49 protein-coding genes and 2 tRNA genes (2 of these 51 cut by a window edge) are annotated in these 57,671 nt (G+C 40.7%); 30 read left to right on the top strand and 21 right to left on the bottom strand.

The window, feature by feature from the left end; translation table 11 throughout:
- Positions 1-167, top strand: the end of a protein-coding gene (locus B0X70_RS13375) for a hypothetical protein (RefSeq protein ID WP_217469558.1). The gene continues 763 nt to the left of window position 1, outside the view; the window shows 167 of its 930 coding nt (coding positions 764-930); the start codon falls outside the window, past its left edge; its stop codon occupies positions 165-167.
- A gap of 180 nt (positions 168-347) precedes the next feature.
- The gene (locus B0X70_RS13370) at positions 348-572 is read left to right on the top strand and encodes a type II toxin-antitoxin system TacA family antitoxin (protein WP_072165544.1); all 225 of its coding nucleotides are present in this window, start codon (positions 348-350) and stop codon (positions 570-572) included.
- 100 nt (positions 573-672) lie between these two features.
- On the opposite strand, the gene B0X70_RS13365 is transcribed toward B0X70_RS13370, so the two are convergent.
- The 3 genes from B0X70_RS13365 to B0X70_RS13355 all read right to left on the bottom strand — a co-directional run bounded on the left by B0X70_RS13365 (position 673) and on the right by B0X70_RS13355 (position 2,423).
- Positions 673-1,095: a flagellar protein FlhE gene (locus B0X70_RS13365; protein WP_246593292.1), complete on the bottom strand. Its 423-nt coding sequence runs from the start codon at positions 1,093-1,095 to the stop codon at positions 673-675.
- Between the two features lie 320 nt (positions 1,096-1,415).
- Complete coding sequence (locus B0X70_RS13360; protein ID WP_046394502.1) at positions 1,416-1,841, bottom strand: flagellar protein FlhE; 426 nt, start codon at positions 1,839-1,841, stop codon at positions 1,416-1,418.
- 168 nt (positions 1,842-2,009) lie between these two features.
- On the bottom strand, positions 2,010-2,423 hold the full coding sequence (locus B0X70_RS13355; protein WP_046394503.1) for a flagellar protein FlhE: 414 nt from the start codon (positions 2,421-2,423) through the stop codon (positions 2,010-2,012).
- 317 nt (positions 2,424-2,740) lie between these two features.
- Between B0X70_RS13355 and B0X70_RS13350 the strand changes: the two genes are divergently transcribed.
- From B0X70_RS13350 to B0X70_RS13280, 15 genes are all read left to right on the top strand, one after another.
- On the top strand, positions 2,741-3,484 hold the full coding sequence (locus tag B0X70_RS13350) for an ABC transporter ATP-binding protein (protein ID WP_236548165.1): 744 nt from the start codon (positions 2,741-2,743) through the stop codon (positions 3,482-3,484).
- A complete protein-coding gene (locus B0X70_RS13345) occupies positions 3,477-4,691 on the top strand; it encodes an ABC transporter permease (RefSeq protein ID WP_418889042.1) in 1,215 nt (404 codons plus the stop codon). The genes B0X70_RS13350 and B0X70_RS13345 overlap by 8 nt, the downstream gene beginning before the upstream one ends.
- Positions 4,684-6,162 (top strand): TolC family protein, encoded by a 1,479-nt coding sequence (locus tag B0X70_RS13340; RefSeq protein ID WP_217469557.1) that lies wholly within the window; start codon positions 4,684-4,686, stop codon positions 6,160-6,162. The genes B0X70_RS13345 and B0X70_RS13340 overlap by 8 nt, the downstream gene beginning before the upstream one ends.
- Before the next feature lie 43 nt (positions 6,163-6,205).
- The gene (locus B0X70_RS13335; RefSeq protein ID WP_217471730.1) at positions 6,206-7,429 is read left to right on the top strand and encodes an efflux RND transporter periplasmic adaptor subunit; all 1,224 of its coding nucleotides are present in this window, start codon (positions 6,206-6,208) and stop codon (positions 7,427-7,429) included.
- A 278-nt stretch (positions 7,430-7,707) separates the two neighbouring features.
- Positions 7,708-8,196 carry a hypothetical protein gene (locus B0X70_RS13330; protein WP_040150591.1) on the top strand — a complete coding sequence of 163 codons (489 nt, stop codon included), beginning with the start codon at positions 7,708-7,710 and terminating at the stop codon, positions 8,194-8,196.
- A 487-nt stretch (positions 8,197-8,683) separates the two neighbouring features.
- Positions 8,684-13,774 (top strand): RHS repeat-associated core domain-containing protein, encoded by a 5,091-nt coding sequence (locus B0X70_RS13325; protein WP_217469556.1) that lies wholly within the window; start codon positions 8,684-8,686, stop codon positions 13,772-13,774.
- Between the two features lie 395 nt (positions 13,775-14,169).
- The gene (locus tag B0X70_RS13320) at positions 14,170-14,625 is read left to right on the top strand and encodes a hypothetical protein (protein WP_217469555.1); all 456 of its coding nucleotides are present in this window, start codon (positions 14,170-14,172) and stop codon (positions 14,623-14,625) included.
- 387 nt (positions 14,626-15,012) lie between these two features.
- Entirely contained in the window at positions 15,013-16,077 is a 1,065-nt protein-coding gene (zapE, locus tag B0X70_RS13315; protein ID WP_217469554.1) for a cell division protein ZapE, read from the top strand.
- Positions 16,078-16,119: 42 nt separating this feature from the next.
- A complete protein-coding gene (locus B0X70_RS13310; protein ID WP_036775912.1) occupies positions 16,120-16,866 on the top strand; it encodes a sulfite exporter TauE/SafE family protein in 747 nt (248 codons plus the stop codon).
- 33 nt (positions 16,867-16,899) lie between these two features.
- Entirely contained in the window at positions 16,900-18,426 is a 1,527-nt protein-coding gene (locus B0X70_RS13305) for a 4-hydroxyphenylacetate 3-hydroxylase family protein (protein WP_217469553.1), read from the top strand.
- A gap of 202 nt (positions 18,427-18,628) precedes the next feature.
- Complete coding sequence (locus B0X70_RS13300) at positions 18,629-19,669, top strand: aromatic ring-hydroxylating dioxygenase subunit alpha (protein ID WP_217469552.1); 1,041 nt, start codon at positions 18,629-18,631, stop codon at positions 19,667-19,669.
- A gap of 25 nt (positions 19,670-19,694) precedes the next feature.
- On the top strand, positions 19,695-21,050 hold the full coding sequence (locus B0X70_RS13295) for a diaminobutyrate--2-oxoglutarate transaminase family protein (protein WP_217469551.1): 1,356 nt from the start codon (positions 19,695-19,697) through the stop codon (positions 21,048-21,050).
- A 24-nt stretch (positions 21,051-21,074) separates the two neighbouring features.
- Positions 21,075-22,379 (top strand): SidA/IucD/PvdA family monooxygenase, encoded by a 1,305-nt coding sequence (locus tag B0X70_RS13290; protein ID WP_217469550.1) that lies wholly within the window; start codon positions 21,075-21,077, stop codon positions 22,377-22,379.
- 140 nt (positions 22,380-22,519) lie between these two features.
- Positions 22,520-23,125 (top strand): FMN-binding negative transcriptional regulator, encoded by a 606-nt coding sequence (locus tag B0X70_RS13285; protein WP_217469549.1) that lies wholly within the window; start codon positions 22,520-22,522, stop codon positions 23,123-23,125.
- An 875-nt stretch (positions 23,126-24,000) separates the two neighbouring features.
- Positions 24,001-24,489, top strand: a complete 489-nt coding sequence (locus B0X70_RS13280) for a hypothetical protein (RefSeq protein WP_217469548.1) — start codon at positions 24,001-24,003, stop codon at positions 24,487-24,489.
- Positions 24,490-25,296: 807 nt separating this feature from the next.
- Here B0X70_RS13280 and B0X70_RS13275 read toward each other — a convergent pair.
- Entirely contained in the window at positions 25,297-25,662 is a 366-nt protein-coding gene (locus B0X70_RS13275) for a helix-turn-helix domain-containing protein (protein WP_036775906.1), read from the bottom strand.
- 263 nt (positions 25,663-25,925) lie between these two features.
- Here B0X70_RS13275 and B0X70_RS13270 point away from each other — a divergent pair, with 263 nt between their 5' ends.
- Positions 25,926-26,432: a hypothetical protein gene (locus tag B0X70_RS13270; RefSeq protein WP_336246290.1), complete on the top strand. Its 507-nt coding sequence runs from the start codon at positions 25,926-25,928 to the stop codon at positions 26,430-26,432.
- Between the two features lie 158 nt (positions 26,433-26,590).
- On the opposite strand, the gene B0X70_RS13265 is transcribed toward B0X70_RS13270, so the two are convergent.
- The 8 genes from B0X70_RS13265 to ppsR all read right to left on the bottom strand — a co-directional run bounded on the left by B0X70_RS13265 (position 26,591) and on the right by ppsR (position 34,855).
- Positions 26,591-27,385 carry a heme ABC transporter ATP-binding protein gene (locus tag B0X70_RS13265; RefSeq protein ID WP_217469547.1) on the bottom strand — a complete coding sequence of 265 codons (795 nt, stop codon included), beginning with the start codon at positions 27,383-27,385 and terminating at the stop codon, positions 26,591-26,593.
- On the bottom strand, positions 27,385-28,386 hold the full coding sequence (locus B0X70_RS13260; protein WP_036775903.1) for a FecCD family ABC transporter permease: 1,002 nt from the start codon (positions 28,384-28,386) through the stop codon (positions 27,385-27,387). Before B0X70_RS13260 ends, B0X70_RS13265 begins: the two co-directional genes overlap by 1 nt.
- Positions 28,383-29,204: a heme/hemin ABC transporter substrate-binding protein gene (locus B0X70_RS13255; protein WP_040149855.1), complete on the bottom strand. Its 822-nt coding sequence runs from the start codon at positions 29,202-29,204 to the stop codon at positions 28,383-28,385. The genes B0X70_RS13260 and B0X70_RS13255 overlap by 4 nt, the downstream gene beginning before the upstream one ends.
- Position 29,205: 1 nt before the next feature.
- Complete coding sequence (locus B0X70_RS13250) at positions 29,206-30,273, bottom strand: hemin-degrading factor (RefSeq protein ID WP_217469546.1); 1,068 nt, start codon at positions 30,271-30,273, stop codon at positions 29,206-29,208.
- Positions 30,274-30,303: 30 nt separating this feature from the next.
- Positions 30,304-32,325, bottom strand: a complete 2,022-nt coding sequence (locus B0X70_RS13245) for a TonB-dependent receptor, heme/hemoglobin family (RefSeq protein WP_217469545.1) — start codon at positions 32,323-32,325, stop codon at positions 30,304-30,306.
- 89 nt (positions 32,326-32,414) lie between these two features.
- Positions 32,415-32,612: a hemin uptake protein HemP gene (gene hemP / locus B0X70_RS13240; protein WP_082300897.1), complete on the bottom strand. Its 198-nt coding sequence runs from the start codon at positions 32,610-32,612 to the stop codon at positions 32,415-32,417.
- Between the two features lie 173 nt (positions 32,613-32,785).
- A complete protein-coding gene (locus tag B0X70_RS13235; RefSeq protein WP_217469544.1) occupies positions 32,786-33,832 on the bottom strand; it encodes a 3-deoxy-7-phosphoheptulonate synthase in 1,047 nt (348 codons plus the stop codon).
- Between the two features lie 141 nt (positions 33,833-33,973).
- Positions 33,974-34,855: a posphoenolpyruvate synthetase regulatory kinase/phosphorylase PpsR gene (ppsR, locus tag B0X70_RS13230; protein ID WP_110090616.1), complete on the bottom strand. Its 882-nt coding sequence runs from the start codon at positions 34,853-34,855 to the stop codon at positions 33,974-33,976.
- A gap of 203 nt (positions 34,856-35,058) precedes the next feature.
- On the opposite strand from ppsR, the gene ppsA reads away from it, so the two are divergent.
- Positions 35,059-37,437 carry a phosphoenolpyruvate synthase gene (gene ppsA / locus B0X70_RS13225; protein ID WP_217469543.1) on the top strand — a complete coding sequence of 793 codons (2,379 nt, stop codon included), beginning with the start codon at positions 35,059-35,061 and terminating at the stop codon, positions 37,435-37,437.
- A gap of 569 nt (positions 37,438-38,006) precedes the next feature.
- Here ppsA and ydiK read toward each other — a convergent pair.
- Positions 38,007-39,116, bottom strand: coding sequence for an AI-2E family transporter YdiK (gene ydiK / locus B0X70_RS13215; protein WP_040149862.1), 1,110 nt, complete (start codon positions 39,114-39,116; stop codon positions 38,007-38,009).
- Between the two features lie 223 nt (positions 39,117-39,339).
- Here ydiK and ydiJ point away from each other — a divergent pair, with 223 nt between their 5' ends.
- Entirely contained in the window at positions 39,340-42,399 is a 3,060-nt protein-coding gene (gene ydiJ / locus B0X70_RS13210; RefSeq protein WP_217469542.1) for a D-2-hydroxyglutarate dehydrogenase YdiJ, read from the top strand.
- A complete protein-coding gene (gene menI, locus B0X70_RS13205) occupies positions 42,396-42,812 on the top strand; it encodes a 1,4-dihydroxy-2-naphthoyl-CoA hydrolase (RefSeq protein WP_036805375.1) in 417 nt (138 codons plus the stop codon). The genes ydiJ and menI overlap by 4 nt, the downstream gene beginning before the upstream one ends.
- A 401-nt stretch (positions 42,813-43,213) precedes the next feature.
- Here menI and B0X70_RS13200 read toward each other — a convergent pair whose 3' ends face one another.
- The 3 genes from B0X70_RS13200 to B0X70_RS13190 all read right to left on the bottom strand — a co-directional run bounded on the left by B0X70_RS13200 (position 43,214) and on the right by B0X70_RS13190 (position 44,666).
- A complete protein-coding gene (locus tag B0X70_RS13200; RefSeq protein ID WP_071647127.1) occupies positions 43,214-43,372 on the bottom strand; it encodes a Hok/Gef family protein in 159 nt (52 codons plus the stop codon).
- Between the two features lie 458 nt (positions 43,373-43,830).
- Complete coding sequence (locus B0X70_RS13195) at positions 43,831-43,989, bottom strand: Hok/Gef family protein (RefSeq protein ID WP_110087434.1); 159 nt, start codon at positions 43,987-43,989, stop codon at positions 43,831-43,833.
- Positions 43,990-44,507: 518 nt separating this feature from the next.
- The gene (locus tag B0X70_RS13190; protein ID WP_071824117.1) at positions 44,508-44,666 is read right to left on the bottom strand and encodes a Hok/Gef family protein; all 159 of its coding nucleotides are present in this window, start codon (positions 44,664-44,666) and stop codon (positions 44,508-44,510) included.
- Between the two features lie 762 nt (positions 44,667-45,428).
- On the opposite strand from B0X70_RS13190, the gene sufA reads away from it, so the two are divergent.
- From sufA to B0X70_RS13155, 7 genes are all read left to right on the top strand, one after another.
- Entirely contained in the window at positions 45,429-45,797 is a 369-nt protein-coding gene (gene sufA, locus B0X70_RS13185) for a Fe-S cluster assembly scaffold SufA (protein WP_046395358.1), read from the top strand.
- A gap of 12 nt (positions 45,798-45,809) precedes the next feature.
- The gene (gene sufB / locus B0X70_RS13180) at positions 45,810-47,306 is read left to right on the top strand and encodes a Fe-S cluster assembly protein SufB (RefSeq protein ID WP_217469541.1); all 1,497 of its coding nucleotides are present in this window, start codon (positions 45,810-45,812) and stop codon (positions 47,304-47,306) included.
- A 55-nt stretch (positions 47,307-47,361) separates the two neighbouring features.
- On the top strand, positions 47,362-48,108 hold the full coding sequence (sufC, locus tag B0X70_RS13175; RefSeq protein ID WP_040149869.1) for a Fe-S cluster assembly ATPase SufC: 747 nt from the start codon (positions 47,362-47,364) through the stop codon (positions 48,106-48,108).
- Entirely contained in the window at positions 48,083-49,396 is a 1,314-nt protein-coding gene (sufD, locus tag B0X70_RS13170) for a Fe-S cluster assembly protein SufD (RefSeq protein WP_217469540.1), read from the top strand. The genes sufC and sufD overlap by 26 nt, the downstream gene beginning before the upstream one ends.
- Positions 49,393-50,631 (top strand): cysteine desulfurase SufS, encoded by a 1,239-nt coding sequence (sufS, locus tag B0X70_RS13165; protein WP_217469539.1) that lies wholly within the window; start codon positions 49,393-49,395, stop codon positions 50,629-50,631. Before sufD ends, sufS begins: the two co-directional genes overlap by 4 nt.
- Positions 50,632-50,643: 12 nt before the next feature.
- Complete coding sequence (gene sufE, locus B0X70_RS13160; RefSeq protein ID WP_217469538.1) at positions 50,644-51,060, top strand: cysteine desulfuration protein SufE; 417 nt, start codon at positions 50,644-50,646, stop codon at positions 51,058-51,060.
- Positions 51,061-51,175: 115 nt separating this feature from the next.
- Positions 51,176-52,246, top strand: coding sequence for a L,D-transpeptidase family protein (locus B0X70_RS13155; RefSeq protein ID WP_217469537.1), 1,071 nt, complete (start codon positions 51,176-51,178; stop codon positions 52,244-52,246).
- 109 nt (positions 52,247-52,355) lie between these two features.
- On the opposite strand, the gene B0X70_RS13150 is transcribed toward B0X70_RS13155, so the two are convergent.
- A complete protein-coding gene (locus B0X70_RS13150; protein WP_036805405.1) occupies positions 52,356-52,592 on the bottom strand; it encodes a major outer membrane lipoprotein in 237 nt (78 codons plus the stop codon).
- A 441-nt stretch (positions 52,593-53,033) separates the two neighbouring features.
- Here B0X70_RS13150 and B0X70_RS25530 point away from each other — a divergent pair, with 441 nt between their 5' ends.
- Both B0X70_RS25530 and B0X70_RS25525 read left to right on the top strand, forming a co-directional pair.
- Entirely contained in the window at positions 53,034-53,573 is a 540-nt protein-coding gene (locus B0X70_RS25530) for an enoyl-CoA hydratase-related protein (RefSeq protein ID WP_251073236.1), read from the top strand.
- The gene (locus B0X70_RS25525) at positions 53,537-53,884 is read left to right on the top strand and encodes an enoyl-CoA hydratase-related protein (protein WP_251073235.1); all 348 of its coding nucleotides are present in this window, start codon (positions 53,537-53,539) and stop codon (positions 53,882-53,884) included. Before B0X70_RS25530 ends, B0X70_RS25525 begins: the two co-directional genes overlap by 37 nt.
- Before the next feature lie 1,058 nt (positions 53,885-54,942).
- Here the strand turns inward: B0X70_RS25525 and pykF are convergent.
- From pykF to B0X70_RS13125, 4 genes are all read right to left on the bottom strand, one after another.
- Positions 54,943-56,352, bottom strand: coding sequence for a pyruvate kinase PykF (gene pykF, locus B0X70_RS13140; protein ID WP_217469536.1), 1,410 nt, complete (start codon positions 56,350-56,352; stop codon positions 54,943-54,945).
- 460 nt (positions 56,353-56,812) lie between these two features.
- Positions 56,813-56,889: transfer RNA gene (locus tag B0X70_RS13135), tRNA-Val, on the bottom strand.
- A 45-nt stretch (positions 56,890-56,934) separates the two neighbouring features.
- Positions 56,935-57,011: transfer RNA gene (locus B0X70_RS13130), tRNA-Val, on the bottom strand.
- A 171-nt stretch (positions 57,012-57,182) separates the two neighbouring features.
- Positions 57,183-57,671, bottom strand: the 3' portion of a protein-coding gene (locus tag B0X70_RS13125; protein WP_217469535.1) for an MATE family efflux transporter. Its footprint extends 885 nt past the window's final position; the window shows 489 of its 1,374 coding nt (coding positions 886-1,374); its start codon lies beyond the right edge, outside the window — the gene reads right to left on this strand; the stop codon is at positions 57,183-57,185.

Here is a 57,671-nt window from a genome sequence, read left to right as displayed (position 1 = left end):
GAACGCTAATTGATGTACGGAATTCTCCTGACTATACCGGAAAGGCGCCGGAGTTTGGTGTTTTTCTGCCTGATAGTATTCATTACGATGGCAAAACTCAGACATGGTTTGCCCAACAGGAGTGGGAATTGATTTTATCTGGTTATACAGGGGTTCAATTACCGTAGGATTAATTATCTGAGGGAGACTAAGATGGCGGCCGAGGCCGTCGTCATCTATTATCAGGTAGAAAATAATACATTCTTGGATGTTCATATTGTGCCTTTTCGACATACATATTAATGAACGTCTATTTTTTATGCCATAATGGCACCATGTTTATATGGATTAAAAATGCAGATGAAATCATGGCTACTAATACAGAACGCAAAGAGACTCGTTTAGTTGCAAGAATTTCCACAGAGATTCAAGAGATCATACAAATAGCGACTGAACGAACTGAAACCTTACATCTTTCGATGAAGGGGGCTGATGCTTTGTTGGCAGCTTTGGAAAATCCGCCAAAAGCAAACTCTAAGCTACTTAAAGCCGCGAAGCACTATAAGGATAGGGTGAATGTCTATAATCCTTGAAGAAATCATCTAGTAACTTTCTTAAACCCTACAATATTCAAAGCAAATCAAAATTGCCGCCTATAATACTGACGGCAATCTTTGGAGAGTTATTGAAATATTATTCCCAGTTGACAATAACTTTTCCGGTTTGGCCAGATACAGGTACTGTTCCACCACTTGCAACTCTCAGAGCATAAAAGAATTGCTGTGCCGGGTCTCTATTATTGAATGCGGTAGTCGTCATTCTTTGAATGCGTGATACATCCAGGCAACTGTTGGTATCTCCGTGGCAAAGATAAACGGATAGTCCTTGAGTATTAGCAGGCCATCCAGCAACGCTCCAAACCCAAGATACTTGAGTAATACTACCCGTCGTTGGTGTAGATCCAACAATAGGAAGATAGGCAATTTCCGTGAAGTTTCTGGAGTATACCGTTGGTAGAGTAATCGAAGATGTATAGCTCCAGCTTGTCGTGAATCCTGTTTGTGGGAACATTGTTAACAATAATGCACTGCTGATGCCACAGAGGGTTGTGAGCACTTTCTTTTTCAATTTCATAATTGCTCCCGATAACTTAATGTTTTCTGTTGCGAGGGCCGGGATGTCTCCTGCGATCTCACACTTTTCGCCACCTAAACCATAAGTGAGGATAGATAAAATACATTAGATGACTTTATTAATTGAGGTATTTTTTCCTCGAGTTGTCAATGAAAAATGGGAATTTAAATTAAATTTATCTAATGAATTAATGAAATGAAGCCAGAGTTGGAAGACTATTTAGCAGACTATATTGATATTCAAAGCAAATCAGAATTGCCGCCTGTAACGCTGACGGCAATCTTTGGAGGATAATCGAAAAGTTATTGCCAAGTGACAGTAATTTCTCCAGTCTTACCTTCTATTGGCATTATGTTGCCGTCTCCAACTCTTAAAGCGAAAAGGAACTGTTGTGCTGGGCTTCTGTTATTGAATGCGGTAGTTCCACCACTTGTCTCGCGTGATATGTCGAGGCAGCTATTGGTATTTCCCTGACAAAGATAAACCGACAAATTTTTAGGCCATCCATCAACTCTCCAAGCCCAAGTTACAAGGTTAATTTTTCCTGTTGCAGGTGGAGATCCGACAATAGGAACGTTAGCAATTTGTGTGAAATGTTTGTAATGCAGCGTGGGTAGAACAACCGAAGATTGGTAGTTTGCCGCGAATGCGGATTGTGAAAACATCGTTAACAATAATGCACTGCTGACGCTACAGAGGGTTGTGAGCACTTTCTTTTTCAGTTTCATAATTGCTCCTGGTAACTTGATATTTTCTATTGTGCGATCTTGGATATATCCTGAAATTTCGCACCGTTTGCCACCGACGTTATATTTAGAAAGCCATACTGATATTCAAGATTGGTCAGAATTGCCGTCTATAGCGCTGACGGCAATCTTTGGAGAGTTATTGAAAAGTTATTGCCAACTGACAGTAATTTCTCCGGTTTGACCTGCTATTGGCATAACGTTACCGTTTCCAACACTTAAGGCGAAAAGGAACTGCTGGGCTGGGCTTCTATTATTAAATGCGGCTGTCGACATTCTTCGCGTGCGTGATATATCTACGCAACTGCTGGTATCTCCCTGACAAAGATAAACCGATAAATTCTTAGGCCATCCAACAACGTTCCAAGTCCAAGATACATTGGTAATCTTTCCTGTTGCAGGGGGAGAACCGACAATAGGAACGTTAGCAGTTTCTAAGAAATTTTTGGAATACAGTGTGGGCAGAACAACTGAAGAGTGATAGCTGCCACTTGCCGCAGCTGTTTGTGAGAGCATAGTTAATAATAAAGCGCTACCAATCCCAAAGATTTTTTTTAATTTCATGGTTGTTATCCTGATAATTTAATTTCTTCATATTGATGAGATCTTGGATATGTCTTTCGATCTCGCTCCCTTTTGCTTCCTCAATTTCATAACAACACCCACCATACTAAAGGTGGTAGCATCAATTTGGGTACATTAACCCTATTACGTCAATGGGTAATGTTGATTTTTGTTAAATAACTCTAATTAATTTTTGGCATCTGATGTTTTTGTCTTTTATTCAGACGGCAATCTTTTACAACAGGATTTTCCCATGATATAAAACCTGCTAAACAACCGAGCGGAGTCAGTGATACGTTTAATGGATGCCAAAAACGATGAATAAATCAGACATGACAATCATAACTTCCCCATGTCAGGAAGCATTGATTCACATGGAAAATATTTGTCGATCTTATCGTATGGGGGAAAAATATTACCCAGTACTTGATAAAATATCATTCACTATCATGCGCGGACAAAGTTGTGCGATTGTCGGCGCTTCCGGCTCGGGTAAAAGTACTCTACTCAATATTCTTGGTTTACTGGATCAACCCACTTCTGGATATTTTCAGTTTAGGGACGTTAATATAACAAATGTTACTCCTAATGAACGGGCGAAAATAAGAAATCAGGAAATTGGTTTCGTGTTTCAGAGTTTCAATTTACTTCCCAGAATGCAGGCGTTAGATAATGTCGCGCTACCACTATTATATCGCGGATATTCTCGTTCTCTAGCTCGGCAGGAGGCGAAATACCAGCTTGAGTTGGTTGGTCTGGCTGGCCGTATTTACCATCGTCCGGCTGATCTCTCCGGGGGACAGCGGCAACGTGTCGCCATTGCCAGAGCCTTGGTCGGTAAGCCTTCTCTGATTCTGGCGGATGAACCGACAGGCAATCTCGATAGTGCGACGGCACGAGATATCATGGCGCTTCTGCTGTCATTGAACCGTGAGCAAGGGGTTACGTTGGTCATGGTTACGCATGATGAAGCCATAGCCAAAAACATGCGGCGCTGTCTCTATGTTAACAACGGGCGGCTTTCCGAAACCGATCTGTGGCTGGGTAGCCCTAATGCTTAATGTGAATTCTGGTCGCTATGGTTTTTCCTTCACGCAAGCCCTGCGAGAATCACTGGGTAGCCTGCGCCTGTTAGGCAGGCGCTCTTTGCTTGCTTTGCTTGGTATTGCAGTCGGATGTGCTTCGGTCATTGCACTTCTAAACATCGGTCATAACGCTGTTAATGAAGCTATCAGCACTTTTAAAAGTATGGGAAGCAATATTTTGGTTGCTCATTTTGCTTTCATTCCCGGCGTTGATGTCAAACCCGCGCCCTCTACGCTGGATACTCAGGCGCTGACTCGTACAATACCGACTATCACACATGCTGCGCCCATCACGTTATATTCGACTCGTGTACGCTTTCACGGGCAAGGGGTCGATACGAATATTACCGGTACCTCCTCTGATCTGGCTGCGGTGCTGGATTTACAGATCGAGCAGGGGCGTTTCCTATCGGACTATGATCGCCAAACCACCTATGCCGTGCTTGGCGCGGATATTGCGAAACAATTAAAAGTAGCCAATCAACCTATTCGAGTAGGCAGTCAATTGCAAATTGGGGAATATCTGTTTGAAGTGATAGGCATTCTCGCGGCTCAGGGGCCGAACCCTTTACTCCCCGGCTCTATTGATCATTCCATCATACTGCCCATTGAAGCAATGCGACGGTTGCGGTCTGCGCCAGAAATTGGCAGCGTCATTGCCAGAGCGCGTGACACAACAACGCTAAACAGTGACGAGGTGTCGTTACGTGATTACCTTGTTTCATTATCAAAAGGTCGTCGTGTCGAAGTTGAGATCCCGAAACAATTGCTTGATGGATTGACACGTCAGGCAAGGACATTCTCCTATTTGCTCGCGGGTTTAGGGGGAATTTCGTTGCTGGTGGGAGGAGTGGGCGTGATGAATGTCATGCTGATGAATGTTTCGGAACGCAGGCGTGAAATTGGTGTTCGTATGGCTTTGGGCGCTCGGCCTGTTGATATTGGTATGCTGTTTATGTTGGAGGCTGCCATTCTGTCCATTGCCGGTGCAATGATTGGTTCATTGTTGGGGGTTGCGGCAGGATACCTATTTGTAAAATTTTCGGGCTGGGTATTTACGTTATCCCTATTCTCTTTGCCTCTGGGTATCGCCAGTTCATTAGTCATCGGTCTGTTTTTCGGTATCAATCCGGCATTAGCGGCGGCCAGATTACAACCTGTAGAGGCGCTTCGTGATGATTAGCCAAGTTTTTCAACGTGTTATTGGCATCATCATTGCCCTGATAATAGCCGCGTCCGTCAAACAGGCTTTAGCGGAGCCGTTGAATCCATCACAGGCAACCATGCCTGCGACGAAGACAATTTCGCTTAATCAGCAAACTATTGGTCTGACGCTCAGTGATGCAATCTATTTAGGGTTACGAAACAATCGTTCGATTCGCAGTGCTTATCTGGATCGGATTGCGCAGAAATTCGATTTACGCGTTGCTGAGGACCGTTTTACGCCCAAGTTACTGATTAATAGCCGTTATACCGCTACCCGTAATCAGAGCGATCGTTATCGCCAAAGTGAGATTACCCCCACCTCTACGCTGCTTGGAGAATATGGCGCTCGATTTAGTTTGTCTTGGACAAATCGGACGACGTGGGCAGACAATGCGGGTCGTAGCCGTAATGATGGTGTTTCATTCTCGGTTATTCAGCCTCTGCTGCGTGGTGCCGGTAAAGATGTGGCGACAGCGCCTGTGCGCCTTGCTCAATTGATGGAGCAGACAAATCGTTTGAACCTAAAAGCGACGGTATCCCAGACTATCACGCAAATTATTATGGCTTACCGTGAATTGTTGCGTGCTCAAGAACAATTACAAATCGCCCGTGATGCTCTTGAACGTTCGCGTCAATTGCTGGAAGTTAACAAAGCCATGATCTCCGCAGGCAGAATGGCGGCTTTTGAGATTGTCCAGACCGAGGCTGATGTTGCAATGCAGGAACTGTCTGCGGAGGAAGCAGCTAATCAATTAGATACCAGTCGTTTGGAACTACTGCGTTTGCTTGCCTTAGACTTACAAACTCAGGTGAAGGCGACTGATAGATTGGAAGCTAAACGCGTAGATATTAACCTGCTACAGGCGCAGAATTTAGCCCAAGAGCAACAACCATCGTATCTTACTCAATTGATTACTGCGGAACAGGCTGTAATTAACCTGACAGTTGCCCGTAACGAACGCTTATGGGATGTCTCTTTGGTTGGTGGAGCCAGCCAGATACGAGATCGAACAGGGTCAAATAGTTCCCGTAATTGGGAAAATTACGCCGGTGTTCAGGTAGAGATACCCATTGGTGATTTGAGTCGGCGTCAGGCGGAAGTGCGGGCGCGGGTTGATGTTCAGAATCAGGACATTCGTCTTGCAGAGGCAAAACAATCACTGGAACGTAATGTGGGTAATGCGGTGCGCGATATTGGTACGCGTTGGCGTCAATATGAGATCGCGCAGCGTGCCAGGGATCTCTCCTTGCGCAAGTTAGAAATTGAACGTGAAAAATTGACGGTGGGCCGCTCCAGTAACTTTCAAGTATTGAGCTTTGAAACCGATTTGCGTAATGCCGAGAATGTTCGTCTTAATGCGTTGATCACCTACTTAAATGCACAAGCGGAGTTGGACGAAACATTGGGCACCACGTTAGGGAGTTGGGATATTGCACTTAACGACTAAGATCAGAGGACTTGCTCGTTCCAAATATAAGACGCGTTGGCTGATGACACTTGCTATTGCATTAGTCATTGGGGCTACCATTGCTTATGTTTTCCTCTCTTCCTCAACGGATACATCATCACCGCAACGGTGGGTACATGTTGAACCTCAATTACTGGAAAATCGTCTTGGGTTAGTTGGTCGCATTCAGGCGGCAACCAGTTTGACGATTGCGACGCCATTTGATGGCGTTATTGATGAAGTGATGGTAACGGAAGGTCAGCGCGTTAAGCGCGAGCAACCGCTGTTGAGCCTTGACACGACACAGTTGGACATTCAGTTGCGGCAGGCGCTCACGGAACTATTGAAAGCCCAGAAGACTGTACAAGATTTAGTGGGGTGGGAGAACAGTCCCGATGTCGCCAGGGTACGTAGAACTTTAACCAATGCCCAGTTAAGTTTGAGTGATACCGAACGCAAGCTAATCGATACCCGGGCTTTGTTTGAGCGTGGCATTGTTCCCCGTATGGAGGTTGATACGCTGGAACAACAGGTCAGAGTCCAACAGCTTGATCTTGCCGCCGCTAAGGCGGAGTTGAGCACTGCTCTCGATAAGGGTACAGGGGAGAATCGCCAAATTGCTGATATGGAATTAGCCAATGCCCAATCGCGTTATCAGGCGCTTCAGGCCCAGCAAGCCCAACGTGAATTGGTTTCTCCTTTTGATGGCATTGTGATTCGCCCTCAGGTACCGGAATCAGATAAGGGGCTATTTATTCAAAAGGGAACACGAGTCACTCAGGGAACAGCTTTGTTAGGGGTGATCAATTTGGAACAAATTCAGGCGGTAGCCCGTATTGAAGAAGCTGACCTTCATCAGGTATATGAAGGAATGCCGGTTGAGATCACCGGCGATGGTTTTGCCGGGCTATCTCTAAGGGGGCAAATTAAAACAATTGGTGTACAGGGGAATTCAAAGGAAATGCAGGGAGCGGGTGTAACCTATGACTTATTAGTGGCGATTGATCCTCTGACTTCTGAACAGCGGCAGCGTATCCGGCTGAATATGAGTGCGAAACTGGCTATTGTCACCTATCGCAATGAACGTGGATTGGCCGTGCCAGCGGAGGCATTACATACCGGCTCTGATGGACGAACTTTCGTTAACTATCGCAGTGAATTAAACGCACAAACTCAGCAAATTATAGTGACGCCGGGGCATGCTGTTCCTCAAGGTGTAGAGGTGAGCGGATTGGAAGCAGGCTATGTTGAAGTCCCTGGGCAGTAATGACTAATTCGAATTAAGTGCAGACATAACCGATTATATCCCGTTTGCCGCTGACGATTGTCTGCGGTGCTGGATATATTTTGCTGTTTTTCGGTAGACAAAATGTGCTCTCGATAATACTTTCTCGATTTTTGATATAGATCAAATTTCATATTTGCGCTGATGAGAATGTATTACTTTAATTAGATATTAATTGGCATAGACTTCTGCTAACAGTAAATATGAATATATAGCCGTTCAAAATATTAATTAAATAATGAAACTTTGAGGTAGACATTATGAGTATTATTCGTCATTCGCTATCGGTTATTTCATTCGTCGCTCTGATTCATCTATCTGGACATGCATACGCATTTGGTTTGCCTGAAAATAATATTCCAACTTCTCATGATCCAGCTTGCTGGGCCGTTTCCAATCAAATTCAATTTGATCGATTAATGAAAGAGATGGAATCAGTTGATGGCGATTCTGAGAGAGAAAAGAGAGAAATTGTGCGGCAGATAGGGAAATATGCTACTCCGAAAAAAATCCATATAGATGTTAAGGTAATTCAGGAAAAACCGGGGGATAAGATTAAACTCGATGCCAGCGGCTCTACGGTACCCAGTGGAAATATCGGATATAATTGGAATAAAAAAGGGCCCGACCAAGCTGTCATTGAAGTCGCTCCAGGTAGTTCAAGGACTTATTATCAACAGAGTGTTCAAATTATTGATAAAACCTGTGGGATTTATAATGCAACGATGATTAATGTACATTCAAAATAGTGATTGCTACTAATTATTAAATATCGTTATTTTCTCATCAATACGTTAATTAATTTTTGACGAATATTATATTTGTTTAATTAAATAATATCTGTGTTTGAATTGAGGGTTTTAATTCAAATCATGAGGTTTTATTTATGTAAATATTCGTCTTTTATCAGGTTTTATTATTCTCTATCAGACAAAAAGCATTGTGCGAAATACACGGAATTATCTTTCCAGTAAGAGTATATCCGGGAATTTATCCATATACTCCAGGTATATATACTATCATTAATATTAAGGGTTTATAATCATGTCCACAAGAACACATAGCGGTAAGGTAAATTTTCATAGTTATATTGAAAGCGGGGTTGATACTCGCACGGGGACTTTTTCTTCAAATATATGTCTCTCAAGCCTCATAGAAACTCAATTTGATATTCGACTTCTCTATTCACCATTAAATCAGAAAAATGTTGGGCTAGGAAAGGGATGGCGAATCCCAGTGACAGTCTATAATGAAGACAAAAAACTGCTTTCTCTGGCTGATGGTAGATTATTTCATGTGACTGAGAAAAAAGGTGCTCTCATATTAGAAGGGGGTATTGGTGATGTGTTCTTTGAGAAAATAGATAAATTCTATAAAGTCACTTATCGTAACACTGGGATGATTGAATTACTTAAAATAAATGATTTTAGTGATAACAAACCCTGCGTATTTCGTAGTTCGTCTTTGGGGGAAATATTAGAATTTAATTGGCATAAAGAAGGTAAAGAAGTTAAATTAACCGGTATAAACAGATATACCGATGTGCAAGAGATAAAGAAATCATTGGTCACTATTTCCTATTCAAATGAGAAAGTGTCCCTGCTAGTTTTCCCTGATAGTAATGAAAAAAAGGAATTTAATCTAACTATAAATAATAATCTCCTGACTGGAATAGAAAATGCTTCATTCAGCACACCATTAAAATGGAAATTATCCTACACTGAATTGTCAAATAAGAATTCGGAAAAAACAGCTTATCTTACAGAAATTGTTTCTCCGCTAAATAAGATAGAAACCGTTTCGTATGAAGACGATGGTCATAATAGTTTTAAAGTCTGTTTTCATAAGATTGCAGATGGAACGGGAAAAAGTGAAGCTATTTGTACATATTATAGTTATGAAGTTAGTTATAATTCATATTATGATGATAATAACGATAATATGCTCTCTTATGGTTACTCAATTGGTTCTCCATTGGGTTCCCCTATGTATATCACCACAGTTCAAAAGCAAAAACATAACTATTCACGTTTATATAATAAAACAATTTATATTTACAATGCTCTTTATCTTGAAGAGTTTAATTGTGATATTATTGGTTCATACGATGAAAATATAAAATATGATAGAGATTCAATACAATATTATGATCCTATGTTGAGACGTGGAAGTAATATAGAAACTTATCTTAATGATCCAGGTATTATTAAGGCCAACATCAGTAAATATCGGGCAATTAAAGATAAGCCTTTTCCAGAGCAACCAGAATTTTTCTCTTTAAAGAAAGAAGAAAAAACAGTCTATTTTGAGTATAAAGATAATAGTAACTCATTGAAAAATAAAGGTAATAGTGACATAAATAGGAAGGTAAAATTAGGAGCAGTAGAAATAATAGAAACTAGCGTAACATTAAAATCGATAGAAGATAATACCATTGATTCTGTCTCAATATTAACAACCCGATTTGAATATGATAATGAGGGGCGCATTATAAAGAAAGAGCACCCCGATGGTAGTATTGATAATTATAGTTATTTTAAAGGAAAAACACTGCTTTTGGAGACGGAAAAGCATATCCCCTCCTCTAATAAAGCTAATGAGAAAACGTATATAAAGAAATATATTTATGATAGTTTTCCGGTGAAAGAGAAGAAAGGCTTTCCTGTTAATCTTGGTAATTGTGATTTAATGGCGTGTATGTTGATGCAACATACAGATGATAAATCTGGTGTAGCCACATATGAAATTAATCGGGCATTTTATATAAATAATCCTTCTCATTTTAATCATGGAAAATTGGAAAAATCAATTGATTATCTGATTAATGATAAGCTGTTATTGGGCAATGTTAAATCTTCCTCTGAAATTGATAATTTAGTCAATAAAGATGCAAAAATTAACGCTGTATCATATAAATATTCATTTTATGAGGGTAATCTTAAAGCAGTGATGACGTTTACCGGGCATGATGGAAAAAACTCTATGACTGAAAAAGTGATTTCTATTCAGACGGGTTTAACGTTAAGTGAAAAAGATAAATATGAAAATATATCTGAATATGAATGGGATGCGTTATCAAGACTGAAAAAGATCAAAAATAATCCTAAAAAGGAATTTAGTACAACAGAAAGCTACGATCATGGGATTATTATAAATGATGATTATACTACGGTTTTTAAAGAGAAAGTCGATAATGCCAGATTTGCAGGATATATCATGCATACTAATGCACAAGGTGTGAAAGTTCTGACTGGTCATGATGTATTTAATCGAGAGGTACAGATATGGAAATCTTCCCCTGAGAAAGGTCAGAATAAGTGGCTGTTGGTGTGTGATAAACAATATGATGAAAATTTCCTTGTTACGGTTGAAAAGAGATTTGATTTATTACCAGACGTAAAATCAGGGGATATTATTGTCACTGAGGATATTTACAGAACCTATTATATTTCACCATTCTGTTATTTCAATTTACATAGACGTCATGATCAACAGTTCGATATAACGTATACTTTCATCAATGAGGTCAAGAAAACACGGAAAACTATTTATATTGACTCAATTAATATTGATGATAAACATGAAGTGACTGAAGATTATATTCTATCGTTGTTGAAAAAATATCAGAAATCATCATTTGTCCGTTATGATTCTACTAGTTTTTATTCTCTTAATTATAATTACCAAACACAAGATAATAACAAGGATGATGAATCAAAACTTTGTATACCGGCTATTATGTTGAAATCGGGGAAAGATATTGCGTGGTTTACCGAAGAAACTTTCGATAGTCATGGCAATGTGATTAAGAATAACCGATATACATTGGATTCTGAGGTTAAAGATGATGAATCTAAGGATGAAGATGAAATTGTCAGGAAATTAATTCTATCACCAATATTATATTCTGCTACAGAGCATCAATATGGTGCCAATAATAAGCTTATTTCGTTGACTGATGAAATAGGAAACAAAACGGATTTTATTTATGATATCTACCATCGTGTAATAGGGATTATACAACCGAATGGTGTGAAAATTAATAAACAATATGCTCCCCATACAGATAAGGAACTTGTCACACAAATTAGTATCACCAATGCGAATAGAACATTTATTCCTGGCAGTCAAAAATTTGACTCTCTGGAGCGATTGATTGAGATAAATAATGGTGGTCGTATTCAGAAATATACTTATAAAGATTCATCTCCAGTTCCAGATACAATGATCAAACCTGATGGAACGGTATTGCAATATCAAAATATCCATGAGCTTGGTGATGTGATTAAATCAATTAAAGGTGGTAATATTGACCACCAATTTGATTATGACAAAACAACCGGTCAGCTTAAACGTTACAAAGATCAAAGTGGTTATATTAGCCAATTAACTTATGATGGTCTGGGTAATATTACCGGGGAAAACATTACCCCTATTGCGGAAGGTGTTGAGCAATCCTTGTCTCAAATATTTTCAGTAGGTGGTAAATGTATTGAATATAATGATATTACCGGTAAGAAACAGGAACATCTTTATAATTTACAAGGGAAACTTATTAAAGTCGTTGATGATGATATCGAGACTGAGATGGAATATGCAGCCTTTGATCGATTGATGCGCCAAAGTGTATTAAATAAACGTGATCAGACTAAATTAGTGATGGAATTTGGTTATGATATATTTGGTCGTGAAATTTCCCGCACGATAACCCCATCAGGGCAGGCTGATAAGATGCTGACTATGACACAACGTTGGCATAAAAACGACCAGTTGGCATCACGTATGATATGTAATGGCACAATCGTACTGCGCGATGAAACCTTCAAATATAATTCACTCAATATGTTGGTGGAATATATTTGTACCGGCGATGAATTACCCCTTGATGGCTATGGGAAACCTATTTCCAAGTTGACATTGAGTTATGATGCGTTAGGCAATATTACCCAATGCATAACCCAATTTAATAGTGAACAGGATGAGGCTCGTTTTATCTATTCAAGTCCTCACGATCCCTGCCAATTGACGGAAGTTAGGCACACTCACAAAGATTATCCTGTGTTGATAACATTGGAGTACGATGCAAATGGTTGTATGACGAAGAACGAACAAGGTCAAATTCTGACTTATGATGCGCTTAATCGGTTAAAAACATTAAAAGCCGGGGAAGACATTTATCTCTATCACTATGATCCCCAAGGTAAACTGGTATCCCGCAGTAAGCTTGAAACCCGTAGAGAATGGTATTATCAACAAAATGCCAATTATCCGTTGTTGAGTAATGAGTTGGCGGGGGAACTCAAAACCCGGGTGTCGCGTGTTTCAGAACAAATTACCGGCATTATTACCTCTGGCCTGAAAGATGATAAGCAGCGAGACAATATATTGCTCATTGGTGCAGATGAAATGAACTCACCAATATTAACGCTGAATAAGGAAGGGAAAAGTAGTTTACTCAGCTATAGCCCGTTTGGTTCTTCTGCCGTACCGCTGATTGTCGGGTTTACCGGGCAGATGGTTGATGATGTTAGCGGTGTCTATCATTTGGGTGAACGGCAATACAGCCCTTGTCTGTTCCGTTTTACAACACCTGACAGTTGGAGTCCCTTTGGTGACGGTGGGCCAAATAGTTATGCCTATATCGACCCAATTAACTGCCGTGATCCGCAAGGTCATATCTCTTGGGGAGGGATATTTGGGATTATTTTTGGTGTCATTACCGTTGTCGTTGGTGTTGTGACACTCGGTGCAGGATTGGCCGCAATGGCTGCCGCGGGTATGACTTTGGCTGTAGGGTTATCGGTCATCGGCGGTGTAGCAACCGTTGCTTCTGGCGGATTTGCCATTGCTGCCGGTGCAATTATGGATACTAACCCTGAACTTGCAGAAACATTCAGTTGGGTTGCGTTTGGCCTTGGTGTAGTGGGCATGTGTGCGACTATGGGAGCAGGATTTGCGCAAGGGGCGGGAGCGACGATGATGAGGTCAGTCAGTTCGAATGCGCCCAGAATTGGCAGAATGGGGGGAAGGTATGTTGTACAAGAGAGAGTGTTAGGTAGTGTTTCTAGGGAATTATTAGGTCCTGTGACAAGCCGCTCAGGTGTGGCAATGGAAAGCCATTTTATGCTGACAGGTACGCGAATGGGAGGAGGAACTGCTGCTTCGATGATAGGGAGTGGACCAAGTGTAGGGAGTGCTCTGTTTCTGGATATGCTCGGCAGTATTGCTGCTTCCGCTCCAGCCAGAATGATAGGACTTACTATAGGCATGGAGGCATTACTGGGATTGGGGCTGGCGGGATTCTGGCACTCAAAAAAGAGTAAATAGACCTAACTTATAGAAGGTAATAATTAAAACAAGCGTGCTGCTTAAAGGCAGTGCGCTTTGGCCTTGCTATTAGACTAGGCAAAACCGCAGGCTATATTGGTGGATTGTGAATGTTTTCCGTTATCAAATTACGGTTTTCTTAACTAATTACGGTTTTTTTAACTATCAAGCCGTTATTAATTGCTTAAGGTCAGAGTATTTGTCAATTTTATGACGGAGAACCTCTTACTCTTTTAAATAAATTCTGCAAAGTGGTCTATATTAATAGGGACATAAAGTGGAAATTTGCTTTATGGGGTTGAACATATATTGTACGAAAAAATAAATTATAGAAAAGAAAGTTGTATTGAAACGCAGTAAGCCATTCCAAACAACATATAAGGAGAGTATCTAACATGTTAGTACGTAAATCGTTGTTGGCCCTGTTTGCAACTGCTTCCTTAACTGCCGCAGGTATCGCTTATGCAGGCCCGCCGGTAACAGTTACATTTAAGCATCTTGGTGCGTCTGGTAGCGCGGATGCTGTTTATACCATCATTACTAATAATGAATCTGGTACTTATGTCAATGCGACACCCAAACCTACTCCAAACGTAGCGCCGGGAGGAGTCGATATTTATCAGGTTCAAAGCCCGCTTTCACCGGACGTAAACTATGCGATGGTGCGATATAAGATAGGGGTTAAAACCTGCGAATTTATGACTACCTTTGTGAACGGATATGTTAATGGCGTTAAAATTCCAAAATGGAATAAAGGAGCAACACCGAGTGGAGGCGCGGTTTGTAATGCAACTATCACTTCTACTAATATTGCGACCTACGCATGGTCAGTTGAATTCACGATGAAGTAGCAGAGGCGAGCCAGATACTTTATGAGATATGTCTGGCTCATCATGTTTTTCACTTGGTTTATTGAGAGTGAGATCATATTTTTTCAGTTAATTAATCTTTCCGTTGCATAATTGATGATAACAAGATCCTTAAAAAGAGCTTGTTACTATTATCAAAAGCCTGTGAATTTATTGAAAAATGTGTCAAAGAACATAGTGGTATGACATTATTATTCCTATGTGATACATATGTGATAGGAATCATAAAAATCATAAAAACAACTTTAGGGTATTGTGTAGTTCCCTTTGTTGGTGTTTATTTATTTTAGGGAAAAATTTTCTAAAAATGGACTGCGATTTTATTAGTTTTTATTTTAATAAGTTAAACACTAAGGGTCTGGTTTATATATGGAAAAGCGAGCGAAAGGTATAGAGCTACAACAAGCTATTCAAAAAAAAGCTCAATTGTATAAATACACGCTTGATAAATATCAAATATCTGTCGTTGAGAATATGGTATGTTTAATTAATACGATGCTTCATCGCTCTTGGTTTAAACGTCCCTGTGTAAAGGGAATTTATATTTGGGGCCCGGTAGGAAGAGGCAAGAGTTTCATACTAGATGCTTTTTTCGAGACGGCGCCTATAAAAAATAAACGTAGAGTCCATTTCCACCATTTCTTTCGTGAACTTCATCAATTAATGAACCTTCAAGCAGGAAAGAAGGATTCAATGGAAGCAACTTTACATACTCAGCTACAAAACTGCCAATTATTGTGTTTCGATGAATTTCATCTGCATGATATTGGAGACGCAATGCTTATTAGCCGGCTTTTAAATTTTATCTTTCAGCGTGGTATAGTCTTGATAACGACTTCAAATTATCCCCCTAATGATTTACTGGCAAACCCCCTTTATCATGAGCGGTTTTTACCTGCTATTCAGCTAATTGAGAAAAATATGAAGATAGTTTCGATGGAGGGAGAAATTGATTATCGATGTCTGGCTGGCAATGATGTCGATCCTTTTTGCCAAGGTGCTTATGTTTGGCCTGGGAATGAAGAACAACGTATTAGGCTATCTTTGCCAGAACGCCTTATGTCTACTATAGATCTAAAAGTTGGCTACCGTATGTTGTCTGTATTATCTGCTGCCAATGGCACAATTCATTTGACTTTCCAAGATCTGTGCATCAGTCCGACAGCGGTAATGGACTACCTGGCTTTAAGTGAACGCTATCAGTGCTGGATTATTGAGGATGTTCCTGAATTAGGTCAGGTTTCCAGCGCCGCTCAACAACGTTTTATTAATGTGGTCGATGTGCTTTATGACCAACGCTGTCAGCTTTATTTAATCGGTTGTCGCCCACTGGATGATAAAATGTTTGGTGGTGTTGAATTGGCAGATATTTCGCGTACACGCAGCCGCCTTAGTCAATTGAAACAATATGGTTTGGGCTGTTCTATAGCGTGAATATGATCTCATTAACCACTTATAAAATAGGCTAAGAAGAAAATGTTGGATGCTTTAACTTACTCAAATTATGCCGTAATAGTCGGTGCTTTGTTGATTGCTTACATTATATTTGGAATTGCTGGTTTTGGTACGGCCTTAATTGCCAGCCCAGTACTCGCGTTATATATTCCCGTGGCTAAAATTGTTCCCTTGCTGGCACTACTAGATATGTTCGCCGCGATCGTTAATGTTAGTCGTGACGGACGTAAAGCCGATTGGAAAGAATTAAAACGCCTTGTTCCATTAATGATTTTCGGTAGCCTTATTGGTGCGGCGATATTACTTAAAACTAAACCTGAAATACTCTTGCTTGCCTTAGGTGTATTTGTTGTTCTCTATTCTGTCTACTCTTTGAGTGGCTTAAAACCAAATCGGAATTTTTCATCGACTGCTTCGTTCCCTTTCGGATTAATTGGCGGCGTATTCAGTGCATTATTTGGTAGCGGTGGTTTTCTATATGCGATTTATCTAAGCGGGCGGATTGAAAATAAAGAGGCTATGCGTATCACTCAAACAACGCTTATTGGTCTCAGTACATTAACGCGAGTAGTAATTTTTGGTTTAGCTGGCGTATATTTCGATACTGATTTGATTTTGTTGGTGTTGGTACTTGCTCCTGGCATGTTAGTTGGTATTACATTTGGTCGGTATATTACGTTGAGAATGTCGCGTGAGCAATTCTTAAAACTGGTTAATATTGTAGTATTAGTTTCTGGTGTGATGTTAATAGTTAAATATTTTTATTAATACTCAAGATAGAGAGTTATAAGGAGTAATAGTATGGCAAGTGTTGATAAGAATGAAATGATGACCGGTGAAGAATATCTTAGTAGCTTAGATGATGGACGTGATGTATTAATATATGGGCAAAAAGTGCGTAATGTTACGACACATAAGGCATTCCGCAATAGTGCTTATTCGATATCTAGACTCTATGACGCGTTACATAATTCAGATTCTCAGGAGATATTAACCGATATTGATCCTGACGGCTATCGAACGCATCGGTATTTCATGCCGTCCAAGTCCGCTAAGGATTTATTAAAAGCACGAGATGCCATAGCACATTGGGCAAAATTAACCTATGGATTTATGGGAAGAACACCAGATTATAAAGCAGGGTTTACGGCTACGTTGAGTTCAACTCCTGAAATATATGGTTCGTTTAGTGATAACGCTCTGTCTTGGTATCGTAAAAGTGCGCGGAAGGTACTATTTCTTAACCACGTATTGGTTAATCCCCCTGTTGGCAGGGCTAAGAATGTTTCAGATATGCGAGATATTTATTTGCATGTCGAAAAGGAAACTGATGCGGGAATCATTGTCAAAGGGGTAAAAATGGTTGCGACGAGTGCGGCAATTTCAAATGCTACCTTTGTTGCACAAAACAGTGCCACTCATTATGAGAAGGGCAGGGAAGAGGATTTTGCTCTGTGTCTTATAGTGCCGATGAATTCCCCTAATTTAAAAATAATATGCAGAAAATCGTATGAATTGGCGGCATTAAGCCCGTTTGATAATCCTTTATCGAGTCGTTTTGACGAAAATGATTCGGTCTTGATTTTCAATGACGTTTTTGTTCCGTGGGAAAATGTATTGATTTATCGAGATATAGAGAGAGCACGAAATTTCTATTCAGTATCTGGTTTTCTTAATCGTTACCCTTTGCAGTCAGGCACAAGATTGGCCGTTAAAATGGATCTGATATGTGGGCTGTTTGCTAATGTTTTGAAATCCAATGGTTCAGATCAATTCAGAGGAGTCAGAAGTCATTTGGCTGATATTGTTGCTATACGCAACCTAATGTGGTCGTTAACAGAAAACCTTTGTCAAAATCCTGAAAAAAGAGATGACGGTTCTGTAATACCTAAATTGGATGCTGCCACAACGGTGAGATATTTCAGTACTCAAGTCATGTCACAGTTAAAACCTATATTCAACACGATCTTGGGAGGCTCGCCTATTATGCAAGTTTCAAGTTGGTTGGATATTGAAAATACGGAGATTAGGCCACTGATTGATTGCTATTATCAGGGTACTGACCAATCCGCTATTGAACGCCAGAAACTGATTAAACTTCTTTGGGATGCATTAGGCAGTGAGTTCGCCGGGCGTCATGAACTATATGAACATAATTATGCCGGTAATCATGAGCAAATTCGCCTTGATATGCTGAAACATTGTGAAGCTACTGGAATAATGGATCAATGTAATGATTTAGTGAGTCAATGTTTATCTGACTATGATTTGAATGGTTGGGTAGATAACGGTTGGCGCTTTGATCCTAATAATATAGAAACATTATAGTCATATTATTTAAATCGTATTTCTATCAGCATTATTACACTATTTAAACTCCTATTATAGCCTATGGATTTCAAGTTGCATCGCGACGGCAAGGGAGCGAATCCCCGGGAGCATAGATAACTATGTGACCAGGGTGAGTGAGTGCAGCCAACAAAGAGGCAGCTTGAAAGATAACGGGTATATATTAATGGTGGAGGTTACGATGTTGTATTCAGGAAAATGGAATAGAGAGGAGCTTGATTATTGTGCTTTAAATAATCAATGGCATGTTGTTGCAGATTCTAAGGAGGTCAAAAATAATCGACCAAAAGCGATTCGTTTATTAGGTGAAGAATTGGTGCTTTGGCGAGATAGTGAGAATAAAATACATGCATGGAAAGATTATTGTGGACATCGGGGCGCTAAACTATCATTAGGTTGTATTAAAAATGGGAATATTGAGTGTCCATATCATGGATGGCGATATGACGCTAAAGGGAATTGTACTTTTACACCCGCTCATCCGAATAATATCCCACCTTCGTCAAAAAGATTGATTTTCCGTCACTATGCAGAAGAAAAATATGGTTTTATATGGGTAAGCCTGTTAGAACCATTGCGTCCTATTCCTTTCTTCCCTGAATGGGATAAGCCCAATTTCAGGAAAGTGGTTGCAGGCCCTTATTATTATAAAGCTAATGCGTTAAGGTCATTGGAAAACTTTATAGATGCCTCGCATTTTCCTTTTGTTCATGCCAATCTTAACGGCTTGCCTGATGCTCCAGAGGAGATAAAGAAATATACTGTTAATCAAGATGATCGTGGGCTTCATTCTTCTGAAATTAGCGTATTTCAACCTTATGGCGACCATCGGGGAATACCGGTTACTGCACGTTATTGCTACTCAGTACTCAATCCTACTACGGCTTATTTTGAGAAAAAGACCGGGGATATTGAGCGTTTTTGTACTTTCTTCAATGCGACTCCAGTTGATGAAGATGAATGTATTATATGGCTGATTGTTGCAATTAATTTTGGTCATGATCTCACATTGGAGCAGATACTTTCCAGACAAGATACTGTATTTGAACAAGACAGAATTATTGTTGAATCTCAACGACCAGTAAGATTGCCGCTTGATCCACGGCAAGAAATGCATCTCAGTAGTGATCGAATGGGGTTGGAATACCGTCGATGGTTAAAAATATTGGGGCTTAAAGCACGTGAAGTCATTCTCTCAGAAACAAGAGAATCTGATTTTTAATTTCCTATTTAAAAAAGGTATTAGAATGAATAATGATTTTAGATTATATCGACTTGTCGATCGCGAATCTAATGCGCGTACTTATTCGCGAAATATAGACAAGGTATTAAGTAAAGGGAAATTGTCTTATGTATATGACAATGAAAATAAAGAATATATTGACTGTTTAACTTGTGCCGGCGCTTTACCACTTGGACATAATCATCCTTTTGTAAAGCAAAAAGTTATTGAGTTTTTGGAGTCTGGTCAATTACAGCAGGCTTTAGATATAGCAACCCCTGCGAAAATTAATTTTGTTGAACAGCTTTATCAAATATTGCCTCAAAGCTTTGCACATCAAGCAAAAATACAATTTTGTGGTCCAACGGGGACTGATGCGATAGAAGCAGCGTTAAAATTATTTAAAACAGCTACCGGGAGGCGTTCTATTATTGTATTTCAGGGGGCTTACCACGGTATGACTCATGGCGCACTTTCTTTGATGGGTAATTTGACGCCAAAGAGATCTGTGACAGGGCTTTCTGCTGAAATTCAGTTTCTACCTTATCCATATACTTTTCGTAGCCCCTTTGGTGCAAATACCAGTGTCAGCGAAACGGAGCGCTTGAGTCTTGTAAGCCTGGAAAATCTCCTTAGTGATCCAGAAAGTGGTATAACCAAACCCGCAATGGTGTTGGTTGAAGTTATTCAGGGGGAAGGTGGCTGTATTCCGGCGAGTGCTAATTGGTTACATCAGATCCGGGAAATAACCGCGCGACATGATGTTCCTCTGGTTATTGATGAAGTACAGACAGGAATTGGGCGTACGGGTGATATGTTTGCTTATGAATTTGCTGATATTACGCCTGATGCGATTATTCTTTCTAAAGCGATAGGGGGAGGATATCCGCTTGCTGTGCTTCTCTATCGAGACATATATGATCAGTGGTTGCCGGGTGCACATGCCGGTACATTTCGGGGTAATCAGATTGCTTTAGTCAGTGGCGCTGCTACCTTAGATTTCATCCAGCGAGAAAATCTTCTCGATCAGATTAACTATACAGGTAATCTCCTGAAAAACAGATTGCTTGAATTACAAGATGATTATCCTGCTATTGGTGATGTGCGTGGTCGGGGGCTTATGTTGGGTTTAGAATTAATTGATTTAAATTCTCCTCCTGATGCGCTTGGGCATCCTCTAGCTAATGGAAAATTAGCTCAAATGGTAAAAAAGTGTTGTTTTGATGCAGGCTTAATTATCGAGAGTGGAGGACGGCAAAGTGCTGTTTTGAGGATGTTGCCTCCTTTGATCATTACTCCTCAAGACGTAAATAATATTGTAGAGCGTTTAAGAACAGCATTTTCTATTGCTTGCTCAAACTATAATTATCAGCCATCGTGAAGCAAAATAATTTAAGGAGAGATTATGAAAAACTCTTCATCAATTTATGATATCTTGGGTATTGGATTTGGGCCTGCTAATATTGCTTTGTCTATCGCTTTAGAGGAATTAGCCCCGCATTTTTCAATCCGGTTTATTGAACGTCAACAAAGCGCATGTTGGCAGCCAGGAATGATGTTGCCAGGATCTGATATTCAAAATCATCCGTTGCGTGATTTGGTTACGCCAAGAAATCCCAAAAGTCATTATTCGTTCACCAATTTCCTTTATGAAACTGACCGATTATATCAGCACCTTAATTTACCTTTACATTATCCTTTGCGTTTAGAATATGCGCAATATATAAGTTGGGCGGCGAATTTTTTCAATGATCAGGTTGATTACGATTGTGAGGCGACAGAGATTTTTCCTGTTCTGGATAGCCAAAATGAATATATAGATCATTATTGTGTCAATACCGTTAAAGGAGATATCTATAGAGCGAGAAGTATTGTCCTTGCTCCCGGCCGTACTCCTTTCATACCTGAACCTTTTAATCAATTGAAAGATGCGCGTGTTGTTCATCTTAACCATTATTTGCCTTCATTAGATCAGGCTAGGAAATACAGTAATTCTTTAAGCGTTGCGGTTATTGGCGGCAGTCAAAGCGCAGTAGAAATTCTATTACATGCAAGTACCCAAAATGATATCAAAAGACTCGTTGGCGTCACCCGGAATTTTGGATTTCGGCAGAAAGATACGAGTCCTTTCTCTGATGAGGTTTATTTCCCTGAATTTGTCGATACATTCTATGAAGCTACGCCGGAGAATAAGGCTCGCCTTCGTCGAGAATTGGTACATACGAATTATTCGTCGGCAGATATTGATGTTTTGAATCAACTGTATATTAAACAGTATGAAAATAAACTGTCACATCAAAATTCAATGCAGATATTAACTTGCAATGAAATAGTTGATTGCCGGAGTATTTCAAATGGTATACTGCTAAAAAGTCGAAACTTTATTAATAGCAATGAATTTGAAGAGTGTTTTGATTTAGTTGTACTTGCTACTGGATTCCTTGATTTAGGCACTGGAGAACGCCAGGAACTTTGTCCTAAATTATTATTACCTATTAAGAAATTACTGACCAATCAGGGAGATATATTGTCTATAGGAAGAGATTACAGGGTGCAATATTTGACGAAGGGAGATTTTACCCCTATTTATTTAAATGGATTGTGTGAATCGACTCATGGTATGGGTGATGCTGGTTCATTCAGCTTACTTGCGTTGCGTTCTAAAACAATTGTCGATTCGTTAAATCAATATCTATCCCGAACCAGATGAGTATAAGGAATGTGCCTAACATTTTGTGCTAGAAATGATTGAATTGTCTATTGAGAGTAAAATATATAGTATTAAGGGTGGAAATATTATTTAAATAGACGTTGAAATTAATGAAGAAAATTTAGAGGATAATTAATATTATGAAAACTTTCCCGTTCCATTATCATGAATTCATTTGCAAAAATGTAGAATTATTATGGCGATTTATTGATGCATATCCTCTGGCACTAATAACGCGTTACATGAATAATGGTTTTATTACCAGCCATATTCCTTTATTCCAAGGTGTTGATAAGATGTTATTCGGGCATACAGATCGTCGTAATCCTATGGTTAATGATCTCGTTTCATTTGAAGCTCATATTGTATTCATGGGACCATCCAGTTATATCCCTCCTGAAGCTTATAAGAATAGGCAGTTGCCTACGTGGAATTATACCGCAGTACATATGGATGCCAGTATTGATATTATTGTAGAATCTTCAATGAATTTAAATATTTTGCTAGAAACGAGTGAGCGTTTGGCTACTAGCAAAGATTCTTTCCGACCAAATAAGGAAGATCCTCGCGTAGTTAAGAATTTACCTGGAATTCTGGGGCTGAAAGTTGTACCGAAATACATTGAAGGTCGTTTTAAATTATCTCAGGATAAACCATTCGTTGATCATGAGTCAGCTATGCAGTGGCTGTTAGATAATAATCCATCGGAGTTTGATTCATTAATTAAAAGTTTAATCAATGGTTAGCGTTATTTTTATGATAAAAGAATAAATAATATATTAATAACAATGAGGGTTATCATGCCTATAGTAAAGATAGACGATATATTTAAACGGTAGTGCCTTGCCAGAAGCGCTATTATTATAAGATACGGTTTAAGACCTGTAAATTTATGACCACTTTTTTCAAGATATATGCTAATGGCGTTAAAATTCTAAAATAGAATAAAGGAGCAACGCCGAGTGGAGGTGCTATTTATAATTCAACCATCACTTCTACTAATATTGCGACTTACACATGGTCAGTTGAATTTACCATCAAGTGGTGAATAGTGAGTCGGATTATCCATTAGAGATATCTGGCTCATTTTATTTTTTGACATTTTTCCTGATGTGGTGGCTGTTATTCAACCGGCTATTGTGATTTTTAATAGCTGATCTGATTTCGATGCGAAATATCTCGCTCTATTGCTATAACTATGTGAATCTTAGATTATCTATCAGTTATATTTTCTATCTTGAATTTTATTTTGATCTTATAATTACGGATCACTATTATTAGGAGGATTTTTTCTTTACTGTATGTTTAATGTAAATAACACAATATATGAACCATGTAGCACTAGGCTAAAAATAGAAAAACATACGGCAATCTAATTTGTTATTATAAATTAATGTTGAATGCTTATTTTTTTTAGTTTTGATTTTCTTTGGTGTTTTATTGACGCACTATTGGTTCTGCACTATTTTTAAAGTTGAAAAGTGTGTTCATTTTTTATAAGTTTATGGATTATGATGGTTGAATAATGGATGTTCAGTAAATCAGTTAAGTTTTTTAGTTTAATATGAATTTCTATGTTTATAACTTGGTGTGAGTTTAACCTTATAAGGAATAATATATTATGATTGATCAAAACAATTCTAATAATATAGTTGCACCTAATGTAACGATTTCTGATGTAACTGTGTCTTCCATTCAAATTGCTCCAGAGATAGCCAGAAACAATGTTCATGTAATAATTGTTGATGACAAAGGCGCTTCACGGGATTTTCTTTTGGATAATTCTGATGGTGGTTATCAAGGGAGTGGTAGTTTAATAGCTTTGATTCTTGCACATCTTAATTCAAAGAAAGTCACTATTAGAACTACCGGATATGAATATAATAAACATGGATATATCAACGGTGTATTAATTAAGGAGGATAAAGGGTCTGGCGGCGGAACTGGCGGCGGAACTGGCGGCGGAACTGGCGGCGGAACTGGCGGCGGAACTGGTGGCGGAACTGGTGGCGGAACTGGCGGTGGAACTGGCGGCGGAACTGGTGGCGGAACTGGTGGCGGAACTGGTGGTGGAACTGGTGGTGGAACAGGCGGCGGAACTGGTGGATAATAAAGGACGGTAAAAATTAGGAATGATAGAAGTGAGAATTCCTGTGGAAAATATTATTCGCTATTATTTACGTTAAGGTATTAAAAGTCTATCCCATTAAATTATTTTATTTGCCATTTTAAAATTTGGCCGTATTCAAACTGTCAGCAAAATAATTCCCATTGGGATAAATAGTTAATTGGAATTAATTTCGAATAAAAACCCTGATGTTTAACCTTCAGGGTTTTTACTTCTTAATGGCTGAACAGATACTGAATTTGAGGAAAAAGGTACTTATAAATCCCTGATATATATTTTTTCAGTTTTGTTTTGTTAGGTTATTAAATGTTATTGAAAGGTATTTGAATTAATACTATTTAATAAATAAGGATATACATTGTCTAAAAATAGGCAATATAGTGTTTTTATATTTTTGATTGTATTTTTTTATGTTTTCTATCCGCTTGCTGGTTAGATAAAAATATTTCATATTATGATTTATATGAAAATATTTTCATTTTTAAATTATACTAATTTAGTTTATTCGCAGTGTATTAATAAATCCGAATGAATTTTATTATCATTTAATAGAGTTATTTTTTGAATTCATTTATGCTGGTATATGTAGTGATTTTCCTGTAAGACTTATGGAAATTTGTTCTCCGTTTCTAGGAAATAACGTGGAGTTAACCAATAGTTATCTGAAAAGTCCTTATTTGGTTCTTTGAACAATTAGGACGTTAATGAATTCAGATAGCATAGAAATTAAATGGTCAATAAAATATTGACCATTAGGGAATACTATCAATAAGGTTATTATGGACTCGGTTATTGCTTATGATCTAAGAAGTACATTAATTCAGGTAGATTGCCATTTTCTCTGAATCTGGCAGGCGTGGTATTAAAGTGTTTTTTAAAGATCCGAGTGAATGTTGCCTGAGAGCTGAACCCATACTGTAAGGCGATATCAAGGATTGGTAAGTTTTCTTCACGTAGAGATCTTGCTGCTTCATGTAAACGCCGTTTGCGAACATATTCACCTAGGGTATAGCCTTTCACTTCTTTAAACACTCTTTGTAGATGCCACTTTGAATAACCGCTTTTGTCAGCAATGGTCGCTATTTTTATACCTTCGTTACGTTCGAGCTGAGTTTCGAGCCATCTGACAATATCATTTACTACATTTTCTGACATTTTCACCTCCCACTAATGGTGGGCTAGTTGCTAAAACATTAGATTTCGTTAGTTATTTTCATAAGGATAATAACGATGGTTACTAATGTGTGTATTTTAAAATAAATCCGGGATATCTATAGGCAAAAAGTGCTATTTATAATTGATAATTATTATCATTTGTGCAAATTTCCTTTGTTTTAATAATAATTAGCATCAAATGATCTTCACTAATTTATTTAAAACAGTATCATCGTTCGTCATTTAATTTAATGGAGGTTGTAATGCAATCGGACTTGATTTTTTTAACGAAAAAGTTGGCATTTTTTGTTCTTTATGCTCTGATTTTAACTATAGTTATAGGCTTACTCTTTGTTGATGTTATCTATTTGCAGAATGCGGTAAAGGAGAACTCAGTAACTGAAATTTCTCAGGAAAGTATACTGTTTGTTATTTCTGCTGTATTTCTATTAGAAGCAAAGAAGAATTGTCAATTACGTCCCGCATTAGTCTTGATATCAGGTTTTTTTGCTTGTTTATTGATAAGAGAGCTGGATGCTATTTTCGATGAAATATTTCATGGCGCCTGGGCGTGGATTGCTATTCCGTTAGCGCTAATTTGTATTTTTTACGCTGCTTATAAAGGCAGGGATACGTTGGTTGGTCTTGTTCATTTTACCCGCCATCAAAGTTACGGCATGATGGTTGCGGGTATTTTGTGTGTACTCGTTTTTTTCCCGTTTGTTTGGTATGGGAGAATTATGGAAAGGTTTGATGCTCGAAAATTTTGATCGAACAGCAAAAAACATGGTTGAGGAAGGGTGTGAATTTCTGGGTTATTGCTTGTGTTTGATTGCAACTTTTTGGTATCTGCCCGATGCAATAAAATTTCGTAAGTGAAAAGTAAGACAGGCAAGAGATTGAAATAATTTGCCTGTCAGATTTGCTGTTATTGCCTCAAATAAATCTGAGGTTGCTGAGTTTCAGGATGGAGGGTAATACCAAGATCTGCTTGGTACCATTTTCTCAGAGTATGATCATTTAGTACCTCTTCTGGTGTACCCGCAGCGACAAGCTTCCCTTTATGTAACAGAAAGATTTTATCTGCATAGAGAGCAGCAAGATTCAGGTCATGTAGAACACAGCACATAGCCATAGGTTGTTCCCGCGTTAGTCGGTAAAGCAGGCGCAAAGTATGTTGCTGGTGGTAGAGATCCAGGGCTGATGTCGGTTCGTCAAGAAATAAACAGCATTCTATTGGTGTTGGATACCAAAGTTGAGCCAGGACGCGAGCGAGTTGTACTCTTTGCTGTTCACCACCGGAGAGTTGCCGGTAGTCGCGGTGACGTAACTCCTGGCAGTCCGTTTGCTCAATGACGGTATCGATCGCTGTCTGTTTATGATGTGTGCCATGAGGAGAACGTCCCATAGCGACCACTTCTTCCACACTGAAAGGGAAGGAGAGTGAGTTATGTTGACGCATGACGGCGCGAGTACGGGCTAATTGTTCCGCCGGCCATTGCTCAATGGGTATTCCATGTAAATAACATTGCCCATGTTCAGGTTTTATATATCCCGTTAATAGTCGCAATAATGTGGATTTCCCAGCGCCATTTGGCCCAATGATGGCGACAATTTCGCCTTTATTTACCGAGAGCGAAACATTATCAATTATTTTCTGGTTGCCAATTGAGTAGCTTAAATTCTGTGCTTGCAGAGAAATATTGTTTTTTATGGCATCCATTATGCACGGTTCCCCGGTTGTTTGAGTATCAACCATAGAAAATATGGACCGCCGATTAAACCAGTGATAAGGCCAACGGGCATTTCTGCCGGGGAGACCAATGTTCTTGCCAGTGTATCCGCGGTAAGCAAAAGAGAAGCTCCGCCTAACGCAGCACCAGGAAGCAGCCAATTATGATCACCGCCAAATCGCATTCTGATCAAATGTGGGACAACTAGCCCAACAAATCCAATAACGCCACTTAATGCAACAGCACTGCCAATAAGCAGGGCGCTGAGTAGTAATAACTGGAATTTAGTGCGCTGGACATTTATACCAAGATAGTGGGCCTCTTCATCTCCTAATTGCAGTAAATTCAGTTTGCGGGCCTGGCTGAAAGTTAGGATAGTGGCGGGAATAATTAAAGAAGCGGTAATTGCCAACGTCGGCCACTCTATTTGGCTGAGTGAACCCATCATCCATAAGGAGAATTGGCGTAGCTGTTGATCGTCACTGATATAGCTCAGGACGCCAATAGCAGACATACAAAGGGCATTGATAGCAATCCCGGCGAGTAATAAGCGGGCCAGATTTCCGTAGTTATATTTATTGAGTGAAAAAATCAGTAATGAAATTAGCAGGCTGCCAATAAAAGCAGCGATAATATGTCCGTACATAGCAATTGCAGATGGCAGGCTAACGGGCAGAACAATTGCCATTGCAACCATCAGTGCGGCTCCACTGCTGATACCTAGCAGACCAGGATCAGCCAGTGGATTGCGAAATAATCCTTGCATTACAGCGCCGGAAGCCGCTAAAGCACAGCCAACCAGTATGGCTAATAGCACCCTTGGCAATCTGATATTAAGCCAGATTTGCCACTGGGGATCACTAATGGAAGATTCCCATAATGTCTTGAAAGATAATGATAATGCGCCAATATTGGCAGAACCGATAGCCAAGCCGGATAATATCAAACAAAGAAACGCTAAACCCAATCCCGGAGACTTCATACGGCTCATTGAGTCTTCTCCGCCGCCTGTCTGAGTTGTTTCATTACTGAGGGGGTTTCGAGGCCAAAACCGAGTAGCCCCATATCATCTACAATTAAAACCTGTTGTTTCTGGCCGGCAGGGGTATGTTTCAAGCCGGGCAATTGCCAGATTTTATCCAAACCGCCCATTGATTTAATCCCATCTTCCGTTACCAATAGCAGATCTGGTGCGCTGGCAATAACACCCTCCTGGGAAAGTGGACGATAATTATTGAAACCTTGCATGGCATTAGTGGCGCCAACAGCGCGAATCATTTTGTCCGCGGCGGTTTTTTGCCCGGCGGCCATTGGCATGATACCCCCGTGACTCATGACAAACAGAATACGGGTGGGCAATGTCGTTGTCGGTATTTCTGCCAGCGATTTTTGATATTGCTGAATCAGTTGTTCACCGCGTTCAGCCTGATTGACCGCCTTAGCGACGGTCTTAATTTTTTCAGGAATGGCTTCTAACGCTGCTTTTCCGGTTATCTGAATAACTTCTACGCCAGAATCTTGGAGTTGCTTAAGTGCCAGTGAAGGTTTTGCCAACTCACTGGTTAGAACCAGTGTCGGATTCATAGAGAGAATACCTTCAGGGTTGAGCATTCTCATATAGCCGACATCGGGTAAAGTAAGCAATTCGGTTGGTTTCTGGCTGGTGCTGTCTCTGGCGACAACTTTTTCACCTTCACCAAGTGCAAAAACAATTTCAGATACATCGCCACCGATAGTGACGATCCGTTCAGTGGAAAAAGCACTGGACGATAATACCGCAAGGGCAAATGTCAGAAGCCATTGTTTCATGCTATACACTCTTCCTGTTTGATTGCAGTTTTGGCAGAGCAGCTATTTGCTCACGCCACTGAGTTTGTTCAGGAGTGCCTTCTGTACGCTGACCAAACAGTTGAGCAATTTGGTTGCCATTAGCATCAAATAGCTCAAGGCTAGTGACAAAACCATCCTCTGTTGGCTTACGAGTTACCCAGCTCTCAGCGATAGCACTCTCTATTAAATGTAGTGTGAAATTGCGGTTAAAGATATTAATCCATTTTTGATCTGAGTTTTCTTCCTGATGTGGCACCAGTCGTTCCAGCTTTCCGGTGAAAATTTGTACGCAGCCGTGGTTGCTAACGAAAATCATGATTTCATTCTGATCGTTATAAGCGGTGTTGATGAGCTCATTCAGCGCAGAATTTTCCACCTTGTAAGCCAGATCATCCTGTACCGCATTGAAAACTTGCTGGCGGTTCAGATTATGACGTTTAAGTAACGTAAAGAATTGATGAACGTTAGTCATTGCTCGCCACTCTTCATCAAGCTGGGCTTTCAGTTCATTTGTTACGGTTGAATAGGTGGTTTCTTCTATAGGTTTGATGACCAATTCAGGGTTGTCTTCTGTCTGGTATTTTTCAATCAGCGCTTCCCAGGCTGCCATATTAGTATTGTTTGTTGCATAAACTTTATGCAATGCATCACCCTGATGATCAAAAAATTGAATGCTATGGCGCATACCATTTTTTGCGGGTTCAACCAGATAAAATATACTACTCCAAAGTTCAAAGAATATCCGCAAGTCGAGTTCACGAGGATTCAGGACTAGCCCTGCATGGCTGTTGAAACGTGTATTTTCATAACGGCCAATCTGTTCATGAACAGCAAAATCGTTGCGGGTGATCGCTTTAGTTTCACCAACAATAGCTAACTCTTCCAGTAAAGTTGGGGCGTCAACGTTAAGGCGTTTGGCATCGATGCCAACGCGGCTATGCAATAATTCACCTTCACTGACATTCAGATAGGCAGCTAAATCACGGGCATATTTGGCCTTATTATCAGTTTTGGCTTGCAAGTAACGTTCATAAAGTGACGAATTCACAGTTTAACTCCTTGAAATATATTTATTTAATTACCACTGGTAACTGACTAGCAGTTTGGCATTGCGGCCATCCTGAGGTGTTCCTTGTGGCGAGTAGTATTCTTTATCAAAAGCATTGCCCAAAACTGCCGTGGTAGTCACACCTTTTAGTATTCCTTCACCTTGATAGCTGACATAGAAATCATTAACACCGTAGCCAGCTTGTTGTTTAGGATCTCTACCTCTGGCATCTTTACCTTTGAAATTAGTATGCTTGGTGAATTGACCTACCCAGCCGATAGAGAAACCGGTTTGTGCAATAGGGATATCCAAGATGCTGGTGATAGTATCTGGGCTAAGGTTATCTAGAGAATCACCGCTTTGTTCATCTTTACCTTCTGTGCGGTTGTAAGCCAGTTCCCAGGAGAACAGATTGGATTCATAGTTTATGGAAGCATCCCATCCCCAGATCTTGGCTCTAGATATATTGATAGATGTTGTATTCCTTCCTCGATTGACTACATCTGACTTAATATAATCTTTAGCTTTAGTATCAAAATAACTCGCTTTGAATTTCAGTTCGTCATTATCTGCCAGTAGATTATCGAAACGTAAACCAAAACCAGACTCCCACGTTCCATTAGTTTCTGGGCGGAGATTTGGATTGGGAATCCAGAAATTTCCGGGATAGTGCATAGAATCGTTATACATTTCTCCCATTGTCGGGGCACGGAAGGCTTGAGCGTAAGAGGTAAACAGCATCGACCAGTCAGTTGGCGTGATACTGATGGCACCTTTGGAAGACCATTTATCTGCGCTGACAGCCTCATCTTTAGAATTCGTTCCCTTATAGTTGTCATAGCGAGTGCCGGCGATAATAGAGACCGGTAGGTCGCGCAGCGTCATCTCATCTTGCAACCAGCCTGAATAAAAACGGATATCAGCATCGGGGAAGCTATCTGTATTGCCGTTTGGGGTCTGTTTCTGTTTGTAAGTTTCACCACCGTAGGTAAATTGATGCGCCAGCGGGCTATCTGTCCACAGGCGGGAGCGGTTTTCCAATTTTACGCCATAGGTTTTCTGTTCACGGCCTTCGAACCCTTTTCCTTTAGTACGGGCATCAATAGTGATATCAGAATAATAGAGGTCAGTTTTAGCATTTAACCAATCATATTCCGCTGGATTTAATTGGTAGCTAAGTTGGGCATCACGTTGAGTTGTCGTGCGGTCAGTCCAAGTGCTAGGAGCTTTATTTTTTCCGGTGAGTGTTTGTGGATTTTTAGGTTGATTCGCCTCATTACGGTAGTAACGTAATTGGCTGCTCAAGGATTGGTTGTCATCAATTTTCCAATTGCCTTTTGCCATCAGGTTACTGATAAATTCATCATTATCGCCAACCACGCCATTACTGTGACGGATGTTACCTGAATCACGGGTACTGAAGGCAAATACGCCATCCAGAGATTCCGATTTTGCGAAAGTCGCACCACCGAAGCCCATACTATGATCACCAGTTGCACCGCGGGCAAAAACGCGGAATCCGTGATCTTGACCTGCTTGCAAAAGGTCTGCTGCATCAACGGTTTGATAAGCGATCACACCACCTAAGGCGCCACTGCCGTAAAGTAGGGCGGAAGGGCCGCGTACAACTTCGACTTGTTTAATTAATGCCGGGTCCAGGAACGTACCATTGATATGACCGGTATCGGTACCTTGGCGAATACCGTCAATCAATGTCAAAACACCTTTTGGACCATAACCGCGCAGACTAACATCTTGCCCATTAGCGCGGTTTGTTCCGGCTATGTTAATGCCGGGTATTTTTCTGATGAGATCATTAGCATTACCTGCTGTCTGACTTTGTGGTGACTTACTGTTTATCACAGTGACCATCATGGGAGCTTCGAAACTATCCCTTTCATTACCTGTGGCATAAACAGTTATCACATCACGGGATGATGATTTATCACTGCTGGAATCGGACGATTCTGTTGCTGCATGAGCAGAAATAGTACTAATAATCGCTAAACTTAATGCTGATAGTTTAAGTGTTGATCTTGCAGATTGAGACATCAGACGAATCTCCATAATAATATTTTATGAGTTATGGATATAGCTGGCTGCCCCGATACGCGATCCGGGTGGCTGGCTGAGTTATTATTTTATTTAGTTAGTATCAGCTTGCCGGCTTTAGTTTGGCGTAATTGGTAGAATTCTCCTTGGTGACGAATTCTGGTAATTCCTAGCTCACCTAATAGTTGTTTACTGTCAATGTAGCCAATTTCTACAATTTCAGTAGGATAGATGTTGTAATGTTTTTCAAGCGCAATGCAAGAATGTTGGTGACATATTTTAGTCATAAAACCACTTTGCGAATACTAACTATTATCATAGTGAGAATTATTATCGTTATATGAAGGGGCGACTTCAAGCAATATTTTTGGTGGTCATGATCATCACATTAATAAAATTTACCTAATTTGTTGTCAGTTAGCCTTTTATGAATGAATAAAGGCTAACTCAGAATAAGGATTCAGAAACGGTAACTTACTGCTTCGGCGAGAATGTCAATAAGTTGTTCTGTATCTTGCCAGTTTAGACAAGGATCTGTGATCGATTGACCGTAATTTAGCGGTTGTCCTTGAATGATTTTCTGGGTGCCTTCAACCAGAAAACTTTCAGCCATCACACCGACAATAGCGGTAGAACCCTCTTGAATCTGTTGGCCCACCTCTTTTGCTATAGTCAGTTGGCGTTTATGTACTTTCTGACAATTGCCATGACTGAAATCGACAACTAAATGTTCTGGTAAATTAAATTCGCGTAGTTGGGCGCAAGCTATAGCGATATCTTGGGCACTGTAATTAGGCTGTTTGCCTCCACGCATAATAATATGACCGTAGGGGTTGCCTTCGGTTTGATAGATGGTCATCTGACCGTGCTTATCAGGCGAGAGAAGTGTGTGATGGACACTGGCTGCGCGGATTGCATCTATAGCGATACGGATGTTGCCGTCCGTTCCATTTTTAAAACCAACAGGACAGGAGAGGGCGGATGCCATTTCACGGTGAATCTGGCTTTCTGTTGTTCTGGCTCCGATAGCGCCCCAACTGATCAGATCGGCAATATATTGGCCGGTCGCCATATCCAGAAATTCGGTTGCCGTGGGTAAACCCAACTCATTGACGTCGACCAGTAATTTCCGGGCCAAAGTAATTCCCCGATTTACCTGGCAAGAGCCGTCGAGATAGGGATCTGAAATTAAACCTTTCCAGCCTACTACTGTGCGCGGTTTCTCAAAATAGGTGCGCATAATAATCTCCAGTCTGTGCTGGTATTTTTCACGCAATCTGTTCAGTCGCTGTGCATAATCTAAAGCAGCATCAATATCATGAATAGAACAAGGACCGATGATTACCATAAGCCGTGGGTCATTCCCGCAGAGAATATCAGCAATGCGTTTTCGTGACGCTGTAACATTGTTAGCGATCTTTTCGGAGACGGGAAATTGAATTGCAAGAGCTTGAGGTGTTACCAAACTATCGACACGGTGAGTCCTTAAACCATCTGTTGTGTACATATATTTTCTCAAAGTTCGTTTCACATTAGCAGGCATATCTATAGGTAATTGAAATTACAATAAACGAAAACGACTAAGTTAAACAAATGATATAATTAATCATATGATGAATTTTTTTCCGTTATTCCTATTGATATATTTTTAAAACATTCGGCGGTTTAGCTTCATCATGTCGATTATTTTGGTCGAGATTTCTTCAACAGAATAATTGGTGGTGTTAAGATAATTAATCTTATTTTTGCGGAATAAAGCTTCAACTTCCGAAATTTCTATTCTACATTGCCTTAATGATGCGTAACGGCTATTTTCTCGACGTTCTTCCCTAATCGCCGCCAGCCGTTCAGGGCTTATAGTTAAACCGAATAACTTATGCTGAAATTGTTTTAATGTCGCAGGTAATTGTAAATTGTCCATATCATCCGCCGTAAAAGGATAATTTGCAGCCTGAATACCAAATTGCATGGCTAAATAGAGGCTGGTGGGTGTTTTTCCACAGCGAGATACGCCCAATAGGATAACCTGTGCCTGGTCCAGATTACGTAAAGAGATACCATCATCATGGGCCAGGGCATAATCAATAGCCGCTATGCGTGCATCGTACTGACTGAGATTCTTTTCAGTCAGACCGTGGGTACGATTAAGTTCGGGTTTGGGTTCCAATCCGGTTTCTTGCTGTAATGGGGCAACCAGTGTCTGTACAATATCCTGACAAAATCCTTCGCTGCTGGTAATAATATTTTTCACTCCAGAAGAGATAATGGAATAGAAAACTAAAGGTCTTATACGCGTATCTTGATATATCTGGTTTATTTGTTGCTTTATTTCTTTTGCGCGGGTTTCACTGGCGACAAAAGGAAGAGTATAAGCAGTTATTTTGATGGGAAATTGTGATAAGACAGCATGGCCCAATACTTCTGCGGTAATTGCCGTGCCATCTGAAATAAAGAAAACGGTACGTTCAACATTCTCAACGCCTTCAACATTATTACGTTCCGCTGATGTTGCTAATCTGAATTCCGCCATGATATTTATAGTGACCTTTTATTGTTTAGTTGAATAAAACTGGGTATCGATTTTCTGCAAAGTATACCTAAGAAAAAAATAATGTGTTGGGTTGATCGATTCACCTTTCTATGTGTGCGAAAACATTGTGTTAATCTATTTATGACTGCTCTATGCAGCGCCAATTTTCCGATTTGTACCCAAATGCTAAAAGGATTGTTTTAATGCCCAATAATGACCTCACCCCGCGTAATGTGCTTTGGTATAACCAATTAGGTATGCATGATATTGACCGGGTTGGTGGTAAAAACGCCTCCCTGGGAGAAATGATCACTCACCTGTCAGAATTGGGGGTTTCTGTCCCGAATGGTTTCGCTACGACAGCACAGGCATTTAATGATTTCTTGGAACAAAGTGGTGTCAATCAGCGTATTTATAACTTGCTGGATGTAACGGATGTTGATGATATTAATCAACTCTCTAAAGCCGGCGCGCAAATTCGCCAATGGGTGATTGATACGCCATTTACGCCACAACTGGAAAAAGATATTCAGGATGCTTATCAACAGTTGTCTGAAGGAGAGCCAGAAGCCTCTTTTGCTGTACGTTCTTCGGCCACCGCTGAAGATATGCCTGATGCCTCTTTTGCCGGGCAGCAGGAAACTTTTCTAAACGTGCAAGGCATTGATGCGGTGATGGTTGCTATCAAGCATGTGTTTGCTTCGTTGTTTAATGATCGCGCTATTTCCTATCGTGTCCATCAAGGATATGACCATCGGGGGGTTGCGCTGTCTGCGGGTGTACAACGTATGGTGCGTTCTGATCTCGCCTCTTCCGGTGTGATGTTCACTATTGATACTGAATCAGGGTTTGATCAGGTGGTTTTTATTACCTCTGCTTACGGATTGGGTGAGATGGTTGTTCAGGGCGCTGTGAACCCAGATGAGTTTTATGTCCATAAATCAACTCTGAATAAGGGAAAACCGGCAATTGTGCGGCGTAATCTGGGTTCTAAAAAACTGCATATGATCTATGCTGACAATAAAGAACATGGTAAGCAGGTACGTATCGAAGATGTAGCAGAATCACAACGCAATCGTTTCTCTTTAGCGGATGAAGAAGTTGAGGCATTAGCGCGTCAGGCGTTATTAATTGAAAAACATTATGGCCGGCCAATGGATATTGAATGGGCTAAAGATGGTCATAACGGCAAGTTGTACATTGTTCAGGCGCGTCCTGAGACTGTCCGCTCAAACCAGCAGGTTATGGAGCGTTACCAACTGAATGAACGAGGTCAGGTATTGGTGGAAGGGCGTGCCATAGGCCATCGTATTGGCGCAGGTCGAGTAAAAGTTATTCACAACTTGAATGAAATGGATCGCATCCAACCGGGTGATGTTCTGGTCACTGATATGACCGATCCCGACTGGGAGCCTATTATGAAAAAAGCCGCTGCGATTGTGACTAACCGAGGCGGACGAACCTGTCACGCAGCGATTATCGCCCGTGAATTGGGCATTCCCGCAGTTGTTGGATGCGGTGATGCAACGGAACGTTTGAAAGAGAATCAGCCGGTGACAGTTTCCTGTGCCGAAGGTGATACGGGTTTTGTTTATCAAAATCAACTGGACTTTACTGTACAAAGTTCTCAGGTCGATCAGTTACCGGAGCTTGATGTAAAAATTATGCTGAATGTCGGCAACCCAGATCGTGCATTTGATTTTGCCCGATTGCCGAATGACGGCGTAGGTCTTGCTCGTTTGGAGTTTATTATTAATCGGATGATTGGCGTACATCCTCGCGCATTACTGGAGTTTGATCAGCAAACTCTGGAGTTACAGCAGGAGATAAAGTCGCTGATGGCAGGTTATGACAATCCGGTTGAATTCTATATTGGGCGCTTGACTGAGGGGATTGCTACTCTGGCGGCTGCGTTCTGGCCGAAACGGGTTATTGTGCGTTTGTCCGACTTTAAATCTAATGAATATGCCAATCTGGTTGGCGGTGACATTTATGAACCTGATGAAGAGAACCCCATGCTAGGTTTCCGTGGCGCAGGGCGTTATGTCTCTGACAGTTTCCGTCGCTGTTTTGCATTAGAGTGCGAAGCGGTTAAACGCGTACGTAATGATATGGGGTTGACCAACGTCGAAATTATGATCCCGTTTGTTCGTACGGTAGCTCAGGCTGAAGCGGTTATTGCTGAACTGGCATCCCAAGGGTTGAAGCGTGGTGAGAATGGCTTGAAAGTCATTATGATGTGCGAGATTCCGTCCAACGCAATTCTGGCAGAACAGTTCCTTGAACATTTTGATGGCTTCTCTATTGGTTCTAATGATATGACTCAATTGACTCTTGGTTTGGATCGGGATTCTGGGGTGGTGTCTGAACTATTTGACGAACGTAATGATGCGGTCAAGGCCATGCTCTCATTAGCTATTCAGGCGGCCAAACGTCAAAACAAGTATGTGGGAATTTGTGGTCAAGGGCCTTCAGACCATCAGGATTTCGCTCACTGGTTGATGAAAGAGGGTATTGACAGCCTGTCATTAAATCCAGATACCGTTGTAAAAACTTGGTTAGGATTAGCAAAAGTGAGTTAATTGAGAATAATACGCAATTGACATTAAAGGCCCGTCAAAATAATGGCGGGTTTTTTTACGATTAAGGTTGCTGATTACAGTTTCTGTGGAAAAGCATAAAAGTAACGAAAAAAAAAAGCCTATCATGGGCGTGATAGGCAAGGACTACACACAGCAATATAGGAGCTTCTAACAAGTAGAACCATCAAAAGGAGAAATAAACGTCTCGTTCATAGCCTGTTTATATTAATTTAGTTATATGGTTTATTCATTAAGAATTGTCCTAATTTCCGTATTATTTACGACTAAAATGAGCCAAATTTAACTAAATTTTAACAATTTTTTCACAATAATTATATTTAATGAATAAGTGCCGCAAAAGAGTGGTAAGTTTTATAAGATTATGCTTTAGCGAAAGAGCTAATTCTCTTTCGCTGTGTAAGTCAGAATTAATTATACCCTATGGATTTCAAGATGGATCGCGACGGCAAGGGAGCGAATCCCCGGGAGCATAGATAACTATGTGACCGGGGTGAGTGAGCGCAGCCAACAAAGAGGCAACTTGAAAGATAACGGGTATATCATACAAATTATTCTGACAATCCTTGTTCCAGATATTTTTCCGTTTCGGCTAAATCATTTTCAGGCTCTGGGACTTCATTCATCCATACGATTAATAAACGATAAGCAACCGCTAATACAACGGGGCCGATAAATAAGCCAATCATGCCAAATGAGAGTATTCCACCAATGACGCCTATTAATATCAGCGCCATAGGTAAATCTGCGCCCAGACGAATTAAAAATGGGCGAAGAAATCCATCCATTGTTGTTACGATGCAGCTCCAGACCAGTAATACGGTTCCCCAGGTTGTATCACCTGTCCAGTAAAGCCAGGCGACAGCAGGAACTAAAATCAGTAATGGGCCAAGCTGAGCGACACAGCAGACAAACATGAGTACGGTCAGCAACGTCGCATAAGGAATACCTGAAACAGCCAGGCCGAGACCACCGATAATGGCTTGAACCAGCGCGGTAACTACCACGCCGAGCGCTACGGCACGGATGGATTGTGCTGCCAACAGGATGGCGGCATCTCCGCGTTTATTTGCCAGACGAATGGCAAAATGGCGAATACTTAGCGCCACCTGTTCGCCTTTCAGATATAAGAATATGCTAAATAACACCATTAAGCCGAGATGGAATACGAAGCGCCCGGCATTTGCTGCTTGAGTAAAGAACCAGGTTGCTGCTTCTCCAACATAAGGTTGGACTTTAGCTATCAGCACATTTCCACCATCAGTAATGAGCGAGTTCCAACCGCTGTAAAGTTTATCGCCAACCAGAGGAATACTATTCAGCCAGGTCATTGTCGGTATCTGAAAATGGGAGGGGGATTTAGCCCACTGGATTAATGGTGCGCTGTTTTCCAACAAGCTACTGACCAGTAATGCGACAGGGATCACAAACAATAGAATTAGCAGTAGCGTCATGATGGAGACGGCAATCCAGCGTTTACCCCATAAACTGTTTTGTAGTTTTTCTAATAATGGCCAGGTAGCGATAACAACCATACCCGCCCAGACAAAACCGAAGATAAAGGGCTTTATCACCCAAAAACTAGTAACAATTAACAGTGACAAGAAAATTAAAGTAAAGAATAACTTTGGTAGATCATAATGTGGTTGAGATTTGTCCATAAGTTAATTTCTCTCAGGGATTGAGTGGCTCTAAAGATAATGAATAAATAGGATGTTATCTATAGGTTACTCAAAATGGGTGAATATTATGATAAGGTAAACGCTTGCCTTCTCAGACAAATCAGTTAACGGTGGTAAATGATTACGGCTGATTAAGGCATTGATTCAAAGATAGTATAAATGGAGCAATGTGGACACTCATTTTAAAAGGGTCAAAACGACAATGATCCCACGCATATCACAAGCGCCGCACGTAAGTGAGGTCGCACAGAAGTTCTTGGATACATTAAAGGAACAAGGATTTACCGGAGATGTTGCAAGCAGTTATGCCGATCGTCTGACAATGGCGACAGATAACAGTATCTACCAACTCTTACCACAGGCTGTCGTTTTCCCCCGATCCAGTGCCGATGTGGTTTTATTGGCTCGCGTCGCCGGTGAAAAAGAGTATCAGAATTTGACATTTACTCCACGCGGTGGCGGTACAGGTACAAACGGTCAGGCGCTTAATGATGGTGTGGTGGTGGATATGTCCCGCTATATGAATCATATCTTTGAGATTAACCCAGAGCAAGGTTGGGTCAGAGTTGAAGCAGGGGTGATTAAAGACCAACTAAACCAATATTTGCGTCCATATGGTTATTTCTTCTCACCAGAACTTTCAACCAGTAACCGTGCAACATTGGGCGGCATGATTAATACCGACGCATCCGGTCAGGGTTCACTCGTCTATGGTAAAACTTCTGATCATGTTCTTAGCCTGCGGGCCGTTCTATTAGGGGGGGAATTACTTGATACCCGCGCTATGGATATAGCCCAGGCGGAATCGATTGCGCAAGAAGATTCGGTTGTCGGTCGCATTTATAACACGGTGCTTAGTCGTTGCCGTGAACAACGTGAACTTATTGTTGAAAAATTCCCCAAACTCAATCGTTTTCTGACCGGTTACGATTTGCGCCATGTTTTCAGTGACGATATGCAGAAATTTGACTTGGGGCGTATCTTAACTGGTTCAGAAGGAACACTCGCTTTTATTACCGAAGCGGTTTTGGATATTACCCCGCTGCCGAAAGTCAGGCGGTTGGTGAATGTGAAATATGATTCATTTGATTCTGCATTGCGTAATGCTCCTTTTATGGTGAAAGCAAAGGCGTTATCGGTTGAAACCGTGGATTCCAAGGTGTTGAATTTGGCGCGTGAGGATATCGTCTGGCATTCAGTTAAGGAATTGATCACTGATGTTCCTAACAAAGATATGCAGGGGTTGAATATTGTTGAATTCAGTGGCGATGATCAACCTTTGATAGAGCGGCAAGTAGAAACACTTTGTCAGCGCCTTGATGAACTGATGGATAGCAAGCAAGCAGGGGTTATTGGCTATCAAATTTGCCGAGAGTTAGCTGATATTGAGCGTATTTATGCAATGCGCAAGAAAGCGGTTGGCTTATTGGGTAACAGTAAAGGTGCGGCGAAACCCATTCCTTTTGTGGAAGATACATGTGTGCCGCCACAGCATCTTGCTGATTATATTGCGGAATTCCGACAGCTATTGGATAGCTATCATCTCAATTATGGCATGTTTGGTCATGTGGATGCGGGGGTGTTGCATGTTCGGCCAGCGCTGGATATGTGTGATCCTCAGCAAGAGATACTGATGAAACAGATTTCTGATGAAATTGTCAGTCTTACGGCACGTTATGGTGGTTTATTGTGGGGAGAGCATGGTAAAGGATTTCGTGCTGAATACAGCCCTGAATTTTTCGGTAGTATCTTGTATGAAGAATTACGCCGGATTAAGGCTGCCTTTGACCCGAATAACCGCTTGAATCCGGGTAAAATTTGTCCGCCGATGGGGATTGATGCCCCTATGATGAAAGTCGATGCTGTTAAGCGAGGAACATATGATCGGACAATTCCGGTAAATGTCAGGAATACATTCCGTGGCGCTATGGAATGTAATGGGAATGGGCTTTGCTTTAATTTCGATGTAAAAAGCCCGATGTGTCCATCGATGAAAGTGAGTCAGCAGCGTATCCATTCGCCGAAAGGACGTGCGACACTCGTGCGCGAATGGCTGCGTCTTTTAACTGAACAGGGTGTGGCTCCGACACTACTGAAACAGGGATTAGAACAAAAACGACCAAGTTTACGTGGGTTGATTGAGAAGACTCGCAATAGCTGGCAGGCATGGCGCGGGGAGTATGACTTTTCTCACGAAGTGAAAGAGGCAATGTCGGGTTGTCTGGCATGCAAAGCTTGCTCAACACAGTGCCCGATTAAAATTGATGTTCCGTCATTTCGCGCACGTTTTCTTGAGTTATATCATGGTCGCTATTTTCGCCCTTTACGTGATCATATTGTGGCGAGTGCGGAAAGCAGCACGCCATTAATGGCTAAGGTTCCTCGGGTCTTTAATTTCTTCCTGAAACAGCCGTGGATACAAGAATTGAGTCGCCGAACTATCGGCATGGTGGATTTACCCTTGTTATCCAGCCCGACGCTGTACCAACAACTGGCGGGGCATTATGCGCTTTCTACCACGCTGGAACAGCTTGAAAAAATGGATCAGGCTCATCGTAACGAACATGTATTGATCGTTCAGGACCCATTCACTAGCTATTACGACGCTAAAGTTGTGGCTGATTTTGCCTGTTTGGTAGAGAAATTGGGATATAAACCAGTATTACTGCCATTTTCGCCAAACGGTAAAGCACAACATATCAAAGGTTTCTTATCCCGTTTTGCTAAAACAGCCAAAAAGACATCAGATTTTCTCAATCGGGTTGCTGAGTTGAGTATTCCTATGGTCGGTGTCGATCCGGCGCTGGTTTTGTGCTACCGGGACGAATATAAAGAAATTCTGGGAGAACAGCGTGGAAAGTTTGAGGTTCAGCTTGTTCATGAATGGTTGATTAACGCCTTGCCAGAAAAAAGTGATCATGAAGAAAAATCAGGTGATAAATGGTATCTATTTGGACATTGTACTGAAGTGACTATGCTACCGGGCAGTAGTCAACAATGGGGAAAAATTTTCCATCGGTTGGGTAGCAAGCTGGATAATATCAGTGTAGGCTGCTGTGGCATGGCTGGAACCTATGGTCATGAAAACAAAAACATAGAACACTCTATTGGTATCTATAAATTATCCTGGCAACCTGCCTTACAGAAATTACCATTGGAGCGCTGTCTAAGCTCCGGTTATTCCTGCCGCAGTCAGGTTAAACGGATAGAAGGGCAAGTACTTAAGCATCCGTTGCAAGCTTTATTGGAGATAATCCCATGATTTGGAAACGTGATATTGGACTGGATAGCCTGAATCAAGTAAATAGCCAATGTATGATGGGCCATCTGGGCATAAAAATCACGCATATCGGTGATGACTATATTGAAGGCACAATGCCGGTTGATCATCGCACTCGTCAGCCATTTGGTTTATTGCATGGCGGGGCATCTGTTGTGCTGGCAGAATCACTCGGTTCTTTAGCTGGGTATCTCTGTTCCGAAGGTGAGAAAAAAGTTGTTGGATTGGAAATTAATGCTAACCATATTCGGTCAGTTCGTAGTGGTGAAGTAAAAGGCGTGTGTAAACCTCTTCATATTGGCCGTAATCACCAAGTGTGGCGAATTGATATTTTTGATGAGCGGCAACATTTGTGCTGTACCTCTCGGTTAACTACATCAGTTTTGCCTGGATAAAATATAAAACAAAAGTGAAAGTAGGTTATTGTATGGATAAATAACCTACTATTTAAGTGAAAAGGTTATTTATTTACGTATTAAATTTAATTGTGATAACCTTTAAGAAGTATATATATTTATGTAACTTATCGATGTTTTTATAATATTATGGGTTGTTTGATTGTATATTTCTGATGAATAGGAATGGTGAATTATCTTAAAAGAATTAATACTCTAATAGGGAAAGATCTAATTGAAAATTCTTATTCAAATCTATAAATGCTGATATATTAATTAATGCTAAAGTTTCAGCAGTTTTAATTTGCGTTAAATTCCACTTAAATATGAAGGGTGCCTGAGAACCAAGTCATTACAACATCTCAAAAGGCGGGAGTAAAAACCTCCCGCCGAAGGTTGCCTTACCTGTTGCTGGATTCGTAAGCCATGCTTGCCGCAACCTCTGTATTACCTCGTTTGATATGGAGTTTACAGATTGAACCCCTTGTTATCCACGTGAATATGAGTAACGTCACACAAATAATGATCAAACTCAATATTGCGATTTTTTGCGGCTTCATAGCCTTCTCTCCTTGCTTTTTGTCAGGTAAGAGGCTAGCCTTATGTTGTTGGACATAGGAGTAGCCTCATTTCGATTTATAGTCGGATGGGGCTTTTCTCTTTCTGCCTGGAACATAATGCTCAAGACAGAAAGTCTCAAGCACCCGGAGGCAGTATACGTTTATTCATCTAAGATGCAAGATATTGAAAATATTTATTATGGTCACGTAATGCCTTCGAATTAAATTAATCAGCTAGTCAAGCTATTAATAAGAAAAGGAAAGAATGGTGGAAGTGGAATATATAGATAAAATTGTTTATTAATACGTTTAATTAATTGCGTCGATTAAATAGAAACTCTATTTGCATATATAATAATAGCCCCCCTATTTTCCACTTAAATATAAAGGGTGCCTGAGAACCAAGTCATAACAACATCTCAAAGGGCGGGAGTAAAAACCTCCCGCCGAAGGTTGCCTTACCTGTTGCTGGATTCGTAAGCCATGATTGCCGCAACCTCTGTATTACCTCGTTTGATATGGAGTTTACAGATTGAACCCCTGGTTATCCACGTGAATATAAGTAACGTCACACAAATAATGATCAAACTCAATATTGCGATTTTTTGCGGCTTCATCGCCTTCTCTCCTTGCTTTTTGCCAGGTAAGAGGCTAACCTTATGTTGTTTACGCATAGGAGTAGCCTCATTTCGATTTATAGTCGGATGGGGCTTTTCTCTTTCTGCCTGAAACATAATGCTCAAGACAGAAAGTCTCAAGCACCCGGAGGCAGTATACGTTTATTCGCATGAGATGCAATATCTTGAAAATATTTATTATGGTCACGTAATACCTTCGAATTAAATTAGCAAGTTAGTAAAATTATTCATAAAAAGGGAAGAAATGTTGAAAATGGAATATATAGATTAAATTGTTTTTTAATGCGTTTGATTAATTAAATAGAAAATATATAATAACAACCTCTATTTTACATCTCCGGTTAACGATGTTGCACTTATTATGTGAATCCAAGAATGACAGAGTTTCAGTAGCTTTAATTTATGCTTAATGCCGCTTAAATATGAAGGGTGCCTGAGAACCAAGTCATAACAACATCTAAAAGGGCGGGAGTAAAAACCTCCCGCCTAAGGTTGCCTTACCTGTCGCTGGATTCGTAAGCCATGATTGCCGCAACCTCTGTATTACCTCGTTTGATATGGAGTTTACAGATTGAACCCCTTGTTATCCACGTGAATATGAGTAATGTCACACAAATAATGATCAAACTAAATATTGCGATTTTTTGCGGCTTCATAGCCTTCTCTCCTTGCTTTTTATCAGGTAAGAGGCTAGCCTTACGTTGCTAGGCATAGGGGTAGCCTCATTTCGATTTATAGTCGGATGGGGCTTTTCTCTTTCTGCCTGGAACATAATGCTCAAGACAGAAAGTCTCAAGCACCCGGAGGCAGTATACTTTTATTCATATAAGATGCAAGATATTGAAAATATTTATTATTGTCATGTAATACCTTCGAATTAAATTAGCCAGCCAGTCAAACTATTAATAAAAAGGGAAGAAATGTTGAAAATGGAATATATAGATTAAATTGTTTCTTAATGCGTTTAATTAATTGCGTCGATTAAATAGAAATTTAATTTGCATATACAATAATAGCAATCCCCATTCTTTATCTCCGGTTAACGATGTCAATTTTGTTTGACTGCTATGTCTGACTGCTATTTTCATACCGGTGAAGGAATCATTCTCCGGTGTGTCTGAAAACTCACATCAAATTGGTATTTCTGATGAACTTTTTGTGCTTTTGTTTTACGCCAAGAAGTAAAGAATAGCACAATTGATCAAACTAATAATTTATAGATAAAACAGTAAATTAAAGAGATACCTTCATATGAAATGAACATAAATTATCGCGTTCGAATAAAATTTAACCTTCTTAAGGTATATCCTCTTAAAACAAATGGTTGAAGTGATAAAGGTTATCATTACCATTATACGGAAGGAGAACACTCCGATAACGGCGGCAAAAATAGCTATAAAACAAATGTGAGGTCAACTATGACAAACAGCGTTGAAACCTTTTCTCTAAATGAAACCGCATGGCAAGGAATTACCATCACCGCGAGAGCAGCGGCGCAGATCCTAAAGTTGATGCAGCAAAACCCACAAAGTAAAGGATTATATCTGGGGGTTAAGCAGTCAGGATGTGCCGGTTTTGGCTATGTGTTTGAGATGGTTAACGAACCCGCACCTGATGATCTGAGGTATGAAAATGAAGGCGCGTGTCTATATGTCCCTTTGAAAGCCATGCCCTTTATTGATGGTACTGAAGTGGATTTTGTTCGTGAAGGTTTAAATCAGATATTTAAATTCAATAATCCAAAAGCACAACATGCCTGTGGGTGTGGTGAAAGCTTTGGTATATAAGTGTACCAATATATGTCTCAGAGCAATGTAGAAATCAGCGATGATGTGCAGACTTGGCTCAACGATCATCGCTATAAAGAAGGCTTCTTCACTCAGGTGGCGACGGATGAGTTGGCTAAAGGTTTGAGTGAAGAAGTTGTGCGGGCTATTTCCGCAAAACGCAATGAACCCGAATGGATGCTGGAATTTCGGCTGGAGGCTTATCGCCATTGGTTAGGAATGGAAGAGCCTCATTGGTTGAAAGCCAATTATCCCAATCTTGACTATCAGGATTACAGTTACTATTCAGCACCTTCATGTGGTGCTTGTGATGATAGTTGCAATTCACAATCTGGTGCTATTCAAGAGGCAGGAGCGGAGCAAGTTAATAGCTATTTAACCGCGGAAATTGAAGAAGCGTTTGATAAGTTGGGTGTTCCTGTACGGGAAGGTGAAGCGGTTGCGGTAGACGCTATTTTTGACTCCGTTTCTGTTTCAACCACCTATCGGGATAAGTTAGCGAAAGAAGGGATTGTTTTCTGTTCATTTAGTGAAGCGATACAGGAATATCCTGGATTGGTCCGTAAATACCTCGGCAGTGTGGTTGCAAGCCACGATAACTTTTTTGCCGCGTTGAATGCCGCGGTGGCTTCTGATGGTACTTTTGTTTATGTGCCAAAGGGTGTTCGATGCCCAATGGAGCTATCCACCTATTTTCGTATCAACGCTGCGAAAACGGGACAATTTGAGCGCACTATCCTGATTGCTGATGAAGGCAGTTATGTCAGCTATATAGAAGGATGCTCCGCGCCGGTGCGTGATAGTTATCAACTTCATGCCGCTGTTGTCGAAGTGATTATCCATAAAGACGCCGAAGTGAAATATTCCACGGTACAAAACTGGTTCTCAGGTGGCGACAGTACAGGAGGGATTCTCAACTTTGTCACTAAAAGAGCGTTATGCGAAGGCGAAAATGCCAAGATGTCCTGGACTCAATCGGAAACAGGTTCCGCAATTACCTGGAAATATCCCAGTGTGATCTTGAAAGGGGATAACTCGATTGGCGAGTTTTTCTCCGTTGCGCTGACTAACGGCTCTCAACAGGCAGATACCGGTACCAAGATGATCCACATTGGCCGTAACACTAAATCGACCATCATTTCAAAGGGCATTTCTGCCGGTCGTAGTCAGAACAGTTACCGTGGGTTGGTCAAAATATTACCGGGAGCAGAAAACGCCCGTAACTATACCCAATGTGACTCCATGTTGATTGGTACTGAATGTGGCGCGCATACATTCCCTTATGTAGAAGTACAGAACAATACGGCGCAACTGGAGCATGAAGCGACAACCTCTCGCATTGGTGAAGATCAATTGTTCTATTGTTTGCAACGTGGCATCAGTGAAGATGATGCGATTTCCATGATCGTTAATGGATTCTGTAAAGATGTGTTCTCTGAACTTCCCCTTGAATTTGCCGTTGAAGCACAAAAGTTGCTGGCGATCAGCCTTGAACACAGTGTCGGATGAGTTTTCCCGGTTTCTTTTTTATGACAGAACGTTAAGTCGTTCGAAGGCATGTAATATGTTAAGTATTAAAAATTTACGAGTCAGTGTTGAAGGTAATGAAATCTTAAAAGGATTAAACCTTGAAGTTAAACCGGGTGAAATTCATGCCATTATGGGGCCGAATGGCTCCGGTAAAAGTACATTATCAGCAACGTTAGCTGGCCGTGAAGAGTATGAAATTGGTGATGGTGAAATCACCTTTAAAGGTAAAGATTTACTTGCATTTGAGCCAGAAGAGCGAGCCGGGGAGGGGATTTTCCTCGCTTTTCAATATCCGGTGGAAATTCCGGGTGTCAGTAATCAGTTTTTCCTACAAACCGCAGTAAATGCTGTCCGCCAATATCGCCGTCAGGAGCCGCTGGATCGCTTTGATTTTGCCGATTTTATCGAAGAGAAAATTGAATTGTTGGATATGCCGCCGGATTTGCTGACACGTTCAGTCAATGTCGGCTTTTCCGGTGGTGAGAAAAAACGTAACGATATTCTGCAAATGGCCGCGCTGGAACCGACACTTTGTATTCTGGATGAGACAGATTCAGGGCTGGATATTGATGCATTGAAAATTGTGGCTAATGGCGTGAACTCTTTACGTGATCCAAACCGCTCATTCATTATTGTGACCCATTACCAACGTATTTTGGATTATGTGACGCCCGATTTTGTGCATGTACTTTATCAAGGACGAATTATTAAATCCGGTGATTTCAGTTTGGCGAAAAAGTTGGAGGAGCAAGGTTATGGCTGGCTTATTGACCAACAGTGAAAAAGCTGAAAAGGTGCGGCAGGTTGCAGAACGTAACCAGCGAGCATTAGCACGTTTTGCAAATTTATATCGTTGCCGTCATGGCGAGGATTCATCTCATGCCAGCTTGCATTGGCAACGAGTCGCTCAAACCGGCTTTCCCCAATTCAGGCATGAAGATTGGCGTTATACTCCGCTGGATAAATTACTAAATCAGCAATACAGCAGCGAAACTTGGGAATTGACAGTAGCACAATGTGAACAATTAGCGATTCCAATGGATTGTTGGCGTGTCGTTATGGTGGATGGTTGTTTTTCACCTTTGTTGAGTTCTTGTGATTTTGGACCCTATCAGCTCAATTTACTGGATAATAAAAGTGGGCTTCCGGCACCGGTACAGGGTGAGATTTTTCTGCATCTGACAGAGAGTTTGGCCCAACAGCCTTTGGTTATTACGTTAAAGGCTGGACAAGTAGCAGAAAAGCCCTTGTATCTGTTGAATATAACCAGTGGTCATGGTAGTGAAGAATTGAATACCAGTCATTACCGCTACCATATTGTCGTAGGCACGAATGCGAGTGCCGGCGTGATCGAACATTTCGCCAGTATTGATGGACAGCAATCCCATATGACAGGAAGCCGATTAACTGCGGAGGTGGGGGACAATGCTCATTTTGCCCATATAAAACTGGGAGTTGAGAATAGTGCAAGTTATCACTTTGCACATAACGATATTGTGATTGGTCGTGATGCTCAAGTAAAAAGCACCAGCTTTTTATTAGGTTCTGGGCTTGGCCGACACAATACCAGTGTTAAGTTGAATGGCGAAGGGGCCAATCTGTCGTTGAATAGTTTACTGTTGCCACAAGGAAAAGAGGTCGCCGATACTCGTACTTATTTGGAACATAATAAAGGGCATTGTGAAAGCCGTCAGTTGCATAAAACCATTGTGATGGATCAGAGCAAAGCGGTATTTAACGGCGTGATCAAAGTGGCGCCTCATGCATTGAAAACTGACGGACAAATGACCAATAACAATTTGTTGTTAGGTGAACAGGCAGAAGTGGATGCCAAGCCCCAACTGGAAATTTACGCTGACGATGTGAAATGTAGTCATGGTGCGACCGTTGGCCGGATAGATGAAGAGCAACTGTTTTATCTGCAATCACGTGGTATCAACCGACGTGATGCAGAGCATATGATGGTATTTGCTTTTGCTGCTGAGCTTACTGAATCTATTGCAGATGAATCCCTGAAAAGCGTTGTTATGAAACATATTAAGCACCGTTTAGCGGGGGTGGAAAAATGACTTTTTCTGTAAAAAAGGTGCGGCAAGATTTTCCAGTGTTAGCTCAACAGGTTAATGGACATCCATTGGTTTATCTAGATAGTGCTGCCAGTGCTCAGAAGCCGGTTTCAGTTATTGAACGAGAAAGTGAATTTTGTTTGCACCAGTATGCGGCAGTTCACCGGGGAATTCATACCCTGAGTTCTGCGGCTACTCGGATGGTTGAAAATGTGCGTCACCAGATGGCGCAATTTATTCATGCTCGAAGTGATGAAGAGATTGTATTCGTCAAAGGTACGACGGAAGGGATTAATCTGGTTGCTAACAGTTATGGCCGTAAATTTATTAATAGCGGCGATAATATTGTTATTACTGAAATGGAGCATCACGCCAATATCGTTCCGTGGTATATGCTGGCAGAACAGATTGGGTTTGAAATCAGAATATGGCCGTTGAATGAGAATGGTGAATTGAATCAAGCAATTTTAGCCTCTTTGATTGATTCACGTACTAAATTGCTCTCTTTTACTCATCTCTCTAATGTACTTGGCGCCGTGAATCCTGTACGTCAAATCATCAAACAGGCAAGAAAACTGGCTGATGAGCATGGGAGTTGGTTACCTATTCTGGTCGATGGCGCTCAGGCCATTATGCATAAGAAAGTTGATGTGCAGGATCTGGACTGCGATTTCTATGTTTTTTCCAGCCACAAATTATATGGTCCAACAGGCATTGGTGTGCTGTATGGGCGTAAATCCCTGCTGGATGCTATGCCGCCTTGGGAAGGGGGTGGCGCGATGATAAAACAAGTTAGCCTGCAAAAGGGGATAACCTATGCAGAGCCGCCGTGGCGATTTGAGGCGGGAACCCCAAATATTACGGGAATTATTGGGCTTGGCGTTGCTGTCGATTATGTCACTTCACTTGGGTTGGATGAAATTCAGCAATATGAACAGGCACTGATGGATTATGCAATGGCACGGTTGAAAGAGGTCAGAACCCTGAAATTGTATGGTCCTGAGCGACGTCAGGGGGTTATTGCGTTCAACCTTGGTCGGCACCATGCTTATGATGTGGGAAGTTTTCTTGATCAATATGGAATAGCGATCCGTACCGGACATCATTGCGCCCTTCCTTTGATGGAGCATTATCACGTTTCCAGTATGTGTAGGGCATCATTGGCGATTTATACTACGCAAGAAGATATTGATGCGCTTGTTGTTGCATTGCAGCGAATAGAACAGTTACTGGGTTGAAAGGAAGAAGTCATGGCAAGTTTGCCCGACACAAATAAGTTGTTACGTAATTTTTCCCGTTGTCAGAACTGGGAAGAGAGATATCTCTATATGATTGAATTGGGGGCGAGGTTGGCTCCTCTTACTGACGAACAACGCCAACCTGAGAATTTAATCGCAGGTTGTCAGAGTCAGGTGTGGATACTGCTGAGAACGAATCACCAAAACAAAGTGGAATTTATTGGTGACAGTGATGCCGCTATTGTTAAAGGATTGGTTGCGATTGTCTTTATCCTGTTTCAGGATAAAACGCCCCAGGAGATTTTGGCTTTGGATGTGATTGAATATTTTGGAAAATTGTCTTTGGAGCAACATTTGACACCTTCACGCACGCAGGGGCTGCATGCGATGATATGCGCCATCCGAAATAGGGCAAGTAAAATGGTTTAAATACTAGTCTTACGAGTTTCTTTCACTACTGATAACATATACGGCCGATAAGGCTTCAACCTTTTACACTTAAATTTATTCGATAACCATTCAGAAGTCATTCCAGGAAGCAAGCATGAAACGAGTTTTAACGTTTATTGGCGTGTTATTGTTAAGTGGGCTAGCTAACATCGTTAGTGCCACAGAATATACTTTGCCAGCGGCCAATAGCCGTTTAATTGGCGAAAATACGACATTGGTCGTACCCGATGATGGGCGTTCTTTGGAAGCCATTGCTGCCGAATATGAAATTGGTTTATTGGCAATGCTGGAAGCTAACCCAGGTACCGACCCTTATTTGCCTACTCCGGGTTCTGAACTGATTATTCCGTCACAAATGCTGTTGCCTGATACACCGAGGCAGGGGATTGTGATTAACCTTGCAGAACTCAGACTTTACTACTTCCCTAAAGGGAAAAACAAAGTCATCGTTTATCCGATTGGTATTGGGCAACTTGGTCGTAATACGCCAGTGATGACAACATCTGTCAGCCAGTTAATTAAAGATCCAACTTGGACACCGACTAAGAATATCCGTAAGCATTATGCTGAACAGGGGATTAGCTTACCTGCGGTTGTTCCTGCTGGCCCTGAAAACCCAATGGGCTTATTTGCGTTGCGCTTAGCTGCCGGACGCGGAGAATACTTGATCCACGGTACGAATGCTGATTTTGGTATCGGTATGCGGGTGAGTTCCGGTTGTATCCGTTTACGTCCTGATGATATTGAAACGTTATTCAACACAGTGCCCCGAGGAACGCGAGTACAGATTATCAATGAAGCGGTTAAGTATTCTGTAGAACCAAATGGTGAGCGTTATATTGAAGTACACCAGCCGTTGTCTAAGAAAGAGAATGATGATCCACAAACATTACCTATTGTCCGATCAATCGATTTGAACAAGTTCATTGATAATAGCAAAACGGATAAAAACATTGTTGAACAAGCGATAGTACGCCGTTCTGGTATGCCGGTATTGGTAAGTCAAGGCATAGAACCTGAAACACAACAGGAGTTGCAGGAAGAGAATATCGCGCGGGTGGAAGATGATGTTAAAGGTGCTGAACAAGCGGTGAATAAAGATATATCTGAATCGTTTAAATTACCACCGTTATATCAGCCTGGGCCTATCTATCGGGAAAATTAATATTTTATTGCGGACAGGGAAGTCAGCAAATATTTATCTAACAGAATCCGATGATAAAAAACGGCGCACAGGTAGACTGTGCGCCATTTTTGTACATAATTACAAAAAATTATTTTTTGTAGGAACGAACTTGATTATCCAGACGCTGATTCGCACGAGCTGCATCGTCTTTAGCGGCTTGAATGTCAGTACGTACTGCGTTCACGTCATTGCTCAGTTGATCAACTTTTGCATTCAGAGTCTGAATATCAGAAGTCAGTTGGTCAACCTTAGCAGTGCTTGAACAACCAGCCAACAGAGTAGAAGCCAGAACTACTGCACCCAGTACAATTTTAGTACGATTCATTATAATACCCTCTAGATTTAAGTTAATCTCCAAGTAGCCATGTAAGTATTACACAAAGTTTTTTAGAAAGAGAATAAATTTTTATCATGAAAACCAATTATTTCAATTTTTCTCTTTAACGAGTGGATAATTTTTATCTGAATGTAAAAAAACAAAACCGTTGAGTAACATTTTAATCAAAAAAAGCCTATTCCATGAGGGAATGATATTCTTCGAAATAATTTTAGTTAAAAATTCTTATAAATAAAAAATACAACATCCAGATCATCTTGCATCTATTGAACCATCAGGACATCTCTATTAATGCAGCCATTTTTTATACATAAATTTAGGGTTTCTCTTAAAACAAATTTGTTAACTGAATCTTACTGTAGATGAACAACTTGACAATGTTCAGGTTGAATCCTAGGCTCAAATGCAAACTGGTAAGAGGAGTTTGCTATGTTAACTGATCAATCTAACGAATATTTTGACATCAACATTGACAACGGAGTCGCTCATTTACAACTCAGTCGTCCCGAAAAGGCAAATAGTTTGGCGCTTGGGTTCTGGAAAAAGTTTCCTGAGGCAATAGAGCAACTTAGTCATTCAGGTGAAGTTCGGGCAATGGTGATCTCAGCACAAGGAAATACATTTTGTGGCGGGCTTGATCTGCAAATTTTTGCTTCTAGCAAAGAGGCTAATACGACTAATCCTAATGAGCGGGAATCGATGCAGTTCAGCTTATTACAAATGCAGGAGGCGATAAGCGTATTGGAGCGTGCACGATTCCCTGTTATTGCCGCAGTGCAAGGCGCCTGTCTTGGCGCGGGTTTTGACTTAATTGCCGCATGCGATTTTTGTTTTGCTGCTGAAAATGCGAAGTTCCGTATAGAAGAAACCAATATCGGTATGATGGCTGACTTAGGTATTCTTCAACGTTTGCAACATTTGATCCCTGGGGTATGGCCCGCTATTTTGCCCTTACTGGAGATACGCTGAGTGCGGCTCAGGCTCATGATTTGGGGCTGGTGGTAAAAGTGTTCCCTTCTACAGAGACATTAATCGAAGGTGCTCTCGCGACTGCCCGACGCATTGCTGATCGGCCTCCTGTTGCCATTAACGGGATTAAACGAGCTATGCTTTACAGCCGTGATCATGGTGTTTATGAATCGCTGCAACAAATAGCACTTTTGCAAGCTTCGATTTTTAGTCGTCAAGATATTCTGTGCTCGATTCAGGCGAAAGCGGCCGGAACAAAAAGTGAGTTCCAGAATTTAAGTGAAGTCGGTAAAGCTTTCGATGAACCATGATTAAGGAAAAGATATTGATGACATACAAAGTGGCTTCTCCGCAAATGATGTAGTGCTGGAAAATGTCATCATTGTCGAGGTTTACGCCATTTTCTGACCATGAGAAAACAGAGAATGGCATTATTATCAATCAGCATATAAGTGGATGGAATAATTTGATCCATATAATGAATATATTAAATGATTTTATTTTCTGTTAATAAATAACTTATAGCCAGATTGTAAATTTTCATAAAAACCAAAATAAATATATTATAATAATATTCCTATTATTATTTAATTTTGATTTATTATTCATGTTGTTATTTGTCATTAATAATATTTTAGGTGTTGATAAAATATTATTATTGTTAGATTTTATTTGACATTCGTGATTAATGATTGGATTGTAGAAATAGTAGTTAATGAGAAATTTTTTAATAACTTTAGATTAGAGATTAGAGATTAGAGTATTAAAAGCGATATTTTTCAGGAGTGAGTTAACCTATTGTCATGTTCATCAACTGAGCTTTTTGCATGTTATTACATGAACGCCAATGAAACTGGCTGGTAATCTGTACTTGCCGTTAGCCAGATGGCGCGGGAAGCAAGGTAGAGATAATATCAATAAGAAAAAGATATTAAATAAAGGAAATAATAAAGGTAGAAGTAAATAACAAAGATACATTATTATATTTTAAATTTATTAATATAATCATAGGATTTTCTCTGTGTAAATTATTTCTTGATTAAGTAGATAATCTTATTATTTTATGTGTGTTAATAATGCTCATTGTTTTTAAAATACATATGTATTATGGCTGATTATTAAATCCATTCTATTTTAAAGGGATAATTTAAAAACCAAAATTGAAAATGGCAGTTTTAAATATTTGGCTAATGGTAAATAAGAAGAATAAGGTTATTTTATTATTCGTTGAAATAGATAGAATGGAAATAAATCTGTGATTATTATGATTGGTAAAATAATTTGGTATTGCATTATATTAACGGAGAAAATTAGAGCCCTGAAACACCGCCAGAAGTACGGTGTTTCAGAAATAAAACAACTTATTAAATTAAAGTACGTGAACAGACGAGGTGTTGGTTGTACCGCTTGGAACCAAGGCGCCGGATACCATAACTACGATTTCACCTTTCTCCGCCAGGCCACTTGCTAGTGCTGCTTCTTTACCAATGCGGTAGAAATCGTCGGTAGAGGCGATCTTTTTAACAATTTGGGTAGAAACGCCCTTAACAAGCAGTAATTGGCGGGCAGTCACTTCATTAGTGGTTAGTGCCAAAATAGGGGCGCCAGGGAAGTACTTACGAATGGATTTGGCAGATTTACCGCCATAGGTTGCGACCACAATCAAAGGAGCTTCCAGTTTTTCTGCTGTTTCAACGGCGCCACGGCACACCGCTTCGGTTACGCGCAGGTTACGGCAATTGACGGCTTCGATGCGACTTGGCATTACGCGGTCTGTACGTTCACAAATCGTTGCCATGATAGTCACCGCTTCTATTGGATATTTACCTTTTGCACTTTCACCGGAAAGCATAACTGCATCAGTACCATCCAAAATAGCGTTAGCGACGTCACCGGCTTCCGCACGGGTAGGACGCGGGTTTTTAATCATGGAGTCGAGCATTTGAGTTGCAGTGATAACAACTTTGCGAGCAATATTACATTTTTGAATCATCATCTTCTGAGCGAAGATCACTTCTTCTACCGGGATTTCAACGCCCAGATCACCACGGGCAACCATGATCCCGTCAGAAGCTTCCAGAATTTCATCAAAATTGTTCAGACCTTCCTGATTTTCAATTTTAGAGATGATTTGAATATTTTCACCACCGTGCGCTTTCAAATGTTCACGGATTTCCAGAACATCGGAGCGTTTGCGGATAAAAGAAGCGGCGACGAAATCAACACCTTGTTGGCAACCAAAGATCAAATCTTGTTTATCTTTTTCAGCCAGAGCTGGCAAACTGATGGAAATACCCGGCAGGTTAACACCTTTATTTTCACCTAAGTCACCATTGTTCAAAACTTGGCAAATGACTTCTGATTTAGTGACTTCTTTGACTGTCATGCCGATCAAACCGTCATCGACTAGCACGGTATTACCGGGAGCCAGATCCGCAGGGAAACCACTGTAAGTGACAGCTACACGGTCTTTATTACCGATAACGGAAGTGTCAGTGGTAAAAGTGAAGGTCTGACCAGCGGTTAGAGTGACATCATTACCGCCTTCCAGCTTCATGGTGCGAATTTCCGGGCCTTTAGTATCCAGCAAAATAGCGGCTTGTTTACCTGTCTTAGCTATAACTGAACGGATATTTTGAATACGCTGACCGTGCTCTTCATAGTCTCCATGTGAAAAGTTAAGGCGCATAACATTCATGCCGGCATTCAACAGTTCGGTCAGTTTTTCTTCGGATTCTGTTTTTGGCCCGATAGTACAAACAATTTTGGTTTTTTTCATGACAATCTATCTACAGGTTTTAATTGGATAAAATAGTGAAACCGCCAACTTTATGGCTTGCGCAGATACCATATAGTGTTGAATGTTGCGCAACATCATTAAGGACAGGTGGCGGGGAAAACATGCGGTGCTTTTTGTGCAAGGTTAGGCACATGTAATTATGTGAGTTTATACATACGATTAATCTATAACTTTTCAGTGTTCGGCAAACTAATGAGCTGAAACCATTCAACTGTAAATTGCGCCGTATTATAGAGACTTATTTCTGTGAAATGAATCGAAAAATGATTATGTGAATTAATTATAACGATAAACTGGAAAAATGACGCAGATCTTAACAAAGAGGAGTTATGACTCATTGCGGAAACTGTCTGTAAACAGCTAACAGTGTATTTTGACGCAGCAAGCAGATTGAGTACAACCAAGAGATAATAAAAGCAAGAAAAGAGATTTGTAGACTTGGTGCGTCCGAGTGGACTCGAACCACCGACCCCCACCATGTCAAGGTGGTGCTCTAACCAACTGAGCTACGGACGCACTAATAAGATTATGCTATCAACCAAACAATATTAACCAAACAATTGGTGCGTCCGAGTGGACTCGAACCACCGACCCCCACCATGTCAAGGTGGTGCTCTAACCAACTGAGCTACGGACGCAATCTAAATTGCATTGGTGACAACGGGGACGAATATTAGCGGCGAGTTAGCCTTCTGGCAAGGGAATAATACAAATTATTGTTTAACTGTTCGTATTTGCATCTACATACAGTGAATTTGTCGCTTATTCCACCAAATTAAGTATTCGTCCCCGGCTTTATAGAAAATAAATCAGCGAGTTGAACGTTGTAAAACTATCTCATCTGGCTGTTTTTGTATCCACAAAATACGGGTAAATATCATCACTGCTGATGCAGTCAGGCCAATAATAAAGCCAATCCAGAACCCTTGTGGCCCCATAGCGGGTACGAAATAGTCAGTTAATCCCAGAATGTAACCGCTTGGCAGCCCCAAAATCCAGTAAGCGATGAAAGTGATATAAAAGATAGAGCGCGTATCTTTATATCCACGTAAAACACCAGCCCCTACAACCTGTACGGCATCAGATAATTGATAAAGCGCGGCAAATAACATCAGATGCGATGCCATAATGATAACTTCAGGATTGTCGTTATACATCAAAGCGATCGGCTCTCGCAAAATAATAGAAAAAGTTGCGGTTAAACAAGCAAATACCAAACCAACCATAATTCCGGTATAGGCTGATATCCGGGCATTATCGGTAGATTTTTGTCCTAAATTGTAGCTCACCCGGATAGT

It is taken from the genome of Photorhabdus akhurstii, assembly GCF_019090985.1.
GTDB classification, from domain to species: domain Bacteria; phylum Pseudomonadota; class Gammaproteobacteria; order Enterobacterales; family Enterobacteriaceae; genus Photorhabdus; species Photorhabdus akhurstii.
Note: the sequence above shows the minus strand (reverse complement) of the source record. Positions and strands in the feature narration are given on the sequence as shown.

Excerpts from the sequence above, each read along its gene's own strand:
- B0X70_RS13370 (WP_072165544.1), top strand. The coding sequence starts at position 348 with ATGGCTACTAATACAGAACGCAAAGAGACTCGTTTAGTTGCAAGAATT.
- B0X70_RS13360 (WP_046394502.1), bottom strand. The coding sequence starts at position 1,841 with ATGAAACTGAAAAAGAAAGTGCTCACAACCCTCTGTAGCGTCAGCAGT.
- B0X70_RS13355 (WP_046394503.1), bottom strand. The coding sequence starts at position 2,423 with ATGAAATTAAAAAAAATCTTTGGGATTGGTAGCGCTTTATTATTAACT.
- B0X70_RS13350 (WP_236548165.1), top strand. The coding sequence starts at position 2,741 with ATGAATAAATCAGACATGACAATCATAACTTCCCCATGTCAGGAAGCA.
- B0X70_RS13345 (WP_418889042.1), top strand. The coding sequence starts at position 3,477 with ATGCTTAATGTGAATTCTGGTCGCTATGGTTTTTCCTTCACGCAAGCC.
- B0X70_RS13340 (WP_217469557.1), top strand. The coding sequence starts at position 4,684 with ATGATTAGCCAAGTTTTTCAACGTGTTATTGGCATCATCATTGCCCTG.
- B0X70_RS13335 (WP_217471730.1), top strand. The coding sequence starts at position 6,206 with ATGACACTTGCTATTGCATTAGTCATTGGGGCTACCATTGCTTATGTT.
- B0X70_RS13330 (WP_040150591.1), top strand. The coding sequence starts at position 7,708 with ATGAGTATTATTCGTCATTCGCTATCGGTTATTTCATTCGTCGCTCTG.
- B0X70_RS13320 (WP_217469555.1), top strand. The coding sequence starts at position 14,170 with ATGTTAGTACGTAAATCGTTGTTGGCCCTGTTTGCAACTGCTTCCTTA.
- zapE (WP_217469554.1), top strand. The coding sequence starts at position 15,013 with ATGGAAAAGCGAGCGAAAGGTATAGAGCTACAACAAGCTATTCAAAAA.
- B0X70_RS13310 (WP_036775912.1), top strand. The coding sequence starts at position 16,120 with ATGTTGGATGCTTTAACTTACTCAAATTATGCCGTAATAGTCGGTGCT.
- B0X70_RS13305 (WP_217469553.1), top strand. The coding sequence starts at position 16,900 with ATGGCAAGTGTTGATAAGAATGAAATGATGACCGGTGAAGAATATCTT.
- B0X70_RS13300 (WP_217469552.1), top strand. The coding sequence starts at position 18,629 with ATGTTGTATTCAGGAAAATGGAATAGAGAGGAGCTTGATTATTGTGCT.
- B0X70_RS13295 (WP_217469551.1), top strand. The coding sequence starts at position 19,695 with ATGAATAATGATTTTAGATTATATCGACTTGTCGATCGCGAATCTAAT.
- B0X70_RS13290 (WP_217469550.1), top strand. The coding sequence starts at position 21,075 with ATGAAAAACTCTTCATCAATTTATGATATCTTGGGTATTGGATTTGGG.
- B0X70_RS13285 (WP_217469549.1), top strand. The coding sequence starts at position 22,520 with ATGAAAACTTTCCCGTTCCATTATCATGAATTCATTTGCAAAAATGTA.
- B0X70_RS13280 (WP_217469548.1), top strand. The coding sequence starts at position 24,001 with ATGATTGATCAAAACAATTCTAATAATATAGTTGCACCTAATGTAACG.
- B0X70_RS13275 (WP_036775906.1), bottom strand. The coding sequence starts at position 25,662 with ATGTCAGAAAATGTAGTAAATGATATTGTCAGATGGCTCGAAACTCAG.
- B0X70_RS13270 (WP_336246290.1), top strand. The coding sequence starts at position 25,926 with ATGCAATCGGACTTGATTTTTTTAACGAAAAAGTTGGCATTTTTTGTT.
- B0X70_RS13265 (WP_217469547.1), bottom strand. The coding sequence starts at position 27,385 with ATGGATGCCATAAAAAACAATATTTCTCTGCAAGCACAGAATTTAAGC.
- B0X70_RS13260 (WP_036775903.1), bottom strand. The coding sequence starts at position 28,386 with ATGAGCCGTATGAAGTCTCCGGGATTGGGTTTAGCGTTTCTTTGTTTG.
- B0X70_RS13255 (WP_040149855.1), bottom strand. The coding sequence starts at position 29,204 with ATGAAACAATGGCTTCTGACATTTGCCCTTGCGGTATTATCGTCCAGT.
- B0X70_RS13245 (WP_217469545.1), bottom strand. The coding sequence starts at position 32,325 with ATGTCTCAATCTGCAAGATCAACACTTAAACTATCAGCATTAAGTTTA.
- hemP (WP_082300897.1), bottom strand. The coding sequence starts at position 32,612 with ATGACTAAAATATGTCACCAACATTCTTGCATTGCGCTTGAAAAACAT.
- B0X70_RS13235 (WP_217469544.1), bottom strand. The coding sequence starts at position 33,832 with ATGTACACAACAGATGGTTTAAGGACTCACCGTGTCGATAGTTTGGTA.
- ppsR (WP_110090616.1), bottom strand. The coding sequence starts at position 34,855 with ATGGCGGAATTCAGATTAGCAACATCAGCGGAACGTAATAATGTTGAA.
- ppsA (WP_217469543.1), top strand. The coding sequence starts at position 35,059 with ATGCCCAATAATGACCTCACCCCGCGTAATGTGCTTTGGTATAACCAA.
- ydiK (WP_040149862.1), bottom strand. The coding sequence starts at position 39,116 with ATGGACAAATCTCAACCACATTATGATCTACCAAAGTTATTCTTTACT.
- ydiJ (WP_217469542.1), top strand. The coding sequence starts at position 39,340 with ATGATCCCACGCATATCACAAGCGCCGCACGTAAGTGAGGTCGCACAG.
- menI (WP_036805375.1), top strand. The coding sequence starts at position 42,396 with ATGATTTGGAAACGTGATATTGGACTGGATAGCCTGAATCAAGTAAAT.
- B0X70_RS13200 (WP_071647127.1), bottom strand. The coding sequence starts at position 43,372 with ATGAAGCCGCAAAAAATCGCAATATTGAGTTTGATCATTATTTGTGTG.
- B0X70_RS13195 (WP_110087434.1), bottom strand. The coding sequence starts at position 43,989 with ATGAAGCCGCAAAAAATCGCAATATTGAGTTTGATCATTATTTGTGTG.
- B0X70_RS13190 (WP_071824117.1), bottom strand. The coding sequence starts at position 44,666 with ATGAAGCCGCAAAAAATCGCAATATTTAGTTTGATCATTATTTGTGTG.
- sufA (WP_046395358.1), top strand. The coding sequence starts at position 45,429 with ATGACAAACAGCGTTGAAACCTTTTCTCTAAATGAAACCGCATGGCAA.
- sufB (WP_217469541.1), top strand. The coding sequence starts at position 45,810 with ATGTCTCAGAGCAATGTAGAAATCAGCGATGATGTGCAGACTTGGCTC.
- sufC (WP_040149869.1), top strand. The coding sequence starts at position 47,362 with ATGTTAAGTATTAAAAATTTACGAGTCAGTGTTGAAGGTAATGAAATC.
- sufD (WP_217469540.1), top strand. The coding sequence starts at position 48,083 with ATGGCTGGCTTATTGACCAACAGTGAAAAAGCTGAAAAGGTGCGGCAG.
- sufS (WP_217469539.1), top strand. The coding sequence starts at position 49,393 with ATGACTTTTTCTGTAAAAAAGGTGCGGCAAGATTTTCCAGTGTTAGCT.
- sufE (WP_217469538.1), top strand. The coding sequence starts at position 50,644 with ATGGCAAGTTTGCCCGACACAAATAAGTTGTTACGTAATTTTTCCCGT.
- B0X70_RS13155 (WP_217469537.1), top strand. The coding sequence starts at position 51,176 with ATGAAACGAGTTTTAACGTTTATTGGCGTGTTATTGTTAAGTGGGCTA.
- B0X70_RS13150 (WP_036805405.1), bottom strand. The coding sequence starts at position 52,592 with ATGAATCGTACTAAAATTGTACTGGGTGCAGTAGTTCTGGCTTCTACT.
- B0X70_RS25530 (WP_251073236.1), top strand. The coding sequence starts at position 53,034 with ATGTTAACTGATCAATCTAACGAATATTTTGACATCAACATTGACAAC.
- B0X70_RS25525 (WP_251073235.1), top strand. The coding sequence starts at position 53,537 with ATGGCCCGCTATTTTGCCCTTACTGGAGATACGCTGAGTGCGGCTCAG.
- pykF (WP_217469536.1), bottom strand. The coding sequence starts at position 56,352 with ATGAAAAAAACCAAAATTGTTTGTACTATCGGGCCAAAAACAGAATCC.